Origin of the sequence: Mycoplasma feriruminatoris, assembly GCF_000327395.2 — a bacterium.
In the GTDB taxonomy this organism is placed as follows: Bacteria; Bacillota_I; Bacilli_A; order Mycoplasmatales; family Mycoplasmataceae; genus Mycoplasma; species Mycoplasma feriruminatoris.
Map to the genome: position 1 here is coordinate 922,745 of NZ_CP091032.1, position 57,671 is coordinate 980,415.

Sequence of the window (57,671 nt, forward strand, 5' to 3'; positions counted from 1 at the left end):
AACTTCATAAACTCAGTTTTGATCTAATAAATTATCAGCATCAAAAGAGCAAAAACAATCATATTTATCTAATAGATTATTATCTCTAATGTATCTTAAACCGTGTTGAATAGCAAAGTTTCCACCTTTTAAAGTTTTATGAAATCTTTGTAAAACTACAACATTTTTTTTAATTCCAACATTATAAGTTTTTTTATTATCATTACAATTATCTGCAACTAAATAAATATCAATTACTCCATCATATTTTTGAGCTTTAATACTATCAATTAGTTTTCCAACAACACTAGATTCATTATGTGCTGGAATAATAATTGCAAATGATCTATTTTTTTTAGGTTTATATTTAGTTAATTTCTTTTTGTTTTTAATGTATGCGAACATAAAAAATAGTCAGTCAGAAGATAGGAATAACATAAAAATTATTCCAATAACTAACGTAAGATAGAAAAATACAGTTGTAGCTGTATTAAGTTGATGGTTAATAATCATTTCATACCTCCTAGACAATACATAATTTTTTTACATACTTGCTATTTGTTAAATGAATATAAATATCCAAAAAACTTATGTACTATAATAGCAAAACTTTATTTAAAAAAATAGATCTTTTTTTTGTCATATTTTCTAGATTTTTAGCTATAAATTTAAAAAACATAGATTATATGGGCATTATTAAAAGTTTTAAACATTTAAATTTTTTTAAAAAATTTTTACTTGATTTTTGGCTGTTTTTTTAAAATTATTTATTGTTAAAAAAATACTTGTAAAATTTCAAAATGTCTTTAAAAAATGTTCTAAAATAAAGTATTGCTTAAATTTATGGGCGAATTTAGGTCTAAAACTAAGTTGAATAATTTATGTCACAAATACAAATTTAATGTGATATATTCATTAAAATATAAAAATCAAAATAGAAGAGGTTTATTATGAATTATCTTTTAATTGGTGGAGCTGGTTATATTGGTAGCCATGTTGCTGAAATCATTAATAAAACAGATGATAATAATGTAATCATTTATGATAATTTATCTACTGGTTTTAGTCAAGCTATTGAACAAAAAAGTAAATTTATTCAAGGCGATATTTTAGATTTAGATAAACTAGATCAAACATTTAATGATAATCAAATTGATGTTGTTATTTATTTAGCTGGATTAATTAAAGTTGGTGAATCAGTACAAAAACCACTTGATTATTACCAAACTAATATTCAAGGTTTAGTTAATACTTTAAAAACAATGCAAAAATATAATGTTAATTATTTTGTATTTTCATCTTCTGCTGCTGTTTATGGTAATAATTCTCGCCATAATGGTTATTTTTATGAAAATGATCCTAAAGAACCTTGTTCACCTTATGGAAGAACAAAGTATTTTGGTGAAGAAATCATTAAAGATTTTGCACTAGCAAATCCTAATTTTCATTACACTTTTTTAAGATACTTTAATGTTGCTGGTGCTTCAAAAAGTAAAAAAATTGGTTATTTAACTAAAAACAATCAAAAACCTACTCATTTAATTCCTGCAATTAGTTATTTTGCATTTGGATTAACTGATGAGTTTAGTATTTTTGGATCAGATTACAATACTGATGATGGAACTTGTGTTAGAGATTATGTTTATGTTTGTGAACTAGCTGAACTACATTTACTAACAGCAATTAAAATGGTTAAAGAAAACCGTGATCTTTACTACAATATTGGTAGTGGTAAAGGGTTTAGCAATCTTGAAATTATAAAAGAATTTGAAAACCAATTAAAACGTAAACTAGATATCAAAATTGCTCCAAGAAGAAGTGGAGATCCAGATATGTTAGTTGCTTCAAATACTAAGTTATGTCAAGAGTTAGACTATCAAATAAAAACTAATATTAAAGAAATTGTAGAAAGTGAAATTGCTTTTAGAAAAGCACATTTACAAAACAAAGATAACTAAATAAGTTTTTGTATGTAAAAAAACTTGTTAAAAGGAGATTTATGAACACAATAAAAGCAATACCAACTAATATAAACAACACTTATGATTATGTTTTTATTGGTTGTGGTTTAAGTACAGCTACAGTTTGTGCAAAATTACCAAAAAACAAAAAAGTTTTAATTATTGAAAAAAGAGATCATTTTGGTGGAAATGTTTATGATCATAAAAAAAATGATATTTTAGTTCATCAATATGGACCTCATATTTTTCATACAAATGACAAAGAAGTATTTGATTTTTTAAATCAATTTACAACTTTTAACTCATATAAAAATGTTGTACAAGCAAAAATTGATGATGAACTAATTCCACTTCCAGTTAATGTTGATTCAATTAAAATATTATTTCCAAATGAAGCTGAAGATTTTATTAATTATTTAAAAGAAAAGTTTCCTAATCAAGAACAAGTAACTATTTTAGAATTATCACAAATTGACAAATACCAACACATTTATCAAACTATTTATACAAGAATTTTTGCAAGTTATACTGGTAAAATGTGAGATAAGAAAATTGAAGATTTAGATGTTTCAGTTTTTGCAAGAGTTCCAATTTATTTAACTAAAAGAAATACTTATTTTACTGATACTTATGAAGGTTTACCAACTAATGGTTATACTCAAATGGTATTAAATATGTTATCTTCAGATAATATTGATCTTGTTTTAAAAGTTAATATTACTAAGCATTTACAAATTAAAGATAATCAAATTTATATTAATGATGAATTAATTACTAAACCTGTAATTAACTGTGCTCCTATTGATGAATTGTTTGGTTATAAATATGACAAATTACCTTATAGATCTTTAAACATTAAATTTGAAGAATTAAGTAAAACTAATTTACAACAAACTGCTGTAGTTAACTATCCTGAACACCCTTCAATGACAAGAATTACTGAATATAAGAATTTCTATCCAGAAGTAAAAAATGAACAAAATACTATTATTTCAAAAGAATATCCAGGGGCTTTTGAACAAAATAGTAAAGAATTTTCTGAAAGATATTATCCTATTCCAAACGATGAATCAAGAGAACGTTACAACAAATATGTTGAAGAAAGCAAAAAGATTTCTAACTTATACCAATTAGGAAGATTAGCTCAATATAGATATATTAATATGGATCAAGCTGTTAGAAGCGCTTTAGATTTTGCAGATGATCTAATTAAAAAATATGAAAAATAATAATCAAAAATAAAAATGTAAGAAGTACTAATTTAATTAGTTTCTTACATTTTTTTATGTTTAAAAACATTTAAAGATAAATTAATTTTTATAAAAATATTACTTATCTTCATTTCTATTTAGTTTGTATATTTTTGCTAATTGGTCTTTAGTTTTTTCATATGAAATTTGATCAATTTCTAAAAGATTATCTTTTAAAAACTTATCTGAAACTATAAGTCTACCCGAATTAAGATTTAACTTTTCTGATCAAGATCTTTTATCTTGATGTCATTGATCAAAATTAATTTCTTCTAAAAAATAAGATTGAGTATTATCAATAATTATTTTAATATTTTGATTATCTGTAGATAGTCCAATGTGATAGTTAATTTTAAAAACTAAAAAATGTAATGGGGTTTGTTCAGTATAACTTACATAATCATCATAAAGTTTTTGAATAGCTGCTATTGTTCTATTATTAGTCTTATTACTTTTTAAATTAACATAAAAAAGATGTTCTTTGTATTTAATAGAAAAGTCATAACTATTTTTGTTAGTTACTTTATTAATATTCATTATTATTTGTTTATCATTTTTACTAGAATTAAAATAATTTAAAAGATTTATAATTAAATATTCTTCTACTAAAAAACCTATTGCAGAAGATGAACTAACTGAATTAATTTCTCTTTGTAAAATATTTAGATCTTCTACTTTAATTTCAAGTTCATTATTTTTATAACTAAATATCTCTTGTATTACTTCTGATAAAAGTTTTTGTAATTTGATAGCTATTTTATAGTAATTATTCACTAAAAAATATCTCCTTGACTATTTTTGCTATTTCAAATGATAGCTTTACTGGAACAGCATTTCCTATTTGTTTTAAAACATTTGATTTAGTACCTAAAAAAATAAAATTTTCTGGAAATGATTGCAAATTAGCTAATTCTCTAGGAGTTAATACTCTTGGTAAAACAGGATGCACATGTACACCACCGTGATTTTCTTTTACTGTTGGAGCGGGTTTATCATATGAAATTTTTCTAAAAGCATCTGAAAAACTTTTAGATAAGCTTTGTCCTTCTTTAAGATCTGATAGTCTTTTTTTCATTTCTTCTGAGTGTTTAGAAAAAGTATGATTTGCTATAATGTCTTCATTTGTTATGTGTTCTAAATGACCTATTGCTTGTTTAACTGTAACAATTGGTAAATCAAATTCTTTTAACCTACTAATAACTTGATCTACTTTATCTTTGTTTTTACATCCTATAAAAATAACTCTTTCTCTTTTTTGAGCAACTCCAAATTTTGAACTATCTAATAAAATAAATTCTGTATGATAATTTAACTTGCTTAGCATATCTTTAATCTTATCAATAACTAATATTCCATCAGCTTCTTTATAAGATAAAATTCCTTTAACATTTTCTAATACAAATCCATATGGTTGTAGTCTTGAAATTACATCTATTGTATATTTATATAATTGATTTCTTTGATCACTTTTACTTCTTTTTCCTGCCATTGAAAAACCTTGACAAGGAAACCCACCAATAACTAAGTTTGTTTTGTTTTTAAAATTATCTTCTAGATTCTGTCTTACATTTAAATCAGTAATGTCTTTAGTTGTTATGTGTTTTTTAAAGTTGTAATTATATGTATCAACTGCAGGTTGTCAAAATTCAACTGTATCTAATATTTCAAAATCATTTTGAGTAAATCCAAGTGTTAATCCACCAGCTCCAGCAAATAGATCTACAATAGTGTTTTTTCTATTTGGTTGCATAAATAACACCTCATTTACTTTAACTATGTTTATATTCACATTTATTTTACATGTTTATTAGAGGTTCACAAGATCTTATACAAGGTTTAAAAATAAGAAATAAGAATTAAACTATATTAACTTAGATTCATTAAATAATAAAAATGTTAAAAATGTTAAGTTTTGTTTATCAAATGTTTTAGAACATAAAAATTTAACTAATACTATATTAAAAGATTGGTCTAGTAAATATAAAATACATTATTTAGATTTTAATTACAATAATTCAAATTATCAAAAAAATAAGAAAGGTAAAACAATAGAAATTCTAGTTACAAATTATTAATTATTTTTGTCAATTTCTATTCTACATACTTTTTAAAAATACACAATATGTTTTTTAAATTTTTTTAATCTTGTTTTTAGCATTAAATAATTTATTTATTTACTAGTAAAACTTTAAATATTAATAACTAGTAAAAAAGCTTCTACTGAAGCTTTTTTATTTTATATAACTCTTATTTATAGCAATTATTAATAAACTGCTAATAAACTAAATACAAATAAAAAACCTTAGGTATTTTAAAATAGCCTAGAACTTTTAAAAAACTTAGTTTATATCAACTTTAAAACCTTCATATTCATAAGATTTAATAATACTTTTAATATAAATATTTCTATCATTTATTTTAGTTGTTAAGTTATTTTGAATTAATAACTTTAAACTAGAAGAATCAGTTGTAGATTTATACATTGCTAAAAAGTATTCTTCTTTACTTATATTAGTTCAATTAACAACAACTTTGAGTTGTTTTTTTAATATTTGGTCTAATCAAAGTCTAGTAGATCTACCATTGCCTTATCTAAATGGATGACAAATATTCATTTCAATATATTTATCTATTATTTGATCAAATGTATTTTGTTTCATACTATCAACTAACTTTAAGTTTTGTTCTAAATATCTAGTTAAACAAAACATAAAGTTATTTTTAGATATGTTTACTTTTCTAATTTGTCCATTAAAGTTAAATACATCTTTAAACATATAAGAATGTATTTGACTTAACCCTTTAAAAGTACCTAGTTCAAATTTATCAAATAAGTTTTTATCTCATAATTCTAATAAACGCTTAACTGATAAGCTTATTTGATAATCATTTTCAATAAAATCATCATTCATATACTATTTTTACTTACTAACCTACTTATTTATATATAAATTATACATTTTACTAAGTTAATAAATAAATATAGATATTAGTAGTAAATATCTTTAATTTAATACAAAAAAGTATTGTTATTTTAAATTATAAAAAAACACAAAAAGTGTAGAAAATACAAGGGTTTTTTGAAAAAACAGAGTATTTTTACCAATTTTTACTAATTTTTTTAAAATTTCGCCAAAATAGGTATATACAAATGATAAGAATTGCTTTATAATATATAGTTTTTTGAAAATCGTGTTAAAAATCCTTTTCTATTTATAAATAAAATAAAATAATAAAGAATACAAAATTAATAGAAGTAAAACATAGAAAAAGGATGGGTTATATGAAAAAACTATTGGCCTTACTTGCAGTTACAAGTATTCTAACATCATCTGGGATTACTTATGTAATACATGAAAACGTTACAAGAAGTACTAACAGAGTTGATGAAAGAAAGACTTTCGAACAAGAAATGAAAGATCTTTCTACTAAATTAGATCTATACAAAAAGAATCTAGATTCTACTGATAAAAGATTTAAAAAATTAACTGCTGAAGATATTTTAAACGATGGGACAATTAAATCTTTAGAAAAAGATCTAGCTTATATCAATAAACAAATTGAAGCTAATAATAATGAAATTGCCGCCAAAAATAACCAAATCACAAAACTAACTGAAGATATTAAAACAGCAAAAGAAACAATTGAAAAACTAAAAAAAGAAAATCCAACTAATAAAGATAAAATTGCAGAACTAGAAAAAGATAAGAAAAAATGAGAAACTAAGGCATTTAATAGTAAAAAACAATTAGAAGATAAACAAAAAGAAGTTAGTGCATTAAGATCTAAATTAGAAGTAGTTCAAGCAAAAAAACTTTCAATTCAAAAAGAAATTGATCGTATCTTAAAAGACTTTAAAACCCTAGATAATAATTCAAAAGCAAATCAAAATCAAATTACAAAAATTCAAAAAGAAATTGATGAATTAGCACAAAAAATTAAAGAAAAAGAAGAAGAGCTTGCACCTGTAATAAAAGTAAAAGAAGAATATAAAAAAGAAATTATAAATCTATCTGATGAAAAAAGTGCTATTGATGCACAGTTAAATAAACTAATTGCAAATGAAAATAAATCTGAAGAACTTAAGAAAAAAGTTAAAGATTTAAAAGAACAAAACGCACAGTTACAAATTAAACTTGATGAGCTTTCAGCAAAGAATAAAAAATTAGATGAAAGACGTCAAATATTAGAACTTGATACTAAACGCATTGCTAAGCAACTAAATGATAAAATCCAAAAACTTAATTCACTAATTAATCAAAAAAATAGAGAAATCCGTGAAGAAAACAGAAAATCAGAGAAATTTTATCGAGAAATTCTTAGTTTAAAAGATAACAAAAAGTATTTAGAAAATCAAAAGAATAAAGCGGTTAAATCTTTAAAAGCAAGTGAAGAAAAACAAAAAGAAGTAGAAAAAGAATTAAAAACTATTAAAGATGCACTTTCAAAATTAGATTCTAAGAAAAAAGATCTTACAAATTTAGAAGAAGAAATTCAAAAAAAACAAACTAGTCTTGATGAATTAACTAGAGAAAATAAAGAACTACAAAATGAAATTAGTAAATTAACTCAAGGAGTACACAAAGAACAAAGTAATTTAATTGCTAAAAAAGGCGAACTAAATCAACTAAAACAAACAATTGATAGTAAAAATAGTGAATTTAATCAAATTAAAAATGATATCTCTTCAAAAATTAATGAAATAAATGGATTAAAATCTCAAATTACAAGTTTTAACCAAACTAAAACCCAAAAAGAAGCCCAATTAGCTAAACTTAAAGAAGAACATAAAAAAAACGATAAAAAACTAGAAGATGAAATCAGTAATTTAAATAATTCTTTAGTTTCTGCTAATAGTGAAAAAGATAAAAGAGAAAAAGATAAAAGAACTTTAGAATCTAAATTAGAAGAAATTAAAAACGAAATCAATGGCGAAGTAGAAAAGAAAAAGAAATTAGAAACTGAAGTAGAAAAAGAAAAGGATGATATTAGAGAAAAAGAAAAATTAATATCTACTCAAAATTCTAAATTAGAAGAAAACAAAAACAAAAATCAAACTCTTAAGAATGAAATTGAAACAACAAAACATAACATTACAGAAGCTAGAAAAATAATATCTGAAGCTCCTCAAAGAGAAGAAGAACTTAAAGCAGCAGATAAAGCATTACATAAAGTTTTAGATGAACAAAATCAAGAAAAAGAAAATTATAAAAAACAAATAACTACAAAAAATAAAGAAATAGAAGACGTTAAAGAAAACATTAGAAAAATTCAAAGAGAAAAAGAATCTATAGAAAAAAAGAAAGTTATTAAAAATAGAGAAGTTCGCTCTTTAGAAAAAGATGTTAAATCTGTTAAAAATGAGTACAAAAAGATTTGAGACGAATTTTATAGAATATATTGATATACAATTTTAGGTCTTGATAAGAAAGAATATGAAATTGGTAACCAATATTATGAATTATTAAGAAAATATAATGAAAATAACGATCTAGTATCTGAAATAACTCAAAAACAAAGTGATCTTCAATTAGAAATTGCAATTCAAACAAAAGAAAAAGCTAAACTAGAAGAAAAGTTAAGCTTCATTGCTGGAAAAATCAAAACAGTTGAAACTTTAAAAACTACTTTAGACAATGAAGCTTTAAACATAGATAAAGAAAAAGAAGAACAATTAGAACTTAAAGAAGTACTAGAAAGACAAAAAGAAGAATTAATTACTAAGATACAAAAAGATCAAGTTGAACGTTCAGAAAAAAGTGAACTATTAAAAAGAAAAAGACGTGAATTAGTAGGCGTAGACAAATCTGCAGAAGAAATGCTAAAAAATATTGTTGCAGCTGAAGAAAAAGTTGAAAAAGCTAACAGCGAAGTTGAAAAAGCTAAACGTGCTGCACTTAATTCTGATGAACAGTTAAAAAAAGCTGAGCAAATAAACGCTGAGCTTGACAGTAAATTAGAAATTGAAAGAGAAAAAAATGCTTCAAATCAAAAAGTAAAAGAAGAACTTGAAAAAGAAAAGGCTCAATTAGAAAAAGAAATAGAAGAACAAAACAATCAAAAACAAACAATTAAATCTAAGATAGAAGAAGTTCAAAAGCAAAATCAACAAATTTTAGAGGCTATTAATAACCACAACAAAAACTTTGAAGCTCTTGAAAAACAATATGAAGAACTAAAAACAGAGTTTAATAATTTCAATATCTTTAAAGAAGATAAATCAGAGGCATTTACTAAGAAATTAGAAGAATTTAAAAACAAACTAGATAGTGATTATGTGGAAAAAACTAAAGATTTTGCAGATCAATTAGCAAAATATAGAGATAAACTACATGAAATTAAAAGAGAAATAGAAAAATTAAATGCTTAATTAAAAAGGAATAATAAGGAGAAAAAGTTATGAAAAAATTATTAGCCGTATTAATAGGTCTAACTCTTTTTACAACATCTGGTGTATCATATGTAGCTTATGACAATATAACTTCTGTTTCTGCAAACCAACAAAAAGATAGAAAAAATTTATTATCTGAAATTGGAAAAATCGAAAAAGATATTAATGACAAGACAACTAATAGCAACAAATTAATTCTTGGTAAATTAGACAAAGAAAAAAGTATTAAAAACATTCAAGATTCTATAGATAGTATTAAAAAACAAATCAAAGAAAAACAAGATCAAATTACTACAATCAAAACTCAACGAGATAAATTAAATAAAGATTATAATGAAATAAAAAAAATACTTGACCCACTAAAAGAACTTGATTCTAAACAACAAGATCAAATTAAAAAATTAGAAGAAAAAATTGCTTCTGATCAAAAATCAATTGAAGAAAACAAAAAATTATTAGCCAAAGAAAGTGAAAAACTTGCTTCATTAGATGATAACCTAACAAATTCTAGTGCTAGTCTAATACAAAAAAGAAAAGAATTAAAAGCTCTAAAAAGCAAATTATCTGAATTTTACAAAATTAATGTAGAGTTAAAAGAAAAACAATCAGAATTAACTAATGCAAAAGAAAAATTAGCTTCTTTTAGCTATATTCCAAAAGAATTAATAGAATCTATTAAACAAAAAGATCGATTAGAAAAAGCAATAAAGAAAAATAAAAGTATTCTTGATTCAAAGAAAGTAAATGAAGAAGAAATATCAAATGCTATAAAGGAATTAGAACAAGAAGTTAAAACACTTGAAGAAAATAAGAAAAAATTAGATAATAGTTTTAATTCAATCAAACCTCAAGTTGAATCTTTAGAAAAAGAAGTTACAAAACTAGAAAACGATAGAAAAAATCTAAAAAAACGTAGCGAAGAAAAAATATTTATTTTAGAAACTGAATATAATAAATTATCTAAACAAAAACAAGCTTTAGAAGAAAAAAAATCAAATAGAGAAACTTATAGAAATAATTTAGATACTGAAATTAAAGGCTTAGAAACTAAAATAGCTGAAATTAAAGAACAAACCAATTCAAAAAACCAAAGTATTGATAGCATAAATGCAGAAATACAATCTTTAGCAGGTCAAAAAGAAAAAGCTGAAAAAGAAATTAAAGAATTAAATAAAAAGATAGACTCACAACATAAAAACATCGAAAATAAGAAAGAAGAAATATTAAAACTTCAAAAACAAATTAAAGATAAAAAAACAAATAAAGCTACTATTGAATCTGGATTAAATAGTTTGAAAAAATCTATTCAAAGAGTTGATGCCGATATTATTGTCAAAAAAAGTATTATTAGTGAATCTGAAGAAAATATTACTAAATTAAATTCAGAAAAAAAACAACTTGAAGAAAGCAAAAAACAAGTAGAACAAAAAATTAATGGTATCAAAGCAGAAATTAAAAATTTAGAACAAAAAATAGCTGAAGAAAATGCAACAAACATTACTTCTACAAATGAATATAAAGATAGAATTACAAAATTAAATGGAGCTATTTCTGATATTTTAAAAGAAAAAGAAAAAATCAATGGAAAAATTAGTGAAGTAAATGCTCAAACAGAAAAACAAAAAGAACTTTTAGATAAAACTAAAAGAGAAGAATCTGAATTAACTAATACTAAGGCACAATTAAAGAGAACTCAAGATGAAAAAGATAGAGAGTATGAAAAAATTCTATCTGACTTATCTAGTGAAGAAACTGAACTAAATAAAAACACTACTGAAAAAGAAAATTACACTAAAGAATATGAACCACTTCACAAAGAAGCTGTAAAAAAACAAAAAGAACTTAGTGTTTTTGAAAATAAAGTGGTTGCTTTAGAAAAAGTAAGAGACCAAAAGACTAAAGAAAATAGTAATATAAGAAAACAAGTTGATTCTTTAAATAGAATGGTTGTTTCTAAAAAAGAAGATTTAAATAAGGCAATAGGTGAAAAAACTAATCTAGAATCAGAACTTAATAATATTGATAAAGCAATAGAAAATACTAACAAAAAAATAAGAGAAGATAAAGAAAAAAATAAAAATTTAAATTCTGAGTTATCAAAAGAATTAAGAAAAAAATTAGATGATATTAAAAGCTTAGAAAAATCTGCAAAAGATATTAAAGACAGAACTAAACCAATTAGTACAATTGTAGAAACAAGAAAGAAAAAACTAGATGAATTAACTAAAACTCATAAAGAATTAAAAGATGGTGTTAAAGATCTAGAAAATAAAATAGCAACCGAAAATGCTAATTTAGAAAATATGAGTTCTAAAATTGAACCTACTTTAGCTGAATTAGGTAAGAAAAATGAAGAAAATAAAGAGTTATTCTTATATATTACTAAATTACAAAAACAAGTAGAATACCTATCAACCATTGATGACCAATTAAGTAAAGAAAAAACTTCTCTTGAAAATAAAGTTAGAATTGTTGAAAAAGAAATCTTAGAAAAGAAATTAAGTAAATCTTCAGATGATATTAACAATGCTAACGCTACTGTAGATAGTTTAAATAAATTCATTGAATTTTTAAATAAACAAACAGAAGAAGAAAAAGCTGAATTAGAAAAAGTTGTTAATGAAAATAAACAACTTCAAACTGAAATAGAAAAAGAAACTGAAAAAACAAAAGATTTTGAAAATACTAATAAGAGATTAAAAAGAGAAGATAAAGAACTTAAAGATAAACTTTCTGGAATCATCAGTAAAAAAGATAATTTAGTTAAAAAATTAGATGAACTTATTAATTTAAGTGATGAAATTGAAGGACTTTACAGAAGTAATTTAAACAGTGCAGGTAAGGCAAAAATTGAAATCGAATTAATTAAAAGAACTGTTGAAACCTTTGTTTCTACTCCAACCGAGCAATACAAAGTTGATCTAAATAAAATTAAAAAAACTCACGTTAAAGCAGTATATAAATGCTATGAAGATATTATAAAAAATGAAGAAAAAGCTAAAAGCAAATTAGAAGAATTTAAATCAGAAATTCAAAATCTAGACAAACAAATAGAAGAATTTAGCAAACAACAATAAAATTCTTATCTATAATCAAAAAACTCATCTTATCCCCCGAACCCCATATTCCGGACTAAAAATCCAGGAAGTGGGGTTTTTATATGGCTAAATGAAGCTTAGAAAAAAAATTAAAAATTGTCAAAGAAGCTAAAAGACTTAATGTTAAAAATAGCACCTATTTGGCAGACAGGCATAATGTCTCGGCTAATACTTTAAAGGGTTGAATTTACAAATATGAAATGTTTGGAATAGAAGCGCTTACCCACAAGAAAACAAAACCTCATTATAGTTTGGAAGCAAAACAAGAAATAGTATTATATAAACTTAAAACTAAAGAATCATACAGGGAAGTTGCAAAAAAATTTAATATTATACATTCATCAACTATAGCTGGTTGAGTTAAAAAGTATAAAGAAAATGGAATTTTAGGGTTAAATAATAATATAGGAAGACCTAAAAAAATTATGAAAAACTCTAAGAAAAAACCAGTTAAAAAAAGAAAACAAAAATAACAACTAATAATGAAGATAGAATAAAACAATTAGAAGAAGAAGTTGAATACTACAAATTAGAGGTTGAATTCTGAAAAAAGTTAAACACCTTGTTGACAGAAGAAGAATCAACAAGGAAAAAACAAAAGTAATTTTAGAAATGCTAAAAACTCACAAAAAAGCTAAAGTTTCTATTCTTTTAAAAATAGCAAAATTACCTAAATCCTCTTTTTATGAATGAAAAAAGAAATTAGAAAATTCAATAGATAAGGATATGGAATTAAAAAATATAATTGTTGATATATTCAACAAATCATTTGAAAGATATGGCTATAGACGGCTAAAAATGACCTTAAAATCAATGGGATATATTGTGAATCACAAAAAAATTTTAAGGCTAACTAAAGAACTTGGTATTCAGTGTGTCAAATTTAGAACAAAGAACAGAAGATATAGTTCTTATAAAGGAATTGTTGGGAAAATCGCAGACAATGTTTTAAAAGAAATTTTTCTTCAACAGAAGCAAACAGAGTTTGATGTACTGATGTAACAGAGTTTAAAGTTAATGGTCAAAAACTATATCTGTCACCAATTATTGATCTTTATAACAGTGAAATTATTTCATATTCAATTCAATCTAGACCTAACTTAAACCTAACTAATTCAATGCTAAAAAAAGCGCTTAAGAAGGTTAAAAATACAAATGGTTTAGTAATTCATTCTGATCAAGGATTTCATTATCAGCACGAGTTGAGTAAGTACGCTAGAAGAAAATAACATAATACAAAGTATGTCTAGAAAAGGTAATTGCTTAGATAATGCTATTATAGAAAATTTTTTTGGTTTATTAAAACAAGAAATTTATTATGGTGAGAAATACAATTCAATAGAAGATTTAACTAAAGCAATACATAAATATATTTATTGGTTCAACAATATAAGAATAAAAGAAAAATTAAAAGGATTGTCTCCTGTACAATTCAGAAAACAATCCTGTTATAATATTGAAAATTTTTAGTCCGTGTTTAAGGTAGCGGGGGGTTAGGATGAGTTTTTGTTGCACAATTTATTTATAAACAATTTAGGAGGTTATATGAAAAGTGAAACTATTATTAGTAAAGATAATAAAAAACTAGTTTTATATAAATGAGATGAAGTTAATAGACCACTAGCAGTTATTCAACTAGTTCACGGTAGTTGTGAACATATAAAAAGATATCAAGACTTTATAAGTAAAATGAACCAAAACAATGTTATAGTAGTTGGAATTGATCAAAGAGGTCATGGACAAACTAGTGTATTAAACAAAGAGCTTGGGTATTTTAACAAAACCAAAGGTTGAGATAGTTTAGTTGAAGATCAACTATTAGTAAATCAATATATTAAAACTCATTATTCAGATCTTCCTATTTATATGTTTGGTCATTCTATGGGTAGTTTTGTAGCTAGAAGTTATGCTATTAAATATTCAGATACTATTAAAGGTTTAATATTAAGTGGAACTAATCAAACTAATAGTTTTGTTTTAACTTCAGCTTTATTTTTAACTTATCTAAGTTCTTTATTTATAAAAGCTAAAAAACCAAATAAGTTTATTTGAAATCTTAGTTATAAACAATTAAATAAAAGTTTAATTCTAAAACAAGTAATGGAGTTGAATGACTAACTAGAGATACAAATATACAAAACAAGTTTTTAAAAGACAAGTATTGTGGGTTTGTGTTTTCAAGTTCTGCTTTTAAAGATATGTTTAAAGGAATGTTGTTTAACTTAAAAACTAAGAACTTAATTAAAATGAATAAAGATATAAGAATTTTGTTATTAACTGGAAGTGATGATCCAGTAAGTAACTATAGTAAAGATGTAATTAAGTTTAATAATAAGTTAGAAAAACTAGGTTATAATTCTCAAATAATTATTTATCCACAGTTTAGACATGAAATTTTAAATGAATTAGATAAAAATGTAGTGATAAATGATATTTTAAAATTTATGTAATTTATTAATTTTTATCTTTATAATTAACTTATTATATAGAAAAGAGTAATAATATGCTACCAAAAGATATTGATTTTAAGCTACAAATTATAGAAGAACACAAAAAAGGAGCTACAGTCAAATCTTTAGCTGACAAATACGATCTTAGTGTGTGAACTATTAGAGATTGAATTCATCAATATAATATGTTTAATGAACAGGGACTTAGCAAAAGTATAGGGCATACTAAATATGATCCTGAGTTTAAATTACATGTTATTAATCATAAAAAAGAATATAATTTAAGCTACCCACAAACTATTAAACTTTTTAGTATTAAAAACTCTTCAACTGTTGCTTTATGAGAAAAACAATTTAAAGAAAAAGGAGTTGAAGGTTTGAAAAATCAAATCGGTAGACCTAAAAATAGTTCTACTTCTTATAAACAACTCTTTTACAATTAGAAGAAAAAATTGCTGATTTAGAACAGCAATTAACTGAACTAAAACAGCAATTAAATTTAAAAGATGACAAATAACATACTTATAAATAATTAGACCTTAGGCAAACTCCCCGAACCCCATATTCCGGACTAAAAATCCAGGAAGTGGGGTTTTATATGGCTAAATGAAGCTTAGAAAAAAAATTAAAAATTGTCAAAGAAGCTAAAAGACTTAATGTTAAAAATAGCACCTATTTGGCAGACAGGCATAATGTCTCGGCTAATACTTTAAAGGGTTGAATTTACAAATATGAAATGTTTGGAATAGAAGCGCTTACCCACAAGAAAACAAAACCTCATTATAGTTTGGAAGCAAAACAAGAAATAGTATTATATAAACTTAAAACTAAAGAATCATACAGGGAAGTTGCAAAAAAATTTAATATTATACATTCATCAACTATAGCTGGTTGAGTTAAAAAGTATAAAGAAAATGGAATTTTAGGGTTAAATAATAATATAGGAAGACCTAAAAAAATTATGAAAAACTCTAAGAAAAAACCAGTTAAAAAAAAGAAAACAAAAATAACAACTAATAATGAAGATAGAATAAAACAATTAGAAGAAGAAGTTGAATACTACAAATTAGAGGTTGAATTCTGAAAAAAGTTAAACACCTTGTTGACAGAAGAAGAATCAACAAGGAAAAAACAAAAGTAATTTTAGAAATGCTAAAAACTCACAAAAAAGCTAAAGTTTCTATTCTTTTAAAAATAGCAAAATTACCTAAATCCTCTTTTTATGAATGAAAAAAGAAATTAGAAAATTCAATAGATAAGGATATGGAATTAAAAAATATAATTGTTGATATATTCAACAAATCATTTGAAAGATATGGCTATAGACGGCTAAAAATGACCTTAAAATCAATGGGATATATTGTGAATCACAAAAAATTTTAAGGCTAACTAAAGAACTTGGTATTCAGTGTGTCAAATTTAGAACAAAGAACAGAAGATATAGTTCTTATAAAGGAATTGTTGGGAAAATCGCAGACAATGTTTTAAAAGAAATTTTTCTTCAACAGAAGCAAACAGAGTTTGATGTACTGATGTAACAGAGTTTAAAGTTAATGGTCAAAAACTATATCTGTCACCAATTATTGATCTTTATAACAGTGAAATTATTTCATATTCAATTCAATCTAGACCTAACTTAAACCTAACTAATTCAATGCTAAAAAAAGCGCTTAAGAAGGTTAAAAATACAAATGGTTTAGTAATTCATTCTGATCAAGGATTTCATTATCAGCACATGAGTTGAGTAAGTACGCTAGAAGAAAATAACATAATACAAAGTATGTCTAGAAAAGGTAATTGCTTAGATAATGCTATTATAGAAAATTTTTTGGTTTATTAAAACAAGAAATTTATTATGGTGAGAAATACAATTCAATAGAAGATTTAACTAAAGCAATACATAAATATATTTATTGGTTCAACAATATAAGAATAAAAGAAAAATTAAAAGGATTGTCTCCTGTACAATTCAGAAAACAATCCTGTTATAATATTGAAAATTTTTAGTCCGTGTTTAAGGTAGCGGGGGGTTAGGATGAGTTTTTGTTGCACAATTTATTTATAAACAATTTAGGAGGTTATATGAAAAGTGAAACTATTATTAGTAAAGATAATAAAAAACTAGTTTTATATAAATGAGATGAAGTTAATAGACCACTAGCAGTTATTCAACTAGTTCACGGTAGTTGTGAACATATAAAAGATATCAAGACTTTATAAGTAAAATGAACCAAAACAATGTTATAGTAGTTGGAATTGATCAAAGAGGTCATGGACAAACTAGTGTATTAAACAAAGAGCTTGGGTATTTTAACAAAACCAAAGGTTGAGATAGTTTAGTTGAAGATCAACTATTAGTAAATCAATATATTAAAACTCATTATTCAGATCTTCCTATTTATATGTTTGGTCATTCTATGGGTAGTTTTGTAGCTAGAAGTTATGCTATTAAATATTCAGATACTATTAAAGGTTTAATATTAAGTGGAACTAATCAAACTAATAGTTTTGTTTTAACTTCAGCTTTATTTTTAACTTATCTAAGTTCTTTATTTATAAAAGCTAAAAAACCAAATAAGTTTATTTGAAATCTTAGTTATAAACAATTAAATAAAAAGTTTAATTCTAAAACAAGTAATGGAGTTGAATGACTAACTAGAGATACAAATATACAAAACAAGTTTTTAAAAGACAAGTATTGTGGGTTTGTGTTTTCAAGTTCTGCTTTTAAAGATATGTTTAAAGGAATGTTGTTTAACTTAAAAACTAAGAACTTAATTAAAATGAATAAAGATATAAGAATTTTGTTATTAACTGGAAGTGATGATCCAGTAAGTAACTATAGTAAAGATGTAATTAAGTTTAATAATAAGTTAGAAAAACTAGGTTATAATTCTCAAATAATTATTTATCCACAGTTTAGACATGAAATTTTAAATGAATTAGATAAAAATGTAGTGATAAATGATATTTTAAAATTTATGTAATTTATTAATTTTTATCTTTATAATTAACTTATTATATAGAAAAAGAGTAATAATATGCTACCAAAAGATATTGATTTTAAGCTACAAATTATAGAAGAACACAAAAAAGGAGCTACAGTCAAATCTTTAGCTGACAAATACGATCTTAGTGTGTGAACTATTAGAGATTGAATTCATCAATATAATATGTTTAATGAACAGGGACTTAGCAAAAGTATAGGGCATACTAAATATGATCCTGAGTTTAAATTACATGTTATTAATCATAAAAAAGAATATAATTTAAGCTACCCACAAACTATTAAACTTTTTAGTATTAAAAACTCTTCAACTGTTGCTTTATGAGAAAAACAATTTAAAGAAAAAGGAGTTGAAGGTTTGAAAAATCAAATCGGTAGACCTAAAAATAGTTCTACTTCTTATAAACAACTCTTTTTACAATTAGAAGAAAAAATTGCTGATTTAGAACAGCAATTAACTGAACTAAAACAGCAATTAAATTTAAAAGATGACAAATAACATACTTATAAATAATTAGACCTTAGGCAAACTCCCCCGAACCCCATATTCCGGACTAAAAATCCAGGAAGTGGGGTTTTTATATGGCTAAATGAAGCTTAGAAAAAAAATTAAAAATTGTCAAAGAAGCTAAAAGACTTAATGTTAAAAATAGCACCTATTTGGCAGACAGGCATAATGTCTCGGCTAATACTTTAAAGGGTTGAATTTACAAATATGAAATGTTTGGAATAGAAGCGCTTACCCACAAGAAAACAAAACCTCATTATAGTTTGGAAGCAAAACAAGAAATAGTATTATATAAACTTAAAACTAAAGAATCATACAGGGAAGTTGCAAAAAAATTTAATATTATACATTCATCAACTATAGCTGGTTGAGTTAAAAAGTATAAAGAAAATGGAATTTTAGGGTTAAATAATAATATAGGAAGACCTAAAAAATTATGAAAAACTCTAAGAAAAACCAGTTAAAAAAAAGAAAACAAAAATAACAACTAATAATGAAGATAGAATAAAACAATTAGAAGAAGAAGTTGAATACTACAAATTAGAGGTTGAATTCTGAAAAAAGTTAAACACCTTGTTGACAGAAGAAGAATCAACAAGGAAAAAACAAAAGTAATTTTAGAAATGCTAAAAACTCACAAAAAAGCTAAAGTTTCTATTCTTTTAAAAATAGCAAAATTACCTAAATCCTCTTTTTATGAATGAAAAAAGAAATTAGAAAATTCAATAGATAAGGATATGGAATTAAAAAATATAATTGTTGATATATTCAACAAATCATTTGAAAGATATGGCTATAGACGGCTAAAAATGACCTTAAAATCAATGGGATATATTGTGAATCACAAAAAAATTTTAAGGCTAACTAAAGAACTTGGTATTCAGTGTGTCAAATTTAGAACAAAGAACAGAAGATATAGTTCTTATAAAGGAATTGTTGGGAAAATCGCAGACAATGTTTTAAAAGAAATTTTTCTTCAACAGAAGCAAACAGAGTTTGATGTACTGATGTAACAGAGTTTAAAGTTAATGGTCAAAAACTATATCTGTCACCAATTATTGATCTTTATAACAGTGAAATTATTTCATATTCAATTCAATCTAGACCTAACTTAAACCTAACTAATTCAATGCTAAAAAAAGCGCTTAAGAAGGTTAAAAATACAAATGGTTTAGTAATTCATTCTGATCAAGGATTTCATTATCACGAGTTGAGTAAGTACGCTAGAAGAAAATAACATAATACAAAGTATGTCTAGAAAAGGTAATTGCTTAGATAATGCTATTATAGAAAATTTTTTTGGTTTATTAAAACAAGAAATTTATTATGGTGAGAAATACAATTCAATAGAAGATTTAACTAAAGCAATACATAAATATATTTATTGGTTCAACAATATAAGAATAAAAGAAAAATTAAAAGGATTGTCTCCTGTACAATTCAGAAAACAATCCTGTTATAATATTGAAAATTTTTAGTCCGTGTTTAAGGTAGCGGGGGGAACCTAAGGTTTTTTATTATTCAAATACTTTATTTAAAACATCTTGATACATTTTTAAAGTAGCAACTTCTCTTTGTTTTGCAGTTAGATCGTTTGAATGATCATATAAATTATCTGAAACTGTTAAAATAGTTGCTGCTTTTTTATTAAAATAATTTGCTAAATAAAATAAAGCAAAACTTTCCATATCAACAACATCTAAATTATGTTCTTTTGGATCTAATTTAGATAATCTATAAAATACATCACTACAATGAACATTTGCTTTTAATCCTATGTTTAGATCTAAACTAGGTTTATTAGATTGCCAACCTGTTTTATTTGGTTCAAAAATATTTACTTCACTAAAAGCATTTTTAGCTTCAATTACAGTTCCTATTTTAATATCGTTATTATATGTTCCACAAGTTCCAACTCTTATAATAGTTTCAACATTATGGTTGTTAAATAACTCGTGAACATAAATAGCTATTGATGGTTGACCCATACCACTTGTAGCAAAACTTACTTTGTGGTTTTTATAATATCCAGTATAAACAAAAGCATTTCTAACTTCACTTACTAATTTATAGTCAGTTAATAAGTTTTCTGCTGCTCATTTAGTTCTTCTTGGATCTCCTGCAATTAGTACAATACTAGCAATATCTGCGTTTTTATCTATATGCATAATTACTCCTTTTAAGTTATCTATCTATTAATAAGATTACTAAAAACTAGCTAATTCTTAATAGTTTTAAATAAGTTTTAAAAAAATTTAATAATTTATATGTAATTTCATTGTTCTTTGAAAATAACTATTTTATAAATTTCTTAAAAAATTTAATTGGAATTCCGACTTTTTATGACTTGATTATTGATACATAACTAAATTACCTAAAGTATTATTTTTTTGATATTCCAATTTATTTTTAAAAATATCTTTCATACAATTATCTATTTATAATATTTTCATCTAATAAGAATTGTTCTATTGATATGTATAAAATACCACTATCATCATATCTAGGATAAATATCATTACCTACTATTACGATTTTTTTAAATGAATCATTAATCTTTTTTAATGATGCTATTTCTTGTTCTCTTTTTTCATATGAATCTATATTTAATGCTGATTGAATATAATATCTTTGATCAACTTGATTTACAACAAAATCTACTTCTAAACGAACTTCTTTTCTTTTATCTAAACTTTTATCATCATAAACAACAACACCAACATCAACTGAATAACCACGTTTTTTTAATTCATTGTATATAATATTTTCTTGAATATGATTTTGTTCATTTTGTCTAAAATTAATTCTTGCATTTCTCAAACCTATATCTGAAAAATAGTATTTTAATGGGGTTTTATAATATCTCGAACCTTTAACATCATATCTTTTAGAACTATTAATTATAAAAGATTCTTCAAAATAATCTAAATAAGTTTTAATAGTATTAGAAGAAATATTTATTTTATTTTCTGATAAAAATCTATTCATAAGTTTAGTAGGATTAGTTAAAGAACCAATAGATGAAGAAATAAAATCTAATAATATATCAAGTACTTGGTTTTGATTTAAGATATTGTTTCTTTCAACTATATCTTTTATATAAATTTCATTAAAAAGATTAGTTAGATATACCTTTTTTTCTTCTTCTGTTTTTAAATTAAAAACTTCAGGCATCCCACCAAAATAGCTATAATCTTTAAATGCTTGTTGTTTGTCAGAATATGAATCATAAATCTCGCTAAAAGATAAAGGATTTAAATGTATTTCATCTCCTCTTCCTCTAAATTGTGTTAAAACATCAGTTGATAACATTTTTGAATTACTTCCAGTTACATAAACATCAACATTTTCTTTTTTAACTAAACTTAGTAATACATCAACAAAAGTTACATCATAACTACTATTTTTTAAATAAGGATTTTTTATAGTTTCACAGTATTGAATTTCATCAATCATTACATAATATTGTTTTGTTTGATCAGTAATAAAAGATTTTATATATTCATTTAATTTTAAAGGATTTCTATATTCTAAAAAATCCACACCTTCTAAAGATAAAGTAATGATTTGATCCTTTTGAACTTGATTTGATAATAAATGTTCATAAAATAGTTTAAAAAGCAAATAAGATTTACCGCAACGTCTTATCCCAGTTATTATTTTTACTTTCCTATTATGCTTTTTATCTATTAATTGATCTAAATAAAAATCTCTTTTAAACTTCATTATATACCCCACAGAGAATTAACTCGGAAACCCGGCTATTTATTATAAGTATAACAAAATGAAGTTATTCATAGAATATTAAGCCGGAAATCCGACTATTTATATTCTATAATTAAATAAAAATCTGTTTTTATTGTTTTGTTGTTATTAGAATTGAACTGCTTTTTTACTTGCAAATAAAAAGTAATTAAGTAAACTTTAAATATTTATAATAAAATGGATAAATTTAACATAAAAAAATAGGTTTGCTATAGTAAATAACTACAAGTTTAGAGAAATACTTGAAGTGTTCTTTACTTTCTCTAATTGAAATTTAATAAAAAGAGTAATTTTGCTCTTGATTTTAAAAAGTTTATTAGAAATTAATGATAAAAAACTTAAAAAAAGAAATACTAATGTAGTTCTACATGTTTAATATTTCGGGTTCTAATAAAACTTTTCTAATGTTTAAAATAAGTGACGAATCTTTTAATTACGAAAAATTTACATGAAATTCCAGTGTTTTTTTACGTAAAATAACTAATTTTTAGCACTTTATAAAAAATTTACATGGAATTCCAGTGTTTTTTTACCCGAATTCATATTTAAGAAAATAAAGAAACTGTGTTTCTTATTGTTTTTTATTGTTACTTTTCCAATCTATATTATTATTACTAGATCTACCTAAAACAAATGCTGATGCACTTGATAATGATTTAAATTCAACATCTTTTAAAAACTTATAATCAACTATAAAACCATCTTTTATATATTCTTTTCTGAAGTTATGAATTTGTGGTAGTTTTGTTTTAAAATGATTAGCTTTAATCATTTCAATATTAGAATTTTTTAATACAACAAATTTTTGTTCGTCAACCTTTTTGCAAAATGCGATTATTTTTTTATCTTTATCATTTCTTCTGTTTTTATAAATTTTATATAAAGTATTTTTATTTAAGTCTTTAGATTTTAATAATAAATTACTTAGATCTGGTATTTGTTTACAAGCTATTCATTCAGTTATACCATTACTAGATCTACCTAAAACAAATGCTGAAGCATATGAACTTGAATTAAATTCTTGATCTTCTTGTAGTATTTGATTAATTATTTTTTGATTAGAAATTAAATTATCACGTTTTTCTTTAATTGATTTAAACATATTTTTAAAATAATCAAAATTAGCTTCTTTTGTTCTTATTTGCAACAAGCTAGAACAATTCATTTATTATCTTTATTAACACAATAAGCTTTTATAATTTTTTTGTGTATTTATCTTTTTTAATCATTTTAAAATATTTAGATGCACTAGTGTTATTATCAGATTGTTTTGAAACTTGATAAGTACTATTTATTTTATTTGTTGTAAAAATATTAAATCCTATAGATTTAAAAATAGTAATTGCATTATTTAAAAAATTTTCTCAGTGTTTTTCATCATATGATGATATATTGCCTTTACTTGCTAGATTTTCATTTATTAAATTAATTGTGTTAGTATCAACTTTATTAATAAAACAATGTTCTAAATATTTAAGTTCTGTTGCTCCTAGTAGATTATTTGTACTAGTTAAAATATAAACATAATCAAAATCTTTTGTTTTAGTTTCTTTAAGATGAACTAGAACTCTAGTAAGTATTCCAGTATTATTGCTTCTTACATCAGCTTGACCTATATAAATGGTTTTATTATTAGGATTATTTTTAACTAAAAAATAAATTCCAGCAGATTTAAGTTCTTGATCATTTTTAACTTGCTTACTATTAAGAAAATCTCGTGTGATTTTATATATTACTCCAGTTCAATTTTTATTAACATACTTAATATAATCAGTGCTATTTAAAAGATAAGCATTAAATGTATTTATTGACATATTAACCTCTATTTAATATTTTATCAATTTTAATAAATAAGAAAAAACAGTAGTTTAGTGTGTAATATTTAGAACTGATTTAATTAATAAAAAGCAAAAAAACATATTAATTAACACACACTTGAGAACAGGAAAAGTTGGGGAATTTAACCCTTTTAAATCGTTTTCCACAAATTAGTGCTGAAAAACTAAGTGAATTAAATCAATATAAGGGCGACGTTTCTCTTTTGCCATCTTCAAATAATAACAATTGAAGATGTAGTTATAATGAAAAAATATCACATCTTATAAATTATGCGGAAGTTATAACACTAGGAAGAGCAAGAAATCCTAATCCAAAATATGCAAAAGGGCTTTTTATTTCTTCTCAAAACCATATTATTGAATCAAAAAAGAATGATATTTTATTAAATAAATTCTTGTATTTTTTCATTAATAAGGTAGGAAGAAAATTTTATAGTTTTGAGAATACATATCCTATGTTTACAAAAATAGACTTTCTGAATACAAAATTTTTATTTCCATCTGTAAAAGAACAAGAGAAAATTTTAAAAGTTCTTAACAATTTAGATTCACTAATCACCCTTCATCAGCGAGAGTGTAATTTTTGAAATTTGAAGAAATTTGAAATAAAAATTCATAGATTTTTTACTAGATTTTGTAGAAAATCCAAAAAATACACTCACACTTGAGAACAGGAAAAGTTGGGGGATTTAATTGATAAAGGTGGGTCTGGTGGCACTCCTAATACTTCTAATAAAGGTTACTATAATGGTGAAATTCCTTTTTTATCAATATCTGATTTAACAAAAACTGATGGTTACATTTATTCAACAGAAAAATCTATAACAAAAAAAGGATTGAATTCATCAAGTGCGTGAATTGTTCCGAAAGGATCTATAACACTATCAATGTATGCAACTATTGGAAAAGTCGGTATTTTAGGCAATGATCTGGCAACTTCACAAGCTTTTTACAACATGGTGATAAATGATAAAACTACAAAAAACTATGTTTTTCACTTTTTAAGAAAATGTGATTTTACAAATAAATGATTTAAATTAATATCAATAGGAACACAAGCCAATCTTAATTCTGAAAAAATAAAAAACTTCATAATCGATTTGCCTATTGATCAAAAAGAGCAATCTAAAATATCATCCCTATTTTTTAACCTAGATTCACTAATCACCCTTCATCAGCGAGAGTGTAATTTTTGAAATTTGAAGAAATTTGAAATAAAAATTCATAGATTTTTTACTAGATTTTGCAAAAAATCCAAAAAATACACTCACACTTGAGAACAGGAAAAGTTGGGGGATTGCTCATATTTATTAAATGGTTTAAAAATTACTAATGGATAAATCTAATTGAATTAAATTTTAATATACTTTTGTTGATTTAAAATCACTTAAGACTTACAAAAACACAAAAAAACAAAACTATATTAAATACAAAGATGTACTTTTAACTGTTTCATCTGAAACACCTGAAGAAGTTGCAATGTCATCTGTAATAGACAGAGAATCTAATAAAAACATAGCTTTTAATAGTTTTTGTATATGTTTAAGATTTATAAAAAGTGAATTATTTAATGATAAATACATTGGTTATTTTTTTAGATCAAGATCATTTAGAGCACAAGCAGAAAAAATGGCTCAAGGAATTTCTAGATTCAATATAAATCAAAATATTCTAAAAAAGGCAGTAATTTATTATCCAAATAATATAAAGGAACAGTCCAACATAGGTAAACTTCTTCATAACCTAGACTCACTAATCACCCTTCATCAGTGAGAGTGTAATTTTTGAAATTTGAAGAAATTTGAAATAAAAATTCATAGATTTTTTACTAGATTTTGCAAAAAATCCAAAAAATACACTCACACTTGAGAACAGGAAAAGTTGGAGAAATTAGTTTTTTACAAAACATCTAGTATTATCCTAAACAATTTAAATAACAACGGTAAATATTGTGTATATGATGCAAACGGAATTGCAGGAAAGATTGATATTGAACCTGTTAGTGAAGAATATATATCAATAATTAAGGATGGTGCTGGAGCAGGTAGAGTTAGGCTATTACCTAAAAATACTCATATTTTAAGCACTATGGGTGCTATTCTTCCATTAAATACAACAGATATAAAGTTTGTATATTTTTTACTTTCCAAGAATAGTCATTTAATGAAAGAGGCAAGCGGTTCTACAATTCCACACATATATTTTAAGAACTATAGTCAAAATATTTATATAGTACCATGCAATAAAGAGCAATATAAAATTTCATCTCTCTTTTCTAACCTCGATTCACTAATCACCCTTCATCAGTGAGAGTGTAATTTTTGAAATTTGAAGAAATTTGAAATAAAAATTCATAGATTTTTTACTAGATTTTGCAAAAAATCCAAAAAAAACACTCACACTTGAGAACAGGAAAAGTTGGGGAATTTAATTAGATCTGTAAATATTAATATGTGTGAAGTTGCATTTCCTACTGGTAAATTTGAAGTAATACAACAAGGTTCAGAACCTATATTGGGTTATGTTTCAAATGTTAAACAATTACCATATTTTGATTATGATTCAGTAATATTATTTGGAGATCACACATTATCCCTTTATAAGCCTAAAAAACCTTTTTTTGTAGCTTCTGATGGTGTTAAGGCATATATTCCCACATATTTAAACTCCTATTATTTGTATTATTTAATTCAAAAAAATATGCCTAGTAGCAATGGATATAAAAGACATTCATCAATTCTAAAGGCAAAAGATATATTATTATCATCAAATATTTTGGAGCAAAAGAAATTAATATTTTTATTTTCTAACCTTGATTCACTAATCACCCTTCATCAGCGTGGGTATAAATGAAGGGAAAATATATGAAAAAAGATGATATACTGCTATACAAATACTTTCAAAATTGAATAAATGTATACAAAAGAGGTTCAATCAGAAATGTAAGTTTTAAAAAATATGAACTTACATTAGATTGAATTATAAAAATAGCTCCAACTACAAGATTATGCGATTTAGATAGAGTCACATATCAAGAAATTATAAACGAATATGCAAAACAACACGAAAGACAAACTACAATGGATTTTCACCATCATCTAAAAAGTTGTTTATTAGATGCGTTTGATGAAGGTTTATTAACTAAAGACCCAACTAGAAAAGTTGTAATAAAAGGTAAGGCCGCAAAACCTAAGAAAATTAAGTTTTTAAGCAATTTCGAACTGCAACTACTACTAAAACAATTAAATTTAAAAGACAAATTAAATTTTGATTGATTAATTTTCTTAATTGCAAAAACAGGTTTAAGATTTTCTGAAGCTATAGCTTTAACACCAGATGATTTTGATTTTACAAAACAACTTTTAAACATTTCTAAAACTTGAAACTACAAAGAAACAGGTGGATTTTTACCAACTAAAAACAAGTCATCAGTAAGAAAAATACAACTTGACTGACAGACTGTTTCAAGATTTGCTTCACTTATTAGCGGTCTTGAAAAAAATAAACCTATTTTTATTTTTAAAGAAAAAATATTTAACTCTACTATTAATGACACATTAGCTAGAAGATGTAAAAAAGCAAATATTCCAGTAATTAGCATTCACGGTTTAAGACATACTCACGCTTCTATTTTATTATATGCTGGTGTTTCTATTGCATCTGTTGCTAAAAGACTGGGTCATTCTAGTATGAACACAACTGAACGAATTTATTTACACATAATTAACGAATTAGAAAATAAAGATATAGATCTAGTTATGAGATCTATATCAACTTTAAATTAATTTAATTTTAAATATTACCCACACAAAAAAAACGTCGCATAAGCGGCGTTTATTATATTTTTATTGTTTTTTCTCTTTGTTGTTTTATAAAATCTTTAACTATTTTCTTATAGACACCATATTTTATTGTTGTTAAATCTTTATTGGATTTTTTAGCTAAATTTTGTTTGACTTCTTCAGTTAATCTACCGTTGCATAGATCATCTAATCTTCCATATGCATTGATTGGTTCATTTGAATCAATTATGCTTTTTAATTCCTTATGGTTAATATTCATTTCATTAGCAAAATTTGAAATATCTAAATAATTTCTGGTTTGTATTTTCTGAATAACAGAAGTTTTTAAATCAAATTCATTAATATTAATTTGATTTTTATTAAAGCCAAAAATTAAAGAATTTAAACAATCTCTTGCTATTTGTTGATATTCTTTAGGAAATTTACTAATGAATTTGTCGTTCAATTCTTTTTCAAACCATATTTTATATTCTTCAGTTATTTCATTTTTTTGTTTTTTCTGATTTCTATTGGCAAGCAATTGTTTCAAGTAATTATTATCAATTATAAATTGAAAAGATCTATTTTGAGCATCTGCTAACTCTAATGTTAAAAATATTTCATCAGGTTCATTTAATTTTTCTTTAAGTTCTAAAAAATCTATATCTTTAATTCTTGCTTTAATTAGATCTCAATCATTATAAGTCATTTTAACATCTTCATTATTTTCTTCTAAAACAAAACCTAAAATTTCAGCACATCTAAGATTCTCACGAATTTTTCCATATTCATTTAAAAAGAGTTTAGCTTCTTCTTCTCTTTCTTCTTCTTTTATTTGCTGTGTATCAGGAACAGATTCAAAATTTGGAAATCCTCAGCTTTCAAAAAGTTCTTTTATTTTCTCAAATGCATCGTTTATATTTTTATAAAAACTATTTAGGCTCATTGGTGCTCCCATTACTGGGTTAATACCTGTATATAGAGCTAAAGCTTGATCTACATTTCATCGCATTTGACCAGGTTGTTTATAAAATATAACATTTCCAAAAGGCTTTCTATTACTTTTATCAAAAATTCTATTTGTTCTAGAAATAGCCTGAATTAAATGCTCATGTTCTAATTTTCTATCAAAATAAACAGTATTAATATATTTAGAATCATAACCAGTCAACAATTGATTTACTACAATCAATAAATCTAATTTATCTTGTTGTAGATCAAAGCTAATAAATTTATTTTTTCTAGCTAAGCGGTTTTGAATATCAACTTTAAAATTAGCAAAGTCACTTTGACTTACTTCATCAAAATTTGTTTTAAAATCATCGTTATATCTACTTATTATTTTTTTTATTTCTTCTAGTTTTATGTTTCCTTTAGAATAATCATCATAGTCTTCAGAAATATCAGTAGATCTATCAAAAAGTGCAGTAAATTTAATAGGTTTATTTAGCTCAACTGTTTTTCTTTTAAATATATCAAAATATTCAATTGCATCTTGAATAGAAGAGGTTGTAAGTATTGCACTAAAAAAATTACTAACACTTTTACTTGCTCATTTTGACAAAATATCTTCAACAATTTGTTCTTTATACTCTTTAGCTGTTTTTAACAATTCATAAACCTTTTCTTCATATTTTAATCAAGCACCATTTTTTTGTGAAATTAAGTTTTGAAGATTGTTAAGTTTTTCATTTTTAACATATTCGATTTCATTATTATTAGTTTCTTTAGAACATAATTTTTCTATTGCTGGAAGCAGAACTCTATCTAAGAGAACATACTCACAAGAAAACCCAAGAACTTTTTCATCTTTGATACCATCATTCATTGTGTACTTATGTAATAGTGGCCCAAAGTTTGATTCTGTAGTCATTTCATTTTTATTATTTTCTTTAAAGATTGGTGTCCCTGTAAATCCAAAAATAACAGAATTAGGAATATTTTTAATAATATCTCTAAACATATCACCAAACGTTGTTCTGTGTGCTTCATCAAAAATAAAAACTATTCTTTTATTAGATATAGATTGCAATTGCTTATAATAATTATCTGAGTTTACTTTTGATTGTTTATGAATAGAAGTAATTATGAGTTGGTGCTTTGGAGATTGACTAGAAAGTAATTTAACTAAATGATTAGCACTTGTTGCTTCTATAACTTCAATTTTTCCAGATGAATTAAAGTCTTTAAATGCACCTTTTGTTTGTGTTCCTAATTCAATTCTATCAACAACAAAAACAACTATATCTGCTTGATTTCACTCTAATAAAAGTGTTGAGAGTTTAAAACTTGTTAGTGTTTTTCCAGAACCAGTAGTATGCCAAATATAACCACCCTTTTGACTATACTTAGAATCTTTATCTGAAAAAAACTCTTTGTTAAAGAATTTTGCTTGTATTTTATTTATTGCATAAATTTGATAACTTCTTAATACTTTTAAAACATTATCGCTACTATCAGCAATAGTAAAATCAGCAACTAATCTATGTGCTTGTGGGATTTGAAAAAATTGATTAATTATATCTAAATAACCACCTATTAGATTATTATTTTCATCAGTTCATCTTAAAAATTTTTCTTTTTTAATGTCTGTGTAATCATTAGAATTTGGAGCATACATCATATCATATGGTGTCATTGCAACAACTATTTGAACAAGTCTAAAAATTCCTTTATAAAAACCTAGTTTTGAGTAATTTTTTAATTGAGTTATTGCTGGTGCTAGGGAGCGACTATTTTTAAGTTCAATATGAATAAGAGGCATACCATTAAACAGTAACATTAAATCTCCTCTTCTGTTAACTCCATCGTCTAGCTTATCGCTTTTTATTTGTTGAGCAATTTGGTATACACTATATCCTGCATTAACGTCTTGTCTTCTAAATAGCTGTATTTGTACTTCTTTTCCATGCATTTTCTGATCTAATCCATTCGTTCTTCTAATGCTTATAATTTCATTGTTAATTAATGAATTAGACTCAACAAATGATCTACAATTATTAACTTTTTGAATAACTTGATCCATTTCATCTTCTGATAATTCAACACCATTTAACGCATCCTTATTAATTGCAAAAATTATATTTTTCCAATTCTGAATAAGTTTTTTCTCATCAACATTTTGAAGAACAATATCATAATTTTTGTCGGTTTTTAAACTATCGGGAAAGCCTTTTCAGCCGTGTTTTTTTAAATTATTAATTACTGCATTTTCAAAATCCTTTTCAGAAACAAAATCCATATAACCTCCTAAATGAACATTTTTTTTAATAGAGTATTTTTTATGTTTTTTAGTAGTTCTAGCTTACGCTGATGAAGGGTGATTAGTGAATCGAGGTTAGAAAAGAGAGATGAAATTTTATATTGCTCTTTTTGATCAAAACTACATATAATTGTTATTTTTTCCATTTGACTAGTTGTTAACATAGGCATAGCAACTCATGTTACATATTTGGATGTATTTCTTGAGATTATTATTGAAAAATATTGACTAGCTTCAAATTGTTTTTTAGTAAGCAACCCGCAATGTGAAGTGGCAAAGAATCTATGATTTCTATAAAAAACCGTTCCTGCTTTAACACCATCTGTTGTTCATGTTATTGCATTGTCGGTCATATATTTGGTATAGTAACCAATTAGGCCTTCATCACTAGTTTGTGATGAGTAAACTGGGTATTTAAAATTACCAAATTTAATCTCTCTCATATCTTTTCTAGTTATTCCTGAACCTCTATCAATATTAAAAATTTCTCCTACCTTGCACTGTTCTCAAGTGTTAGTAAAACCTTTAAATCTAATACGTGGAAATTTTGATTTTTCATCACAAAACATCTTTTCCAAAAGTGTATTTTTAAAGTTTTTTAATGCTAAATACTTACGCTGATGAAGGGTGATTAGTGAATCTAGGTTAAAAAATAGGGATGATATTTTAGATTGCTCTTTTTGATCAATAGGCAAATCGATTATGAAGTTTTTTATTTTTTCAGAATTAAGATTGGCTTGTGTTCCTATTGATATTAATTTAAATCATTTATTTGTAAAATCACATTTTCTTAAAAAGTGAAAAACATAGTTTTTTGTAGTTTTATCATTTATCACCATGTTGTAAAAAGCTTGTGAAGTTGCCAGATCATTGCCTAAAATACCGACTTTTCCAATAGTTGCATACATTGATAGTGTTATAGATCCTTTCGGAACAATTCACGCACTTGATGAATTCAATCCTTTTTTTGTTATAGATTTTTCTGTTGAATAAATGTAACCATCAGTTTTTGTTAAATCAGATATTGATAAAAAAGGAATTTCACCATTATAGTAACCTTTATTAGAAGTATTAGGAGTGCCACCAGACCCACCTTTATCAATTAAATCCCCCAACTTTTCCTGTTCTCAAGCGTTAGTAAAACCTTTAAACCTAATACGTGGAAATTTTGATTTTTCATCACAAAACATCTTTTCCAAAAGTGTATTTTTAAAGTTTTTTAATGCTAAATACTTACGCTGATGAAGGGTGATTAGTGAATCTAAATTGTTAAGAACTTTTAAAATTTTCTCTTGTTCTTTTACAGATGGAAATAAAAATTTTGTATTCAGAAAGTCTATTTTTGTAAACATAGGATATGTATTCTCAAAACTATAAAATTTTCTTCCTACCTTATTAATGAAAAAATACAAGAATTTATTTAATAAAATATCATTCTTTTTTGATTCAATAATATGGTTTTGAGAAGAAATAAAAAGCCCTTTTGCATATTTTGGATTAGGATTTCTTGCTCTTCCTAGTGTTATAACTTCCGCATAATTTATAAGATGTGATATTTTTTCATTATAACTACATCTTCAATTGTTATTATTTGAAGATGGCAAAAGAGAAACGTCGCCCTTATATTGATTTAATTCACTTAGTTTTTCAGCACTAATTTGTGGAAAACGATTTAAAAGGGTTAAATTCCCCAACTTTTCCTGTTCTCAAGCGTTAGTAAAACCTTTAAATCTTATCTTAGGAACTAATGATTTTTCACTCATTTTTACTCACCACCTAGAATCTTTATCAATTCTTTAATAGCTATGGAATCGCTTGTTTCATCTTCTAAATTTAAGTCTTTTAATAAACCAACTAACTCTTTTTCGTTTTTAATTATTTGATCATTTATATCTTCTAAAGTGTCATCATACTTATTATTTAAAGTTTCTAACTGAGAAACAAAATTATCAATTACATTAGTTGTAGTTTGTTTTAATTGGTCAATAATTTTATCTAATCATTTTGTTATTAAAAGATCATAAAATTCAGTTTTATTTAAACTTAAATATTTTTCATATGATTTTTTAATAAGCTCTTTAGATGATTCATTTATAGATTTTTTATATTTATCTATTTTTGAATAAATTTCTTTTGTACTGATTAATTTTGCTTCTAAACTATCTTCATCAAATGATTCTTCAGACTTCTCTAATACTTTAATAATCTTTTTGATTTCATCATGTCTTCATTTTTCTTTTTCATTATCATAGATATCATCATTTTTATCTTCTTCACTAATAGAATCTAGTACTTCACTTAGTTGGTTAGTTAGATCATCTAATTCTTCTTGTTTTTGTTTAATTAATTCAAATTCATTTTTATAAAATGTTTGTTCAATTAACGATCTATCTAATATATTTGAATTTCATTCTTTTATAGAACCACTTTTTTCTAATTTTCGTGTTAATTCATTAGATAAAATTTCATAACAAATATCATTAGATGAAGATTTTTTTGAGTATGATTTAAAAATTGTAGAAATTAACTCGATATCTTCTGTAATGCTATCAAAATTATTAAAAATTATTTGGTAAATATCATACACATCAACATAAGAAATATTATTTAAATTATTAAAAACATAATTTGTTAAATTGTCTTCTAATTTCATTAGATCTACACTTTCAATAGCATCAAATGAATTAATTAAGGTTTTAAAATATCTTGTAAAATCATCTAGATTATTGTTTATCGATTTTAAATAATTCTGTACCTTGGTATCATCATAAATTGTTTGTCTAATATCTACATCTTTTATAAATTGATAATAATTATTGTTATTCAATGTGAAAATCTTATCTTTAATATCAGTGAATTTATTAAAGAATTTATTATATTTATTCATCTCTTCAACGCTAACACCACCGTGCATCATTGAGTAAAGATCATATTCTTCTTGCTTTTTAAAATTATCAATATATCTAGAAATATTTAAGTTATAACCATTTTCTTCAATTTCTTGTAATGAAACTATTCTTGAAAAATTTGCTACTTCTAATCTGTTGTTTACAACATCAGAGATCTTTTTGACATGTGATTTTGTAAATTTATTATTTTTTCCATCTTTTATATAAAGTTGAGAAGCATCGACAAATAAAATATCACCGCTAGTTTTGTCTTTTTTTAAAATCATTATAATTGTTGGAATACCTGTCCCATAAAACATATTAGAAGGCAATCCAATAATTGCATCAATATTTCAATTTTTTATTAAATTCTCACGAATAACACCTTCTGAATTACCTCTAAATAAAACTCCGTGAGGTAAAACAATAGCCATAATCCCATTAGTATCTAAATGGTATAAATCATGAAGTAAAAAAGCATAATCAGCTTTTGATTTAGGAGCAATCCCATAACCTCTGTAACGTGGGTCTTCTCTATGTTCATCAGGATTTCATTCACTAGAGTATGGTGGATTAGACACAACAGCATTAACTCTTAAAAGCATATAACGATTAGGATCATTATTTTCAAATGTTGGCCAATCTTCTTTTAAAGTGTCAGCGCATCTTACATTAATTTCATTTGGACTAATTCCTCTCATAATTAAATTCATTCTTGTTAAGTTATAAGTTGTAATATTTAATTCTTGAGCATAATATTTAACTGGACTAGTCTTATTATTATATTTTTTAAACTCTTCACCAATATTTAAAAGTAAAGAACCCGATCCACTAGTTGAATCATATACTTTAATGTTTTCTTTATAATCTTTTAAATTATATGCTATGATTTTTGACATTAATTCAGACACTTCATGAGGTGTATAAAACTCACCGGCCTTAGCACCTGCTGATGAGGCAAATCTTGCGATTAAATATTCATAAATAAAACCTAGAACATCATAATCTTGTTTTGTTGTTGGAATATCTTTAATAGTGTTTATTAAACCTAAAATATTTTCTATTCTTTTTTTAGTATCACTACCTAATTTATCTAATTCTCTTTCGAATTTAGAAAATATATCTTTAAACAATAATTCGTAATCAGGGTTTATATTGTCATTAAAATCATTAAATGCTTGTTGAAAGTTGTTAATTCCAAAATTATTTTTATCTTCTAATCAATAGTTAAACAAGTTACTATAGTCTATAAAATATCCTAATTTCTCTAAACATTCACTTTTAATTTCTTGAAAATTCTCAGCATTAATATTTGAATCTTTTGTTAATTAAACATCTACTTTAAGATCCAATTTACTATCTAAATATTTTAATTCATCTTTATTAACTCACTCTAATAACAAATATTCTGTTTGTTTCTCACATAAAAACTTATATAAAATTAACCCTAAAACATAATCTTTATATTCAAATGCATCTATATTGCCTCTTAATTTATTAGCTGATTCTCAAATTATATTACCTAGCTTTTGTTTAGTTATTTTATTTCCCATATTACTCCTTGTGTTTTTTAAAAAACTACTAAAAAACATTAGACATCATATTTAAATTATAGCAAACTAAAAAATTACTTATGTTTAGCTAGCCTTTAATAACCTATAAAAAACTATTTATACACCTTCTAACTAAAAATAGTGAGCTTTTTATTTGCTCACTATTTTTTATCTATTTTATTAATTCTTTCTAAATATCTTCTAATAGGTTTTATAAAAGCAAACATTTCTTGTTCTTTTAAAAATCTAATTAGTCGATAATAAGACACATTAATAGGTTTAAAATTAATTCTTCCTAGTTTAATATTAGTAAGAATTCTAGTTATTTTTTTATTTTCAATAATTAGTTGTTTATTATCTAAAATAATAGTTTTTAAGGGTTCAGATAATTCATTAGTATGTTTAATAATATTTTCAACACTTTGGTATTTATTAATTAAATTTTCAGCTTGTTTTTTTCTAATATATTTAACACCTTTAATATTATCTGATCTATCTCCTAAAATAGCTTTAATATCAGCTACTTGATTTGGGTTACATAAAAAGTGTTCATAAACTTCTTTTTGTTTTATAATTTTAGTTTTTTCATTTTTACTAATATTTGTAATAATAGAAGTTTTATTATTTACTAATTGGTAAATATCTTTATCATTTGAAAGAATTTGTACATCATATCCTAAGTTATTTGCAATCCTACAAATTGACCCAATTACATCATCACCTTCATAATTTGGTTTTTCATACCAACTAATATTTGCTGCATTTAAAAAAGCTCTAGCAATTTGTAGTTGTGGAACTAGATCAATTGGGGTTGGTTTTCTTTTTGCTTTATATTCAGAATAAATATCTTTTCTTCAACAATTTTCATCATAATCAAAAGCAACAATAACAGTATGATATTGATTTGATTGAACAAATTTTAATATATTTGCTACAAAAGAATAAACAGCATTAATTATTATACCTTCATGGTTTTTAGAAACAGTTTTTCTTTTTAAAGTACCATAATATCCTTTATGTAGTAAATGATAACCATCAATTAGCAAAATTGGTTTGGTTTCATTAGTAATCATTTTTAAAAAATCCTTACTTTTTAATAATATCATTTTAGATAATAAGAATTTCTAATAAGTTGTTAGTACAAACTTTAATTTGATATAGTTTTAAAATCAAGAATGTTAAAAAAACTACAACTAGTTATCATGTCTGTTGTTTTAATTTTAAAAACTACTTTTTCATTAAACTCTTTACTTATTATTTCTATATTATTTTGATTAATTCAATGATTAACTAATTTAATATTTTTAATATCAAAACTAATTAAATATTGATAATAAGTTTTAATTTCAACAATATCTAATTGTTTAACTATTAAACTTGCAGCATTACTATAAGTTCTAGTTAATACACTAGCTCCAAGTTTTATTCCACCAAAATATCTAATTACTAAAATTACAATATTTACTAAATTATTTTTACTAATTACATTAAAAATTGGTTTTCCTGCTGTATTTTTTGGTTCATGATCATCATTATATCCACCAATAATTTTTTGATCATAAATCATATAAGCATAACAATTATGAGTAGCATTTATATCAGAATATTTATTTAAAAACTCATCTAATTCTTGTTTAGAATTTATATTTGTACATATTGTTATAAACTTAGAATTTTTAATAATAAACTCATTTTTATAAATTTTATTTTTAATAGTTTTCATCTCTTATTTTTATAATCTATATAAATAGTTTAGTATATATTTGCTATATAATTATTATATTGTACAATCTTAAATTCGTGGGAGGATCTAATGGTTTCTGATAGAAGACTGTTAAAAAAATTTGGAAAAATTGCTGATAAAATCATTGCTTTAGAACCTAAAATGCGTCAGTTAAAAGATGAAGATTTTATTTTAAAGACACAAGAATTTAAACAAATGTTAGAAAATGGAAAATCTTTAGATGATATTTTAATTGAAACATATGCTGTAGCTAGAGAAGCAGCAAGAAGAGTATTGGGTTTAAATGCTTATAAAGTGCAATTAATTGGTGGAATCATTTTAAACTCTGGAGATATTGCTGAAATGAGAACTGGAGAAGGTAAAACTTTAACAGGTATTTTTCCAGCTTATTTAAACGCATTATCTGGTAAAGGTGTTCATATTGTTACTGTTAATGAATATCTATCAAAAAGAGATAGTGAAATTAATGGTAAAGTTTTTGATTTATTAGGAATTAGTGTTGGATTAAATGGATCAGCATTATCTAAATCAGAAAAAAGAGAAGCTTATAATAAAGATATTACTTATACAACTAATGCAGAACTTGGATTTGACTATTTAAGAGATAACATGGTTAGTGATTATAGTTTAAAAGTTCAAAGAAAGTTAAATTATTGTATTATTGATGAAGCTGATTCAGTTTTAATAGATGAAGCTAGAACTCCTTTAATTATTTCTGGAGGAACTTCTTCTAGAATTAACTTATATAAAGCTGCTAATAATTTTGCTTTAAGTTTAAAAGAACATGATGATCTAGATATTGATTTAGAATCAAAACAAGTTTATTTAAATGAACAAGGAATGAGAAAAGCAAATGAATTCTTTTCTTTAAACAACTTATTTGCTATTGAAAACACTGAGATTTTTCACTTAATTATGAATGCTTTAAAAGCTCAATTTGCTTTTAAAGAAGGTGTTGAATATACAGTTAGAGATAATGAAATTTTATTAATCGATCAATTTACTGGTCGTATAATGCAAGGAAGAAGTTATTCTGATGGATTACAACAAGCTTTACAAGCAAAAGAAAATGTTGAAATTGAAGAAGAAACTGTAACACTTGCAACAATTACTTATCAAAACTTTTACAGACTATATTCAAAAATTGCAGGAATGACTGGAACTGCAAAAACTGAAGAAGAAGAATTTATTAAAATTTATAACACAAGAGTTATTCAAACTCCAACAAATAAACCTGTAATTAGAAAAGATGAACCAGATCTAACATTTGGAACTAAAAATGCTGCTTTAAAAAAATTAGTTGAAGATGTATTAGAATCACATAAAAAAGGTGCTCCTATTTTAATTGGAACAACTAGTGTTGAATCAAGTGAACAAATTGCAAGATATCTAAAAAAAGCTAACTTAAAATTTGAAACAATTAATGCTAAAAATCACGATAGAGAAGCTGAAATTGTTGCAAAAGCTGGAGAAATTGGAGCTATCACACTAGCTACTAACATGGCTGGAAGAGGTACTGATATTAAACTAGCTAAAGGTGTTGCTGAATTAGGTGGGTTACGTGTTTTTGGTGTTGAAAGAAATGAAGCAAGAAGAATTGATAATCAGCTAAGAGGTAGATCTGGAAGACAAGGTGATCCTGGATTATCAAGATTTTATATTTCAATGGATGATGATCTAATGATGAGATTCACTGCTCCAAAAACAAGACAACGTTTTAAAGCTTTAGGTGATGATTATATTAAATCTAAAATGTTTACAAGAGCAGTAACAAATGCACAAAAAAAACTTGAAGGAATGAACTTTGATCAACGTAAAAATGTTTTAGATTATGATAATATTTTAGCCCAACAACGTGAAATTATTTATGCTCAAAGAGATGATATTTTAGAAGCAAATGATCTAAGTGTTGTTATTGAAAAAATGCAAATTACAGCTGCTTATGAATTAATTGAAAAACATTCTAATTTAGTTCATGGTGAAAAAACTATTAATAAACAAGAATTACTAGAAGCAATTGATGGTACATTAGTTCCTAAAAATAAATTTAGAATTGATGATTTTAATAATAAAGAAAAAATGGATCTAGCTGTTGAAATTGCTGATGCTATGATGCAATTATATAAAGCAAGAATTTCAGATATTCCAGATGATGTAGTTATTGGAATGGAAAGAAAAATTATTTTAGATTCATTTGATAAATATTGAACTAAACATTTAGATATTGCTGGTAAGTTAAAAAGTGGTATTTATTTACAACAATATGCTCAAAATAACCCATTAGCAATTTATGTTGAACAAGCAACTGATCTATTTAATAAAATGAAAGTTAATATAGCAAATGAAGTTGTTCAAAGTTTAGCTAATGTTATTTTAAGAGTTGTTGAAGACGAAGAACAACGTGAAGAACGAATTGAAATTACAGACAAAGATATAGAAGAAATTTTATATGAAACTGGTTTACAACCAACTGATATTAACAACAAAGCAATTAATGATCGTTTTGATGAACTAGAAGAAATCTTTAAAGATGATAAACAAAAACTAAGACGTTTAAGAATCCAAAGAGATGTAATGTTAGGGTTAGTTTTAGAATTAGAAAGAAGAGCTGAAATGATCATTAGTCCTGAAAATGATCAACAAGCTATAACTCAACTAATTAAAGAACTACAAAACGATGTTGATATTGCTTCAATTACTATTGATCAAATTAATCAAAACTTTAATAATATGGTTGAACAAATTAATGATCCTGAAAAACTAAAACATTTAATAATTGCAAAAGATGTTTTATTACAACTTGTTGCTAGAATGGATGACATTAAAGAACAAGAAAAACAAACTAAAAAAAGAAAAAAGAAAAAACCTCACGAAGACGAAAGCACTAAAACTAAAATAGGTTAATAAAAGTGTTATAGTAATAACACTTTTTTTATTAGTAATAAGTTAAAATAATTATGTTTTGTATTTAAAAAGATATTTGATAGTATATTGTTATGATTAGAGGTTAAAATGAAAATACAAAAAAGATCTATTAAGAGTGATGCTATTTTTTATTCAATAATCTTAGCTCTTAATTTACTAACTAATTTTTTATATTGAATTACTCACGCATTTAATGTTGTATATGTTGAAGTACAAACTAATTTAGATATTATATTAGCTTTAGATTCATCTTCAATTGCTATATGAGGATTATGAATAACTACATTTTATGCAGCAATTTGTTTATATTTTAGTTTTATTAAAAAACAGCTTTATCAAGCACATTTATTAGAGTTATTCATTATTAGTATGTTAATTTCAACAGGACTTATTTTTGTGTGTATTTCACTAATTAAAGAACCAGCAAATATTAGTAATTGATCAGCTTTATTAAGAGTAATTAACGTTCATTTTTTACTACCAATTAGTATGTTATTATATTTAATCTTTTTTAGAACAAATGTGATCGTTTCTAAAAAAAGCCAGTTAATTGGAATGTGAAGAATACTAGCTGTTGGGTTAAGTTATATAACTTGAATTACTTATAGAACTGTTCCAAATGTTCAAGAAAACTTAATTGATAAACCGTTTTTATACACTTCATTACAACCATCAAATATTGGATGAGCTCTTTTTATGAGTTTGTCTTTTGGTTCATTTATTTTATATTTTTTAATGTATTTAGTTATTGTTTTAATTAATAACAAAATTAATGACAAATTTGGGGGTTGTGATGCTAAAACAATTTAAAGAATTTAGAAAGCAAAGAAATTTTAAATTAGAATTAATTATTTCTTTTGTCTTATTATTTTTTGTTATTTCTTGTTTAGTTCTTTATTTTATAACTAAAACATTTGGTTTTTATAATAAAAAAACATTATCAGCTGATGTGATTTTCTTACAAGATATTACTTTTTTAAGTGAATGATACGCTGTGTTTGTAATGATCTTTTGTAGTTTTAAACTTTCAAGAATGCTTGTAAGTAAAAAAGTATATGTTTATAAATATACTGAATATACTTTTACTTCATGATCAATATTTATCTTTTTATTATACGTGGCTGGGTTTATTATGGGTCAAGCGATTATTAATGATGATAAAGACTTTCCCACTTTATATAGAGCTTTAGCAATTCATGTAATTATTCCATTTATTTGAATAACTTATTTTAGTTTATTTCCTTTAAATGATCAAAAAACTAAAAAACAAGTATGATTAGGTGTTTTACAAACATTTAGTATTTTATGTTTTTATTCTTTATGATTGTTATTAAGATTATTACCAAATATTAGTTTAGATGAAAAGATTTGAGAAAATAGAATTCCTTATAGTTTTATTTCTCCATATAATATTGGTGTTATTAAATACATATTTGTAAATATAGGAATATTTAGTGTGTTTATTGGTGGTTATATATTTTCTTATTATTTAAATAAACTTATTTATAAAAGAATCTCAATTAGTAAACAAAAACTAGAAAATAAAGAAATTATTGTTAAATAATATTTAATTTTAAAAGCTAACAAGCTAAAAAGTACGATGTGCATAGGGTTTGTTTGCTTTTTTTTTTTTGCAATTTTTCCATTTTGAAAGAATATAAATTTATCATTATATTATGAAAACTCAAAAAACGAGTATAAATTTTTTAAATTATAGGTGTGAATATATATGAAGAAATTATTAACAATATTAGGTTCTCTAATGATTAGTGCAAGTGGTGGTGCTTTAGTAGTTGCATGTAATAAACCTGCAAAACCAGAAAATAAAGTAGAACCTACTAATACTAATGATCCTAGTGATCCAAAAAAACCTGGTGAAGGAAAACCAGGTGAAGGAAAACCAGGTGAAGGAAAACCAGGTCAACCAACTAAACCAGGTGAAACAAAACCAGGTGAACCAGCTAAACCAGGTGAAATGAAACCAGGTGATGGTAAACCTCCTGTAACTCCTCCTGCTAAACCATCAACAACTGTTAATTGAAACAGTGTGTTTAGAGATAATGTAACTGGAGAAGATATTCAACTTTATCCAACTAAAGAACAACTAGAAAAAGAAGAAAAAAGATTAGCTGATAAAGTTAAAAAAATTCTAGAAAAAAATAAAAAAGATAACGAAAAAGAATTAAAAGACTTTATTTCTAAACATAAAAAAGAATATGAGGCTTTAGTTAAAGACTATAAAGCAAAGATTTGAAGAGATAGTCCAACAGGATTAGATATCACAACTCATTATGATAAAGATGCGGTTAAAAGAGCTGATGCCATTTTAGATGAATGAACTAAAATATTACTAGACAAAATTCAAAAAGCCAATGAAAAAACATTTAAAGACTTTATTTCTAAACATAAAAAAGAATATGAAGCTTTAGTTAAAGACTACAAAGCAAAGATTTGAAGAGATAGTGTAACTGGTGAAGATATTGATTTAGCTTTAGACACAGTGGTTATACAAAATAATAAACATTATAAATTCTTTAAAGACAGCTCTTCTAGTTTAGTTGCAGATTTATTTGATGATAAAATTGCAGATCAAGTAAAAGATGCAAAAATTAGATGGGAAAAGATTCAAAAAATAGCAAAAGAAAAAGCTAAAGATAAAGAAGAAGCAGAAGTTTTACATGAACTTGTAAACTTTAGTGATTCATTAGAAAAAGAATTAAAACCTTTAGCTGAAAAATTATTCCAAGAAGCTAAAGATAAAGAATTTTTAACTAATGCAAGTAATGCAACTGAAGATTACTTTAAAACATTAGATACAAGTAAAGAAGTAAATGAATGAAAGCATGAAAAAGAAAGATTTAATGAAATAATTACTAATATCAATAAAAAGGTAGAAGAACTAACTGGATCTGGAAATAGCTTGGAAAGTGTAATAACAGATGTTGAAAGTAATTTAAGAAATTATAAAGACAGTATTAAGGATCTAAAGAATAGTAAAGAATTCTGAAAATATGAGATGTGAAATTACTGATTAGAAGATCTTCTTAAAACTCTTAAAAGACATTAATATTAACAAATTAGAAAATATCTACTATACAAGTAAACACATAAATTAATTTTGTATTTTTAAAAAACAACAAATAACATATTAAAAAAAACACTAACCTATATCACAACAACCTTTAAAAACATAATAATTATAATTAACTTATTCCGCCTATAAAATTTAATTAACAGTAGTGGTACAGGTCTTAAATTCTAAATGTTACATTTTAATAAGATTTACAACTATTGTGTAATGTCATTAAAATAGTAATTAAAATAATAAATAAACAACCTAAAAAAGCAAAATAACTATTTTTGCAACTGCAAAATTGTTTGCTTTTTTTTTTTTTTTGTAAAGTCCATTTTTAGAATTTTTGTAAATATAAAATTATATCATACAAACGCTAAAAGCGAGTATTAAATTTTTTTTAATTTATAGGTGTGAATATATATGAAGAAATTATTAACAATATTAGGTTCTCTAATGATTAGTGCAAGTGGTGGTGCTTTAGTAGTTGCATGTAATAAACCTGCAAAACCAGAAAATAAAGTAGAACCTACTAATACTAATGATCCTAGTGATCCAAAAAAACCTGGTGAAGGAAAACCAGGTGAAGGAAAACCAGGTGAAGGAAAACCAGGTCAACCAACTAAACCAGGTGAAACAAAACCAGGTGAACCAGCTAAACCAGGTGAAATGAAACCAGGTGATGGTAAACCTCCTGTAACTCCTCCTGCTAAACCATCAACAACTGTTAATTGAAACAGTGTGTTTAGAGATAATGTAACTGGAGAAGATATTCAACTTTATCCAACTAAAGAACAACTAGAAAAAGAAGAAAAAAGATTAGCTGATAAAGTTAAAAAAATTCTAGAAAAAAATAAAAAAGATAACGAAAAAGAATTAAAAGACTTTATTTCTAAACATAAAAAAGAATATGAGGCTTTAGTTAAAGACTATAAAGCAAAGATTTGAAGAGATAGTCCAACAGGATTAGATATCACAACTCATTATGATAAAGATGCGGTTAAAAGAGCTGATGCCATTTTAGATGAATGAACTAAAATATTACTAGACAAAATTCAAAAAGCCAATGAAAAAACATTTAAAGACTTTATTTCTAAACATAAAAAAGAATATGAAGCTTTAGTTAAAGACTACAAAGCAAAGATTTGAAGAGATAGTGTAACTGGTGATGATATCAACTTAAATCCAACTCCTGAAGATATAGAACGTGAAGAAAAACGTTTAAAAGAATGAGTTGAAGAATATCTTGCATCAAATAGAAAACAACATCTACCTTTTAGCAAAGAAATATTTAAAAGAAGAATTGAAGAGATCTTTTCAGCTAAAAACGATCCTTCTGGTTTAGATATTTATTTCCATCTAACTGAAAAAAACATAGCTGATGAAAACGCACGATTAGACGCTATTGTTAAAAAATATCTAAAAGATGTAGAAAAACAAAATGTAAATGTTCATAGTAAAGCTGCTGTTGAATTAGAAAAAATAGTAAAAGAACTTGAAACAAGAAAAGCTGAAGCTGTAAAAGAAATTGATACTAAAGGAAGAATTCTAGAATTTGAAACTAATGAGACTATAAAAGAAACTAAAAATAACTTTGAAAAAACTCAAAAATCTCTAGATCAAAATATAAAAGAAGCAGAAGATAAAATTATTGAAATTAAAAAAGATCTAGTAAAAAATGATGTTCAAAATAATGCCAATCAAGCTAAAGAATTTTTAAAAGCATTAGAAGAAACATTAGAAGATGCTAGAGAACTAGTTAAAGAATATAAATCAAAAGAAAAAGAATTTGATAAGGAAGTTAATAAAGCAAAACAACTAGATGATAAAATAGCTAAATTAGATAAACATATTGAAGATAAAGAAGGATTAGTTACATCTGCAAACGCTCTTTATAAAACTATTGATGAAACAACAAAAAGTTATGATAAATTAATCGGTGAAAAAGCCAAAGAAGTAGAAAAAGTTGAAGCTGAAGATAAAAAATTAAACAATATTATAAGTGACGCTAATAATACAAATGACTTTTCATACGAGTTCTACTACAACTTTAATGATAAAGAAGGATTCAGATATAAAGTTATTGAAAAAACTAAAACTGAATTAAAGGAAATTAAAGAAAAAGAACGTCAATTAAAAAAACTAAAACAAGAATTAGAAACACAAAAACATAAAGAACTTGATGAACTAATTATTAAAAAAATAGCTATTAAAATTGCTGAACAAACTCTTCCTATAGAAAAAAGAGAATTAGATGCTGTTAAAAAGGAAAAAGAATCTGTTGCAGCAGAGTTAATAAAGATCAATCCTGAAATAGTTAAAACTAAAGAATACACTAAAATGTATGAAGATAATGTTAAAACAATAGAAGAATCAATCCAAAAAGCAAAAGAAATGGAATCAACATTATCTAAAAAGTTAACTGAATCAAAAGAACAAATAGCTCAATTAGAATCTAAAAAATCTCAACTTGAAAAACAACTTTCTGAACTAAAAGAAAAAACTGAAGAAACTATTTTTGAAGCAGAAGAAGATCTTGAATATGGATTACTAGATTTAGATGAAGAAGCATTTAACAAAGAAAAAGAATTTGATAAAGAAATTATAAAAATAAAAAAAGTAATTGCAGGAATTAAACAATTCATTAGTGAAGCTCAAAAGTAACAACACTATTAATCCAAAACAAAAGCAAGACATTGTCTTGCTTTTTATTATTATTGTCTATTGTAATTTAAATTATACAAAGTAACTACAAAACTAGAGTTTGTTGAAAAGAACTTAGGTTTTAGTTTTTTATTATAGTGAAACTGATTTTTATAATCATTTATTATAGTTTTTAATCCAGTTGTATTATTTTTAGTTAAACCTAAATGAAAAAATACATTAGCTAGTATTGGGTTTCTAATTTGTTTTTCTAGTTTAAAAACATTTTGTTCTTGAATTAAACTAGCATCATACATTCCACCAGGAGAATAAATTTCTATTCTATTATCATACATATCTATATGAATTTCAGATCCAATAGTTTTATAATCTCTATGTATTAAAGCATTAATAATAGATTCATTTATAGCTTGACTAGGATAATCAGGTAAACCTATTCTGTCATAATCTCTAGTTAGTCACACTAAATTAGAGTTCTTTTTAATAAACTTTTTAGCTGATTTAAATAAATATAAAAGATCTCCTTGAAACTCTATATGATTAACTACTTTAGAAGTTTTATCAACTCCTAATCATTTAGTAGCTAGAATCTTTGACTGATATACTAAACACCCATCACTAAATAAAGCTCCAGCATTAGTTAAATAATCTTTATCAATAAGTTTTAAAGTTTGTATATTAATGTTTTTCTTTTTTAATTGATAATAAATAGATCTTAGTTTAGTAAAACTAGCATTTTCTTTTTTAATGTTAAGTTGTAATGCATCATAAGTTGTGTTTTGTTGTTTTAAAACTAGATCTTGTAGTTGAAAAGAATTGGCTATAAATATTTGTCTTTTAGTTTTTAAATAAACATTTTTAACTTGATCTATATTACAAGTATAAATTTGATTATTTGTTTTAAAAACATTAACTTCTATATATTGTTTATCTTCATAAGTTTTAATTTCTATATTAAAACTAATTTTTGGTTCTATTAGTTTTGTTATTTGTTCATTAATATAGTTATAATCAGAATCAATATTTTTTAATCCAACTATTAAACTGTTTTTAATTCCAAATATTAAAGTACCACCATTCATATTTGCAAAAGCACAAGCTGCTTTTAGTCAATTAGAACTTTTTCTACTAACATTTTTTTCTTTATGAATTATAGCTGGGTTATTATACTTTCTAATACTCATAGCTTATTTTTTAATTCCTTTTATAGTTTTATCTTAATACTAATTAGAATTTTTTAAAATAATAAATTTATTAAAAAACATTTTGATATTATTTTTAAATTGTAAAAATATTTTAATTTTTATAGTTATGTATTAATTTTGTAAATATTTTAAAAAAGTATTAGTTTGTTGTTATTGATAACTATAACTAGATTATGTTATATTCATTATATAAATATTGTTTATATTTATAAGATTGGCAGTGTGGTTCTTGCTGGCCCTGGGTGACAAGAGATCCCGAAAGACGGAGATTGAACCAAAACAACAACTCTTTTATAGAGTTGTTGTTTTTATATGATTTGATTATTTTTTAAAAAATTTTAAAAAAGGTATTGCAATATTTAAAAATCAATGTTACTATAAAATTGCCCCATCGATATTATGTCGATTTAGGTTTTTATTAAAAAGTTTTTAGGTCTAGTCGGCTAACTAGGCCTTTTTATTTTATAAATAGTCATTTTATTATTTATAGAATTGTTTTCAATTTATATGTTTTATTAAAATAATTATTAATTAAATTGATTCTTATTTTAAAAAAAGCTAGCTTTTAAAGCTAGCTTTTTATTATATTTATTTACTTAGTTTTTGATTTTCGAATTTATATACTTCTAATTCTTTATCAGTTGCTAAAACAAAGTGATTGTTTCCTACATGATGTCAAATAGGTTGGTTTTTTTCATCATAATTATGAACATTATGATCATAAATAGATCCAATTAAAGAACCTTTTTCATTTTCAATTGAAGGAACTGCATCTAATAAACTTCTAGTATAAGGATGATAAGGGTTATTAATAATTTCATCAGTTGGTCCTATTTCTAATAAAACACCTTTATTAATTACAGCAATTCTATCTGAAATATATTCAACCATTCTTAAATCGTGAGCAATAAATAATATAGTTAAATTATATTTTTTCTTTAACTCATTAAAAATATTAATAACTTGGGCTTGAATAGAAACATCAAGTGCTGAAATAGGTTCATCAGCAATTAATAACTTAGGACGTAAAACAACAGATCTACAAATACCTAAACGTTGTTGTTGACCTCCAGAAAACTCTAAAGGATAACGAGATAATACACTTTCATCAAGTCCAACTTGTTTTAAAATATCTACAATTAATCGATGTTTACATTCTTTTTCACTTAATTTAACTAAAGTTTGTCTTTGTAATTTTGATTCATTTAACTTGTTAGAAATAGAAGTATACAATTTATTATCGATTGTTTTTAATTCTTCAATTACTTTTAATAAGTCTTCATATACTATTTTATAAGAGTTTTCTAAAGTATATGTTAACTTAGTCATCTGATCAACATAATCAAATATTTTGTTAGTCAATTTATCAGTTGTTTTAATCTGACTAACGATATTGTTATAAACTTTTTCATCAAAATCTGTAATATAAATTAATTTTGCATTCTTAGTGTTTGATAACCCTTCACCAACTACAGTTTTAACATCTTTAAAAGGGTTAAGTGAGTTAGTTGGATCTTGAAAGATCATTTGGACCTTATTAACCATAAAATTAATAACGTCTTTATGATTTTTACTAAATTTATTTCCTTTTTCAATATTTTTTGGAATGATTCGATCTAATATTTTAATTTGACCAAAATTATGAGGAGTTAAACCAATTATACTTCTTCCAATTGTTGATTTACCAGATCCAGATTCACCAACTAAACCTAGAACTTCTCCATCATAAACATTTAAATTTAAATCTTTAATAGCAGTAAATTCTTTTGCACCAAATCCATAAACAATATCTAAATTACGAATCTCAACAACTGTTTTTCTATTTTTATATGCATCAAGCATTTGTGTTGTACCTTTTCTCACTTGACGATATAAAGGTTTTTTAAATGGTCGTTTTTCAATATAATATTTATCCATTATAATCTTTCTTTAATTTGTTGTTTTCTAATAATTGATTGTTTTGTTCATTTTGTTTTTCTGATAATTCATTGTTTTGTTTGATTTTTAGTGAAACTTTTTTATTTTGAGCTTCAGATTTCATTTGATAATCTTTATAAACTTCATCAGTTACATAAATATCATCTTCATATAAATCATGAAGTATTTTATCGTATTTTTTTCATAAATTTAAAATAGTTTTTGGCGGAGTATATTTAGGAGCTTGTGATCCTAATAAATTACTTTTTACAAAGTGAGTTGGTGAAATTTGATAAACAGGAGGTTCTTCAAAAAAGTCAATATCTAATGCATAGTCATTACGAATAGCAAAAGCATCACCTTCTATTTTATTTAAACTAGCTGGAACTGATCCACGAATAACTTGTAATTTTTCACCTTTATTATAATCTGGCATTGAAGTAATTAAACCTCAAGTATAAGGATGTTGAGGATGTAATAAAATCTCTTCTTTAGTACCTGATTCAACTATTTGACCAGCATACATAATATTAATAAAATCAGCAATTGAAGCAACTACTCCTAAATCGTGAGTAATAAAAGCAATTGCTATTTTAAATTGTTCTTGTAATTCTCTAATAACATCTAAAACTAAAGCTTGAACTGTTGGATCAAGTGCTGTTGTTGGTTCATCCATTACTAAAATTTTTGGTTTTAATGAAATAATACATGCAATTGCAACACGTTGAATCATACCTCCAGATAGTTCGTGAGGATATTTATTCATAATTACTTTAGGATTATAAATTTTAGTTAATTCTAAATATTTTAAAGCTTGTTCATAAGCTTGTTTTTTATTTTCAACAATTTTATTAACTAGCATTCCTTCCATAATTTGATTTCCAATTTTCATTGTTGGATCTAATATAGATAAAGGGTTTTGAAAAACTGCTGAAACAATACGACCACGTAATTTTGATTGTTCTCATTGATATTCATTAAAGTTATGAACTTCTAATCCATATAACTTAACACTACCAGATTCAATAATAGAATTAGTTCCACTTAATCCATACAATAAAGAAGTAATCACAGATTTTCCAGATCCAGATTCTCCAATTAAAGCATGAACTTTACCTTCATAAATTCTTAAACTAGGACCACGTAAAACTACATTTTTTTCTCTAGGATTAGCTGGGTTTTTAAAAGTTAAATAAACATCATCAATATGAGCAGCAACATTAGTTAATTTGCCAAATACTACTTTTTGTTCAACATCTTTAAATATATCAACACTTTGTTGATCTTTTTTATTAAAAAGATTTTTAATTACATTAATTTTATGTTGTCAATAATTAGTAAATGATTGTAAAAAAGACTTATTATTTTCTTTAATTTCAAATAAATCTAAAGGAGCTGGCATATTGTTATAAACAAGTGGTGTTTTAAACTTTTTACTATATCCTTGGGCGTTTTTAATTTGTGTTTTCATATTGATCCTATCTTTGTCTTAATAAAGTATCTTGTACAGAATTAGCCATTAATTGAATAGAAGTAGTTACTAAAATTAACATAAATGAAGGAATTAAAACATAACGTGGAAATACAGTAAAGATTTTTGAACCATCACTAATTAAATTACCTAAAGTTGCAACATTTGGAATTGATAATCCAATAAAAGCTAATGAAGTTTCAGAAAGAATAATTCCAGGAATGTGAAAAACAATTTCAGTAATTAGTAAAGGAATTAAAACTGGTAGATAATTAGCTAAAACTTTATAAGTTGGAGTTCCTAAAACTTTTGATGCACTTACTCATTCAAATGATTTTGCTCTTAAAACTTGTGAACGCATTTGGTTTGCAATTCCAGTTCAAGAAGTAAATGATAAAGCAAATACCATAACTCAAAATGTAGGTTTAATAATAATTGTAATTGTAATAAGAATAATAATTGATGGAACGTTTGAAATGATCTTAATTATAAAAGTCATAAATTTATCAAATATTCTAAAATGACCCATCATAATTCCAATAATTAAACCTATAAGTACTTGAATAAAAGTAGCAACAACAGATAAAGTTAATGAATATCTTAATCCGTGTCATAAACGTGCTCATAAATCTCTACCTAATGCATCAGTTCCTAAAATATGACCATTAGTAAAAAATGTTAGGTTTTTATCTTCAACATTAATAATTAAAGGATCTTTAGTAGTTAAAGGAATGATTAAAGCTAATATGATTAAACTTGCTAAAATAACAAATCCAAATACTCCAGCAAATGATCGAGAAAATCTATAAAAGAATTCAACAAAACCATTTTTTTGACTATGCATTTTACTTGTTTCACTAAACTCTAATATGTTTCCAACTAGTTGTCATTGTTGATAAGCTAAAGGGCGTAAAATTCTGTTTGGTGCTAAATTTGCTCCGCTTATATTAGTTGGACTTAATTCAGCTCTTTTTTTACGTTGATGTCATGATTTAAATGATTCAGATAATTTAAACATTTTAAGCTCTCTTTCTTACTCTTGGATCAATTACTTTATATAAAGCATCACGACATGTATATGACAAAATAGTTAGTAGTGAAAATAGAGTAACCATAAATAAAATAATGTTAAAGTCTTTTGAAGTAATTGCATTTAATAACAACCCACCAGATCCAGTAATAAAGAAAATTTGTTCTATAAATAATGAACCAATAAAACTTCCAAAAATTACTACTGGGAAAAATGTTGCTATTGGAAATAGTGCAGGTTTTAAAGCATGAGTTCAAACAAATCTACGTTTAGAAATTCCTTTTAAGTAAATAAATTTACAGTGTTGAGAGTTTAATTCTCTATTTAATTCAGTTCTAATGTATTTAATATAAACAATAATCGAACCTAAAGATAGTGAAAATCCAGGAAGTATATATGAAGCTAAATTAGCTTGATCAAATATATATGGAATATTAGCTGATCGACCTAATAACAATAACCATAAAGCAAACACTAATGATGGAATTGATGAAAAGATTGATACTAATACAGTTGCTATATGATCTGGAAGCTTATCTGGATTCATTCCAACATAAACTCCTAAAGGTATACCAATTAATAAAGTTAACATAACTGAAAATATACCTATTAAAAAGCTTTTATAAAATCTTACTCAAACAAAGTCATTAATTTTTTCACCAGGAAACACTGATAAACTAATTCCAAAATCTAAATGTAAGATGTTATATAAATAAATTCCATATCTAACAAGTAATGGTTGATTTAAACCATAATGTTCTTCAACAGCAGCTTTAGCTGCTTCATCAAGTCCAGCAGTTAATCCAGTTCCACCTGGTACTAAGTTAATTAAAAAGAATGTAGCAGTAATAACAATAAAAGCAACAATTAAAAACTCAACAAACACTCAAATTGTTCTTAATAAAGATGAAATTCAAGGTGTTTTAATATTAAAAATACGTTTATGTCAAGCAAATTGATATTTTATTTTATTACTAAAATCTACATATTGTTTATGCTCTATTGCATTTTTTGGTAATGTAGATAAATCATTAACAAAATTAGATGTTGTTTTTGATTTCATTATTCATCCTCCTTAATATCAGTTGGTAATTTTGGACTTGGTGGGAAAGCTGTATCATATGCAAATTGTAATGAATAAGTAAATAAATTATCAGTTCCATTTACTCTTGAAATTTCTCAATAAGTATCAACTTCCATTAAAGGAACAACTGGAGCTGCATCACGAATAATTTTTTCTAAAGCTCCAATAATTCCAAATGAACTTTGTTCAGTTCATTTTTCTTTAGTTATTTCTTTTTCTGTATATTGGTTTGTAAAAAAGGCATTAACACGTTCTGTATATTCACTTAATGATTCTTTTTTAGTTTCACCATTATCAGTTTTGTATTCAGCTTTTCTAAATGGTAGTTCTATGATTTTTTTTCATAAATTATCATTTATACGTAGACGTTTTCTTAATTTTTCGGCTTCTTCTTTATGTTTATCATCAATTACTACTTGTCCTTTTTCGTTTAGTTTATAACCATAACTACTAAAGTATTTTTCATAAGTAAATGAACCAGATGGGTTGTTTCTAAATCCTGTAGTTTTTGCATTTTTACTATCAATTCCATCAGTTCTGAAAAACACTCTTACATAACTATAAGCATCAGATCCAAATGCATCAAAGTTACGATACAATAGATCAAAATCACCTTTAGTTCTTGCATATTCATACACGTTTTCAGGTAAGCTTTTAATTTCAATATCTATAAATCCATCAAAGGCTTTTCTCATGAAATCTTGTAAGGCAATTCCAGCATTTTGTTGTTCATCAGTTGAATTTGAAATGTATTTTAAAGTCAATGATTTAACGTTAGGATTTTTCTTTTTAAATAGTTCTAAATATTTTCTTGCAATATCTAGATCAAATCCTTTATCAGTTCTATCAACATGTTCAAAATTATATGATTTTGACAAGTGATCTATATGTTTATAGTTTTGAACTGGTATAGCTTTTTTAGCATCAACTTTTGTAAACATTTCATCGTGATCAAATGCAACTTCAATAGCATCTCCAAATGATGAAGAACCTTGACCAAAAGCAGTTCAAGTAATAACTGGATATGATGAGTTTCAACCAACAATGTTTAACATCTCATCACGATTAATTGCATAATAAATTGCATTTCTTAAATCAGAATCATATATAAAACGTGAATCAGAATTTTTATCATCTTTTATTTTTTCATATCTTTCTTGATCTAAGTTAAAAGCTAAAGCAATTGTTCCAAAACCAGCAGATTTTTTCATATATTTTCTATAGTCTTGATTAGTTCAATAAGCTAATTGACTAATAGCTGGTATTTTAGTTGCTGCAATGTATTTATCATCATATAAAGCAGCATTAATGTTTGGATTTGAACTAAAGAAAATCTTAATTTTATTTGAAATAGTTTTAGGTGCTGAATAGTAATTTGGATTTTTTCTTAATAATAAATATCCTTGAGGACCTAAAACTGAATCTTCTAAATTAAATGCTCCATTTGTTAAAAAGCGTTCTTGAGTTAAACCAAATTCATTAATTCCACCATTTATCTCAACAAATTTTCTATTAATTGGAAATAAAGTTGATAGCATATCTTGAACAACACCTGAAAGTGAAGTTGGTTCAGTTGCTGAATATTCAACTCTTAAAGAATATTCATCTAAAGCTAATTCTCTATGTCATCTGTATTTTTTAGCATCAAAACCATCAACAAAATCATTTTTTAAAGTATCAATTGAATAATGCTTATTTACTTCTTTGTTATAAGCATCAACATTTTTTTCATCATATTTAACTGAAACTTTTGCTTTTAATTCTTTTGATTGTTTTAAAAGTTCATCAAAATCTTTACTAAATTTTTGTCTTGGATCAGTAAATAAATATTTTTTAATTTTTACAGCTTTTCTTTGAGGAAATGTTTTAAGTTGTTCACTAGTTAGATTTGGATTTAAACGTTCTAGATTAGGTAGCATTACTATAGTTTCATCAGCATTTGGATCAAAATCAGGAGAATAAGGTATGCTACTTAAAATTTCTCTATTTGAATAATTTCAATATAATCTTCCTGAATATAAACCTAGTTTTAAAACAGCTGATTTTAATTTATCTAAAACTTCTTTTTCTTCTTTTATAATTTGTTGTTTTTCTTCATCAGAAACTGTTTTATTTCTATATTTAGAACTGTTTTTTAAAATGTGATCAATTTGAGATGCATAAAAATTGTCTTTGTAATTTGGATTAAATACATCATAAACATATTTATTATCAATCTTTTTTAGTTCTGGATATTGAAATGGATTATTATAAGTTACTCCAAATTTTCTAATGTATTCATTTTGTAAATCAACAACAGTTTGAGCATTAGCAAATTTACGTTGTAATATGTTAGTTAATCTTTGAGATCCAGTTGATAAATCTAAAATATAGTGAAGGGCATCAATATAATCATCAGCTACAACTTCATCATTATTACTTCATCTACTTTGACCATTATTTAACAAAATATTTGCCGATTGAATCTTATTATTACTTTCTAAAATACTTACAGGATGATAAGTACTTTTATCTGCACTTAAAGTTCCAGTAGTATTTCCAAAATTATCTAGTGCATAAAATCTACTTGTTGGACTACTACTTGGTTCTTTAGTTGAATAATATTTATCAATACTTGTAATTCCTTTTGAAACATCTTCTGAAGTTAGTCTTACATCATTTGTATAAGCTCCCATTGGAATTTCAGGAATAGATAAAATTCTTTTTAAATTTTCACTAGGTCCAGCTTTTAATGGAGCTTCAACTAATGAAGGTAACACTTTACTAACTGATGCAAATTTAATGTAGTTTAAAGAGTTAATTGGTTCAGCTACTAATCCTAAATCATAGTTTATAGCTTGTTTTTGAGATTTTTGATTAGCTATGATCAAAGGCACACTTATAGCAGTAACACCTAAAGCTGAACTACCAAATATGATTAAAAATTTAGTTAATTTTTTCATAAACCCTCCTATTTAACTCCATTAAATTGATCATAAACATAAAGTGTGTTTTCATAATGTTTAAATCCATCAGCATCAACTTTAACTGGATCTTTACTTCTTTGCATTCTAATTGGTGCTTGTGAGAATGTTTTTCCATTTTCAGCAATTGATTCAAAGTTACCAAGATCAGTTTTAATAATATCTTTAGTTCCTTTTTCATCACTTGAAAAGTACACACTATATTTTTGTCCTGGTGTTAGTAATGCATTTTGATATTTAGACATAATTGCATAATCACTAACTCATGAAACAAAACCAGTTCCACTATGTTGACCATTAGTATCTTTATAGTTGTATTTTTCTTGAGCTAAAGTATGACGAATAGCATTTCTTTGTTCATCAGTTTTTGCAGCTTCATATTTCTTTTCATTTTCAATGTTTTGAGTTTTGTAATAAAACATATTACTACTAAACTGTTTATTAATTTTTACTGTTTTGATTTCTCCAGTATCTTGGTTTTTAAATGCTAAGTAATTAGCTTTATTTGCAACATCACTTGATAGATATCCAAACATAGCAACTGCATCTTTTGTTGCATCTCTTCAAATACCACTAATGTTACGTTTTCCAACACCTTGAGATTGAATGTAGAATTGTCAATAAGCATTAACTCTTGAATCAACTTTTTTGCCTTCTAGATCTTTAATTCTAATTGCGTCATCTTTTATTGGTTTTCCATCATCATCATAAAGTTTGAAATCTAAAAAGTCACGATATCATCTATCTTTAAATCAACCGTTATTTATTGATTGGAATTCTCCAAAATAACTGTTATTGTAGTTTGCATCATCACTTAGATTTGATTGGCTAGCTAATTTAGATTTTTTATATCTAGTATTTAATGCTTCAGCTTTATTTTTTGCTTCATTATCAACTAGTTTTTCATAATCTAAAATTGCATTAACAATACCATTTCTTCCATCACGATCATTAATTTTAATTGCTTTTTTCTTTCATTTAGCAGTTGTAGTTCCATCAACAACATACTCTAATCCAGTTGTAGCTTCACTAATGTTTGATAAAAAGCTTGGCATATTTCCAAAGTCATGATTGCTTGGTGAATAAGTAATTTGTAAGTTATCACGGTTAATTACTTCAGCAAAACTATAAGTATAATCTGAGAATAATTCATTGAATTTACGTTCAGTTTTCTTATAGAAGTATTCTAGAACATCTTTAGATGGAGAAGTGTGGAATTGAGCAGTAGCTAGTGATGAAAAGATACTTAGTAAATCGAATTTTTGGTTTGCAATATGATTATTTGTTTGATCAGTATATAATTGTATTTTTCCATCAAAAACCAATGAATCAACTAAGTTAAATTGTTTAAAGTCGACCTTTAAATCTTCAGCAAGTTCTTTATACGCTTTCAATAAATCTTTAACACCAATTTCTCATTTATTTTCATCAGCACCTTTTTGCTTAAACTCAGATTTTTTAAATTCACCATATCCATGAATTGAGTCAAAAATTCATCCTAATTCTTCTTTTTTTTCTATTTGTTCTATTGAAAGTGCACTATTAAACATTGCAAAATATGAAGAACTAAATCTACGCATTATTTCATTAGCTCAAAGTTGATCTGTTTTATCATTATTAGCTTTTTCATAGAATTTTTTAAATGCTTCTTTTTGGTTTGAATTCATTCCTGGTGTTTTATCAAGCTTATCTAAAACATGGGTCTTATAATTCTTTTTAAATTCATTGATATCAACTTTTGTTTCAACATATTTCTTATCTCAATTAACTGCATTATCAGAATCACTATATTTAGCTTTTGTTAAATCTACATTTACAAATTCTAACCATTTTTCAGCATCATTAAATTCTAGTTTATTGCCT

At 24.7% G+C, this 57,671-nt stretch carries 40 protein-coding genes and 3 pseudogenes (2 of these 43 running past the window's edge); 21 read left to right on the forward strand and 22 right to left on the reverse strand.

The features are described from left to right. Positions 1 to 489, reverse strand: partial view of a glycosyltransferase family 2 protein gene (locus D500_RS03925; protein WP_239759492.1) — the 5' portion only. 888 nt of this gene lie to the left of the window's left edge; only the first 489 of its 1,377 coding nucleotides appear in the window; it begins with the start codon at positions 487 to 489; the stop codon falls past the left edge of the window. A 440-nt stretch (positions 490 to 929) separates the two neighbouring features. Between D500_RS03925 and galE the strand changes: the two genes are divergently transcribed. Further along, positions 930 to 1,937 (forward strand): UDP-glucose 4-epimerase GalE, encoded by a 1,008-nt coding sequence (galE, locus tag D500_RS03930; protein WP_008362715.1) that lies wholly within the window; start codon positions 930 to 932, stop codon positions 1,935 to 1,937. Between the two features lie 41 nt (positions 1,938 to 1,978). Then, complete coding sequence (gene glf, locus D500_RS03935) at positions 1,979 to 3,169, forward strand: UDP-galactopyranose mutase (RefSeq protein ID WP_008362714.1); 1,191 nt, start codon at positions 1,979 to 1,981, stop codon at positions 3,167 to 3,169. A 99-nt stretch (positions 3,170 to 3,268) separates the two neighbouring features. Here glf and D500_RS03940 read toward each other — a convergent pair whose 3' ends face one another. The 4 genes from D500_RS03940 to D500_RS03955 form a co-directional block, all read right to left on the reverse strand. Next, complete coding sequence (locus D500_RS03940) at positions 3,269 to 3,964, reverse strand: UpaP162 family type II restriction enzyme (RefSeq protein WP_008362712.1); 696 nt, start codon at positions 3,962 to 3,964, stop codon at positions 3,269 to 3,271. Beyond that, positions 3,957 to 4,940: a DNA cytosine methyltransferase gene (locus D500_RS03945; protein WP_008362710.1), complete on the reverse strand. Its 984-nt coding sequence runs from the start codon at positions 4,938 to 4,940 to the stop codon at positions 3,957 to 3,959. The genes D500_RS03940 and D500_RS03945 overlap by 8 nt, the downstream gene beginning before the upstream one ends. 589 nt (positions 4,941 to 5,529) lie before the next feature. Then, positions 5,530 to 5,673 carry a hypothetical protein gene (locus D500_RS03950; protein ID WP_008362708.1) on the reverse strand — a complete coding sequence of 48 codons (144 nt, stop codon included), beginning with the start codon at positions 5,671 to 5,673 and terminating at the stop codon, positions 5,530 to 5,532. A gap of 105 nt (positions 5,674 to 5,778) precedes the next feature. Continuing rightward, positions 5,779 to 6,102 (reverse strand): putative cell division protein, encoded by a 324-nt coding sequence (locus tag D500_RS03955; protein WP_008362706.1) that lies wholly within the window; start codon positions 6,100 to 6,102, stop codon positions 5,779 to 5,781. A gap of 371 nt (positions 6,103 to 6,473) precedes the next feature. On the opposite strand from D500_RS03955, the gene D500_RS03960 reads away from it, so the two are divergent. The 11 genes and pseudogenes from D500_RS03960 (at position 6,474) to D500_RS04010 (ending at position 20,122) form a co-directional block, all read left to right on the forward strand. Then, positions 6,474 to 9,560 carry a hypothetical protein gene (locus D500_RS03960; protein WP_008362704.1) on the forward strand — a complete coding sequence of 1,029 codons (3,087 nt, stop codon included), beginning with the start codon at positions 6,474 to 6,476 and terminating at the stop codon, positions 9,558 to 9,560. 29 nt (positions 9,561 to 9,589) lie between these two features. Then, positions 9,590 to 12,658, forward strand: a complete 3,069-nt coding sequence (locus D500_RS03965; protein ID WP_008362702.1) for a hypothetical protein — start codon at positions 9,590 to 9,592, stop codon at positions 12,656 to 12,658. A gap of 83 nt (positions 12,659 to 12,741) precedes the next feature. Further along, a pseudogene (locus D500_RS03970) lies at positions 12,742 to 14,149 on the forward strand (IS3 family transposase). Positions 14,150 to 14,224: 75 nt separating this feature from the next. Next, the gene (locus tag D500_RS03975; RefSeq protein ID WP_239759419.1) at positions 14,225 to 14,797 is read left to right on the forward strand and encodes an alpha/beta hydrolase; all 573 of its coding nucleotides are present in this window, start codon (positions 14,225 to 14,227) and stop codon (positions 14,795 to 14,797) included. A 53-nt stretch (positions 14,798 to 14,850) separates the two neighbouring features. After that, the gene (locus tag D500_RS03980; protein ID WP_239759420.1) at positions 14,851 to 15,129 is read left to right on the forward strand and encodes an alpha/beta hydrolase; all 279 of its coding nucleotides are present in this window, start codon (positions 14,851 to 14,853) and stop codon (positions 15,127 to 15,129) included. 53 nt (positions 15,130 to 15,182) lie between these two features. Further along, positions 15,183 to 15,572 carry a helix-turn-helix domain-containing protein gene (locus D500_RS03985; protein WP_239759421.1) on the forward strand — a complete coding sequence of 130 codons (390 nt, stop codon included), beginning with the start codon at positions 15,183 to 15,185 and terminating at the stop codon, positions 15,570 to 15,572. Between the two features lie 155 nt (positions 15,573 to 15,727). After that, a pseudogene (locus D500_RS03990) lies at positions 15,728 to 17,136 on the forward strand (IS3 family transposase). A gap of 75 nt (positions 17,137 to 17,211) precedes the next feature. Next, a complete protein-coding gene (locus tag D500_RS03995) occupies positions 17,212 to 17,349 on the forward strand; it encodes a hypothetical protein (protein WP_239759423.1) in 138 nt (45 codons plus the stop codon). A gap of 5 nt (positions 17,350 to 17,354) precedes the next feature. Beyond that, positions 17,355 to 18,116, forward strand: coding sequence for an alpha/beta fold hydrolase (locus D500_RS04000; RefSeq protein WP_239759425.1), 762 nt, complete (start codon positions 17,355 to 17,357; stop codon positions 18,114 to 18,116). A 54-nt stretch (positions 18,117 to 18,170) separates the two neighbouring features. Beyond that, on the forward strand, positions 18,171 to 18,635 hold the full coding sequence (locus D500_RS04005) for a helix-turn-helix domain-containing protein (protein ID WP_008364217.1): 465 nt from the start codon (positions 18,171 to 18,173) through the stop codon (positions 18,633 to 18,635). 83 nt (positions 18,636 to 18,718) lie between these two features. Beyond that, positions 18,719 to 20,122, forward strand: a pseudogene (locus tag D500_RS04010) (IS3 family transposase). A gap of 39 nt (positions 20,123 to 20,161) precedes the next feature. On the opposite strand, the gene D500_RS04015 reads toward D500_RS04010, so the two are convergent. The 4 genes from D500_RS04015 to D500_RS04030 form a co-directional block, all read right to left on the reverse strand. Next, positions 20,162 to 20,812, reverse strand: coding sequence for a phosphorylase family protein (locus D500_RS04015; RefSeq protein ID WP_008363504.1), 651 nt, complete (start codon positions 20,810 to 20,812; stop codon positions 20,162 to 20,164). Positions 20,813 to 21,074: 262 nt separating this feature from the next. Further along, positions 21,075 to 22,370, reverse strand: coding sequence for an ATP-binding protein (locus D500_RS04020; protein WP_008363502.1), 1,296 nt, complete (start codon positions 22,368 to 22,370; stop codon positions 21,075 to 21,077). Between the two features lie 610 nt (positions 22,371 to 22,980). Next, positions 22,981 to 23,574: a DUF4357 domain-containing protein gene (locus D500_RS04025; RefSeq protein WP_008363500.1), complete on the reverse strand. Its 594-nt coding sequence runs from the start codon at positions 23,572 to 23,574 to the stop codon at positions 22,981 to 22,983. A gap of 28 nt (positions 23,575 to 23,602) precedes the next feature. Beyond that, a complete protein-coding gene (locus D500_RS04030; protein ID WP_008363497.1) occupies positions 23,603 to 24,223 on the reverse strand; it encodes a GIY-YIG nuclease family protein in 621 nt (206 codons plus the stop codon). A gap of 137 nt (positions 24,224 to 24,360) precedes the next feature. Between D500_RS04030 and D500_RS04035 the strand changes: the two genes are divergently transcribed. The 3 genes from D500_RS04035 (at position 24,361) to D500_RS04045 (ending at position 28,032) form a co-directional block, all read left to right on the forward strand. Beyond that, positions 24,361 to 25,587 carry a restriction endonuclease subunit S gene (locus D500_RS04035; protein ID WP_239759427.1) on the forward strand — a complete coding sequence of 409 codons (1,227 nt, stop codon included), beginning with the start codon at positions 24,361 to 24,363 and terminating at the stop codon, positions 25,585 to 25,587. Positions 25,588 to 25,690: 103 nt separating this feature from the next. Continuing rightward, positions 25,691 to 27,160, forward strand: a complete 1,470-nt coding sequence (locus tag D500_RS04040) for a restriction endonuclease subunit S (protein ID WP_239759493.1) — start codon at positions 25,691 to 25,693, stop codon at positions 27,158 to 27,160. Next, positions 27,112 to 28,032: a site-specific integrase gene (locus D500_RS04045; RefSeq protein ID WP_008363247.1), complete on the forward strand. Its 921-nt coding sequence runs from the start codon at positions 27,112 to 27,114 to the stop codon at positions 28,030 to 28,032. The genes D500_RS04040 and D500_RS04045 overlap by 49 nt, the downstream gene beginning before the upstream one ends. Positions 28,033 to 28,084: 52 nt before the next feature. Here the strand turns inward: D500_RS04045 and D500_RS04050 are convergent, their stop codons facing one another. From D500_RS04050 to D500_RS04070, 6 genes are all read right to left on the reverse strand, one after another. Beyond that, entirely contained in the window at positions 28,085 to 31,270 is a 3,186-nt protein-coding gene (locus D500_RS04050; RefSeq protein ID WP_008363245.1) for an HsdR family type I site-specific deoxyribonuclease, read from the reverse strand. Positions 31,271 to 31,278: 8 nt separating this feature from the next. Further along, positions 31,279 to 33,054, reverse strand: a complete 1,776-nt coding sequence (locus tag D500_RS04055; protein ID WP_239759429.1) for a restriction endonuclease subunit S — start codon at positions 33,052 to 33,054, stop codon at positions 31,279 to 31,281. 2 nt (positions 33,055 to 33,056) lie between these two features. Continuing rightward, positions 33,057 to 35,414 (reverse strand): type I restriction-modification system subunit M, encoded by a 2,358-nt coding sequence (locus tag D500_RS04060; protein ID WP_008363519.1) that lies wholly within the window; start codon positions 35,412 to 35,414, stop codon positions 33,057 to 33,059. A 93-nt stretch (positions 35,415 to 35,507) separates the two neighbouring features. Further along, positions 35,508 to 35,732, reverse strand: coding sequence for a type I restriction-modification system subunit M N-terminal domain-containing protein (locus D500_RS04525; protein ID WP_008363521.1), 225 nt, complete (start codon positions 35,730 to 35,732; stop codon positions 35,508 to 35,510). A 161-nt stretch (positions 35,733 to 35,893) separates the two neighbouring features. Then, positions 35,894 to 36,805 (reverse strand): 5'-3' exonuclease, encoded by a 912-nt coding sequence (locus tag D500_RS04065; protein ID WP_008363523.1) that lies wholly within the window; start codon positions 36,803 to 36,805, stop codon positions 35,894 to 35,896. A 74-nt stretch (positions 36,806 to 36,879) separates the two neighbouring features. Further along, positions 36,880 to 37,455: an IMPACT family protein gene (locus tag D500_RS04070; protein ID WP_008363524.1), complete on the reverse strand. Its 576-nt coding sequence runs from the start codon at positions 37,453 to 37,455 to the stop codon at positions 36,880 to 36,882. Positions 37,456 to 37,545: 90 nt separating this feature from the next. Here D500_RS04070 and secA point away from each other — a divergent pair, with 90 nt between their 5' ends. The 5 genes from secA to D500_RS04095 all read left to right on the forward strand — a co-directional run bounded on the left by secA (position 37,546) and on the right by D500_RS04095 (position 46,138). Further along, complete coding sequence (gene secA / locus D500_RS04075; RefSeq protein ID WP_008363526.1) at positions 37,546 to 40,380, forward strand: preprotein translocase subunit SecA; 2,835 nt, start codon at positions 37,546 to 37,548, stop codon at positions 40,378 to 40,380. Between the two features lie 108 nt (positions 40,381 to 40,488). Then, complete coding sequence (locus D500_RS04080) at positions 40,489 to 41,211, forward strand: hypothetical protein (RefSeq protein ID WP_008363529.1); 723 nt, start codon at positions 40,489 to 40,491, stop codon at positions 41,209 to 41,211. Continuing rightward, a complete protein-coding gene (locus D500_RS04085) occupies positions 41,195 to 41,965 on the forward strand; it encodes a hypothetical protein (RefSeq protein WP_008363531.1) in 771 nt (256 codons plus the stop codon). Before D500_RS04080 ends, D500_RS04085 begins: the two co-directional genes overlap by 17 nt. 165 nt (positions 41,966 to 42,130) lie before the next feature. Further along, positions 42,131 to 43,468, forward strand: a complete 1,338-nt coding sequence (locus tag D500_RS04090) for an MAG6090-like repeat-containing lipoprotein (RefSeq protein ID WP_239759432.1) — start codon at positions 42,131 to 42,133, stop codon at positions 43,466 to 43,468. 429 nt (positions 43,469 to 43,897) lie between these two features. Then, the gene (locus D500_RS04095; protein WP_239759437.1) at positions 43,898 to 46,138 is read left to right on the forward strand and encodes an MAG6090-like repeat-containing lipoprotein; all 2,241 of its coding nucleotides are present in this window, start codon (positions 43,898 to 43,900) and stop codon (positions 46,136 to 46,138) included. 50 nt (positions 46,139 to 46,188) lie between these two features. Here D500_RS04095 and D500_RS04100 read toward each other — a convergent pair whose 3' ends face one another. From D500_RS04100 to D500_RS04130, 7 genes are all read right to left on the reverse strand, one after another. After that, on the reverse strand, positions 46,189 to 47,322 hold the full coding sequence (locus tag D500_RS04100) for an ATP-binding protein (RefSeq protein WP_008363115.1): 1,134 nt from the start codon (positions 47,320 to 47,322) through the stop codon (positions 46,189 to 46,191). A 609-nt stretch (positions 47,323 to 47,931) separates the two neighbouring features. Then, complete coding sequence (locus tag D500_RS04105; protein WP_008363113.1) at positions 47,932 to 49,260, reverse strand: ABC transporter ATP-binding protein; 1,329 nt, start codon at positions 49,258 to 49,260, stop codon at positions 47,932 to 47,934. Further along, positions 49,253 to 50,731 carry an ABC transporter ATP-binding protein gene (locus D500_RS04110; protein ID WP_008363111.1) on the reverse strand — a complete coding sequence of 493 codons (1,479 nt, stop codon included), beginning with the start codon at positions 50,729 to 50,731 and terminating at the stop codon, positions 49,253 to 49,255. Before D500_RS04110 ends, D500_RS04105 begins: the two co-directional genes overlap by 8 nt. A 7-nt stretch (positions 50,732 to 50,738) precedes the next feature. Beyond that, complete coding sequence (locus D500_RS04115) at positions 50,739 to 51,749, reverse strand: ABC transporter permease (protein WP_008363110.1); 1,011 nt, start codon at positions 51,747 to 51,749, stop codon at positions 50,739 to 50,741. A gap of 1 nt (position 51,750) precedes the next feature. Beyond that, positions 51,751 to 52,824 (reverse strand): ABC transporter permease, encoded by a 1,074-nt coding sequence (locus D500_RS04120; RefSeq protein ID WP_008363108.1) that lies wholly within the window; start codon positions 52,822 to 52,824, stop codon positions 51,751 to 51,753. Next, entirely contained in the window at positions 52,824 to 55,787 is a 2,964-nt protein-coding gene (locus D500_RS04125) for a periplasmic substrate-binding domain-containing protein (protein ID WP_008363106.1), read from the reverse strand. Before D500_RS04125 ends, D500_RS04120 begins: the two co-directional genes overlap by 1 nt. 8 nt (positions 55,788 to 55,795) lie before the next feature. Continuing rightward, a protein-coding gene (locus tag D500_RS04130) for a PDxFFG protein (protein WP_008363104.1) crosses the window boundary here: on the reverse strand, positions 55,796 to 57,671 show its final stretch. Its footprint extends 4,016 nt past the window's final position; the window shows 1,876 of its 5,892 coding nt (coding positions 4,017-5,892); the start codon falls outside the window, past its right edge; its stop codon occupies positions 55,796 to 55,798.